The organism is Micromonospora sp. M42, assembly GCF_000568915.1.
GTDB lineage: Bacteria > Actinomycetota > Actinomycetes > Mycobacteriales > Micromonosporaceae > Micromonospora > Micromonospora chalcea.
Window position 1 is genome coordinate 3935540 of the sequence record NZ_KK037233.1, and the last position, 57671, is coordinate 3993210.

Genomic DNA, 57671 nt, shown 5'->3' on the forward strand with positions numbered 1-57671 from the left:
CGGGCCGCGAGGACGCCGTAGGTGGCCAGCGCCAGGGGCGCCACCGGACCGCCGAGCAACGCCCCGGACACGGCGCCGAGCAGCGCCGCCACGGGTAGCGCGCGTCGAGGCGTGAACAGGACCGGCGGACCGGCGGCCCGGTCGCCGTCCGCCGCGAGCGTCCCCGGGCCGAGGCCGACCCACCGCCGTGCCCGATGCGCCAGCGCGGACGCAGGCCCGAGGCCGGCCCACTCCCCTGCCCGTTGCGCCGGCTCGCGAGCAGGCCCGACGCCGGTCCACTGCCCTGCCCGGTCTGCGGCAGGGCCGGGCTTGATCCACTGATGTGCCGGGTGCCCGGCTCCGGGCCCGACGTGGTTTCCCGAGCGCGGCCCGGTGGCTGGCCGGACGACTGCGGCCCGGGCGTCGAGCGGGACGGCCCGAAACCGCCTGCCCGCTGGGCCGGGGCCCGCCGTCCAGAAATCGCCCAGTCGCGGGCGCGACCTGCGCGTACCGGGCCAGGCGACGGCGCTGCCGCGACCGCGAGAAGCAGCGCCAACAGCCCGAGCTGCGCGGTCACGACGGTTCCGCCCCGGGCACCCGGAGGACCGGCGGCACCGGCACACCCCGCTGCCGCAGCAGGGCGCCGAGCGCACGGGCCGCCGGACCGGGACCCCGTCCTCGTACCCAGGCCGGAACCACTGTCACCACGCGGTCGGGGCCGTCGGGCAGCAGCAGGCCGATGGAGTCCAGCACCCGTCCCTCGCCGGTCCGGCGGAGCTGGAGGACGACCTGCAGCGCGGCGGCGACCTGCGCGTGCAGTGCGAGGCGCGGCAGACCGCCGAGCATCCCGAGCGCTTCCAGCCGGGCCGGGACGTCGGCCGGAGCGTTCGCGTGCAGCGTCCCCGCCCCGCCGTCGTGGCCGGTGTTCAACGCGGCGAGCAGGTCCACCACCTCGGCGCCCCGGCACTCGCCCACGACCAGCCGGTCCGGCCGCATCCGCAGTGCCTGCCGGACCAGGTCACCGAGCCCTACCGCCCCGGCGCCCTCGACGTTCGCGGTGCGCGCCTGCAACCCGATCACGTGCGGGTGCACCGGCCGCAGCTCGGCGGCGTCCTCCACCAGCACGATCCGCTCGGTGCCGGGCACCAGCCCGAGCAGCGTGTTGAGCAGCGTCGTCTTGCCGGAGCCGGTGCCGCCGCTGACCAGGTACGCGAGGCGGCCGGCCACCACTGCGGCGAGCAGCGGGGCGACCGGCCGGGCAACCGTGCCCCGATCCACCAGCTCGTCGAGGGTGAACGGCCGCTGCCGGAAGGTACGCAGCGACAGGTACGGCCCGTCGGTCGCCACCGGCGGCAGCACGGCGTGCAACCGGGTGCCGTCGGGCAGCCGCGCGTCGGCGTACGGCGCGGCGTCGTCCAGCCTGCGTCCGGCAGCGGCGGTGAGGCGCTGCGCCAACCGGCGTACGTCGTCGAGCGTGCCCAGCGGCACCGCCACCTGACGCAGCCCCTGCCCCCTGTCGACCCAGACCCGTACCCCGTTCACCAGCACGTCGGTGACCTGCGGGTCGGCGAGCAGCGGCGCGAGCGGACCGGCGCCGATCAGGTCGTCGTGGACCCGGTCGGCGATCCGCAGCAACGTGGTGTCGCCGAGCACCGCGGTCGCCGGTTCGGCGCGTACGGCCGAGACGATCGCCGCCGGGGTGACCGGCGTCGCCTCGGCGGCGAACCGGTTGCCGGACCCGGACGGCCAGTTCCCCGGGGTCGGCCGGCCCGGTCATGCCGCACCCGCCGCCGACGACCCGACCAGCTCTTCCACGAGCCGCTGACACAGGACGGCGAGTGGGCCCTTGCCGCTCGCGCCCGGCGCCTCGCCCCGCTCCAGCCCTCGGCACAGCCCCGGCTCGGGCCGCAGCGTGCCGGCGAGCGGCAGGCCCAGCGCCCGGGACACCTCGGCCGCGCGGAGCCGGCCGGGCGCCGGGCCGCGCACGATCACCGACAGGTCGACGCAGTGTGGCGCGGCGAGGGCGGCGACCCGGGCCGCCGCGGCTGCCGCCCGCAGCTCGGCCGGTACGACGAGCAGCGCGCGGTCGGCGGCCTGGAGCGCGATCACCGCCGCGTCTTCGAGGTGCCGAGTGGGTCTAGCACGACCAGGTCCCGCCCGCGACGGCTGGCGTCGACAGTGGCGGCCATCGCCTCGGCCGGCAGGTGCCGCAGCTCCCCGCGATCCCAGGAGAGCACCACCAGGTCGCCTCGGCTGGGCAGCGCGCGGACCACCGACGGCGGGTCGACGGCCCGTCCGTGCCGGCCAGCTCGGGCCAGCGCAATCCGTCGAGCTGCTCCCACCCGAGTACGAGATCGAGGCCTCCGCCGAGCGGGTCGGCGTCCACAAGCAGCGTGCGCAGGCGTGACCGGGCCGCGGTGACGGCGAGCCCGCCGGCGAGCACGCTGGCCCCGGCGCCGCCCCGCCCGCCGAGCACCGCCACCACCCGCCCCGACGGCGGACCCGCCGGGCCGGCCCCGCATTCGGCGAACCGGTCGATCAGCCAGGGCTCGGCCGCCGGCAGTGTCGCGACGTGCTCCGCGCCGATCAGCTCGGCCAACTCCGTACCCGGATCGAGTTCTCCGGAGCGACCGACCAGGACCGTGCGGGCGCGGCGGGGAAGGCGTGCCCGCAGGCAGGCCGCCGCCTGGTCGGCGCCGATGAGGACCAGCGGCGCCGGCGCCCAGCGGGCCCGGGCGGCCGCCGGGTCGGCGGCCAGTTCGACCTCGGTGCCACCGGCGGCCGCGAGTCGCAACAGCTCGTCGAGAAGGTCGCCGTCGGAGGTGACGAGCAGAGGCAGGCGACGGTACGGCGGGAGCGGAGTGCGGGGCGGCATGGCTGTCTCCCTCGGTCGGACTCGGACGTGCCCGGCAGCCTGCCCGGCCGATGAGCCGAATGCGGGAGATGCGGACTCCCCTGTGGACGGCGGAATGCGATGTGGACAGACCTCGGCGGAGGAGTGGATCTGCTATGTGGCGCGAGGGTTGAGCAGCGAACGCACGGTCAGCCATTGACTACGGGGATGATCAGTAACGGATAATCGGGGACCCCTCGCCGCTCCATGGACGGCACCGGCTTTGCGGATTCGAGGCCATGACCGATTCATCGCATCCCCTCGCGATTCCCCCACCTCCGCGCCACGCGCTGCCCGACGGACCGACCGGCGGCGAGGCCTGGCTGCGCGATCCGTCACCGGCAGCGCTCGCCGCGATCGCGGTCGGGCTCGTGGTAGTGGTGCTCGCCAGCATCGTCAGCGCCTTCGCGACGCCCCGCCGCCCCGACCTTCCACCGCCGATCGAGGGGCAGGCGATCCTGGCATCCCCGGCGCTGTCCAAGGGGGCCGCGGAACCACCGGAGGCGTCCTGGTCGCCGCCGCCGGTGTCGCTCTCCAGCCGCTCCGTCCTGCCCACCCGGACGGCCGAGCCGAGCCGGGCGGCCGCTCCGACCAGCCGGCCGGCGTCGCCGAAGCCCTCCCGTTCCAGGCCTTCGAAACCGCCTGTCGCCGGGCCCGACGAGCTCAGACCGCTGTCGCCGTCACGCGAACGGAGGCTGCGTTCACACGGCGGCGGACCGGAGACGTTCATCGACTTCGTCAACGCCCGGCGGGAGCGCGTAGCCGTCTACTGGCTCAACTACGAGGGGCGGCGTCAGCGGTACGCGCTGCTCGAGCCTGGGCAGTCCTACCGGCAGCAGACGTACGTCGGTCATCCCTGGGTGGTCACCGACGAGCGCGGCGGAGCGCTGGTGTGTTTCGAGCCGGCCAGGCACACCTCGCGCGCGGTGATTCGCTGACCCGACCACAACTCGCTTGCCGGCCGGGACCCCGGCTGCGACGCTCCGGCCGTGATCGACAGACCTGGCGTCGACGAGCCGCTGCTGGCCGCCGAGGTGGCCGCCGCCTGGGCCCTGAGCGTCGCCGACCTCGTCTTCCTGCCGGTGGGGCTCGACGGGAACGCCTGGGCGTACCGGGTGGACACGACCGGCGGTGCGCGGTACTTCCTGAAGCTGCGCCGCGGCGAGTTCACAGGGGCCGCCGTCGCGCTGCCAGGATTCCTCCGCGCGCGAGGCCTCCGGCAGGTCGTCGCGCCGATCGACCTGCCGGACGGCGGCGCCGTACACGGCTTCGAGGGCTACCGGCTGCTGCTCTACCCGTTCCATGAGGGCGGCAGTCTGTGGGCTCGCGGTCTAACCGACCGCCAGTGGATCGGGTACGGCGAGTTCCTGGGCCGGCTGCACCAGGTCACGCCGAGCGCCGAACTCGCCGCCGTCCTGCCGGTGGAGACCTACCGGTCGACCGCGGGCGACCGGCTGCGAACGCTCGGCGATCAGGCCGCGGCGAGCGACGCCCTCGGCGCGTTCTGGAAACGGTACGGCACCGCGCTGCACCGATTGGCGGACACGGTGGATGAGCTTGCGTCCGGTGTCACGCGCGCTCGGCACGTCATCGCCCACGCCGACATCCACCCGGGCAACCTGATCGCCGACGGCGACGGTCCGCTACACGTCGTGGACTGGGACGCGCCGATGTTCGCGCCGCGCGAGCGGGACCTGATGTTCGTCTACAGCCGGGACTTCGGCGACCACCCGGCCGACGCGCGCCGGGCCGATCTCTTCCGGCGGGGCTACGGCCCGGTCGAGCCGGATCAGAGGTTGCTGAGTTACTACCGCGGCGAGCGACACCTCGACGATGCCGCCGAGTTCCTTCGCAGCATCCTGAGGCCCGGGGCCAGTCCGGAGTCCCGGGCCAACGACCTGCATTGGCTCACCCGCATCGCCGAGGCCGTCGCCGAACCCGCCTACGCGCCGTGAACAGCTACTCTGGCCGCCCTGCCGACATCTGACGTTGCGAGGTGACGTGCACAAGAGCCCTCGTCCACAGGATTGGACGGTCCGAGGTCTCCCCCTGCCCACCACGCTGGCCACCTTGCTGGAACAGGACCGTTGGCGGCACCCCGGAGACCACGTGCTCCGGAGCGTCATGCCGTGGTTCGAATACCCACTGATGTTCCCCACCAGTCTTGACGGAATGCGGTTCGAGAACAATGCCCTGGACCTCTTCGCCGACGACGCCCCGTTGTCGCAGCTGTTTCGAGTGACCCGCGGCAGCCGCATGAATCGTCCGGTCGCCCTGCCGTGGCTCGATGCCGATCGCGCGGTGTTCATCGCGGTCAACCGGGACCCTGGAGACGATGTAGCCCTCGCGCTCGACTACCGCACCGACGTCGCCGACCCGAGGGTCGTCGCCAGTGACTTCTGGACCGACCCCACCCGATGCTCCTGGCGGCTGGTGGCGCCCAGGTTCACGCAACTCCTCACGGCGCTCGGCCCCACCTGACCGGGCACGCGCCTGCTGGTCCGCCCGTCGGCGGGTCAGGAGCTGATCTCGTGCATCGTTCCGTCCGGTCCCATGCGGTACCTCCGCGGCGGTCCCATGGCTCGCAGTGCCTCCGCATATGCGGCCTGACGGGCGGCCTGTTCCTCGCCGGACGGGTCGCTCACGCGGAAGCCGTGCAGATGAACATCGTCGGGGTCGATGTCGTCGGGGGACGGACGGCCCTCGACGACGAAGCCGAACAGCGCACGCAACGCTTCCTCGCCGAGGTCGAGGGGATGAAACGGCAACGGGTACGGGCCCGGCTCGACGCGATGCTCACCGGCCCAGTACGGCAGCTCGAAGTCGTACGGCTCGCCGATGTTCTCCTGGATGCTGCCGCCGGGCGACAGGCTCAGCGATCTGACCAGTACGCCGTCCTCCCACTCCGCGAAGCCGAGCCAGTCCACGGCAGAGTGCATCCCGTGCATGATGATTCGCCGGCCTGCTCCGGCCAGGCGAAGGTGCTCCGGCAGCTCGGACGGGCGGTCGAGCATGACCCGTCGGTCGCAGTACAGCTCCGCCCCGGCCAGCACGGTGGCGTACGTGACGCCGTCCGGCGGGTAGACGCCGTCGAGCAGGGTGTCGTCGTCGGCTGGTTCGACGACGTGGCCGGGGTGGACTCGACGTATCAACGCCTCGACTTCGGCTCGCGCCGATCGCCCGGCGCCACGCAGCGCCGGACGAATGTCGCCGTCAGTAAACGCCAGCAGTGCCGTCTTCGCGCCCACGCCGTTCCTCCCCGTACCGCAGAAAGCCACCTCGGACGATCATGTCGGCCTGCTGGTTCTGCGACAGGGCCTTGAGACCGATCTGCAACCAGGCCGGAGTCCGGGCATCGCGGGAAGCCGTACGGTTTCAGCCCGCCCGATGCCGGGGACGCCACCCGTAGGCGACGGGGAGGGGCTGTGACCTGCGGCGGAACGCTCCCGGCGCAAAGGGACGACCCCCGTCGGGGGGAGACGGGGGTCGTCTTGTGGTTCGGCTCCGGGGGGGTCGAGCCGAACCGACTCAGCGGTTACGGGGGGTGCAACCGCCGAGGCCTGCGGCGTCGGGAATGTGAACTCCCGTCGCGAGGACAAGCATGCCGCAGCCGACCCTTATACGTCGAGTGGTGTTCAGTCCACGCAAAGCTAATTTCTTGCACATCAGATGTGACCGCCGTCACTCCTGCGGGTGCTCATCCACTTCCATGACCCTGGGCGGACGCCTCCGCGCCGCCGTCGGGCTAGACTTTCGCGCCGTGGGCCGCAGCGCCGCTTTCTTCGATCTCGACAAGACCGTCATCGCCAAGTCAAGCGCACTGGCATTCGGTCGGCCGTTCTACCGGGACGGGCTGATCACTCGGCGTGACGTGGTCAAGTCGGCGTACGCGCAGTTGATGTTCCGGCTGGGCGGCACCGACGAGCAGACCATGGCCCGCACGCGGGACTACCTGGCCACACTCTGCAAGGGCTGGCCGGTGGAACAGGTCCGCCAGATCGTCGCGGAGACGCTGCACGAACTGATCAACCCCTATGTGTACGCCGAGGCGGCCGCCCTCATCGAGGAGCACCAGGCCGCCGGCCGGGACGTGGTGCTGGTTTCCGCGTCGGGTGACGAGATGGTCCGGCCGATCGGTGAGCTGCTCGGGATCACCGACGTGATCGCCACCCGGATGGGTGTGGTGGACGGCCGCTACAGCGGTGAGGTCGAGTTCTACGCCGCCGGTCCGAGCAAGGTCGAGGCGGTCAGCGAGCTGGCTCTGGAACGCGACTACGACCTCAGCGACTCGTACGCGTACTCCGACTCGTACTCGGATCGGCCGCTGCTGGAGTGCGTGGGGCACCCGACGGTGGTCAACCCGGACCGGGCGCTGCGCAAGCTGGCGGTGGAGAACTCGTGGCCGGTGCTGGAGTTCCGGCACCCGATTCCGCTGGGCCGCCGCCTGCGTGAGCGGCCGGCCGTGCCGGTCGCGGCCGCGGCGCTCGGTGTCGGAGTCGGCGTGGCCATCGGCATCGCCTGGTACGGCCGGCACCGCCGCACCCGCGCCGCCGCGCCGACCGCCTGACACCCGCGACCTCAGGACGCGGCGAGGATCTCGTCGCCGATGAGCGTGATCTGGTCGGCGCCGACCTCGACAGCCGTCATGTAGTGCCGCAGCCAGGAGCGCAGGCCGTCGGGCGTGCCGGTGGCGAACGCGCCGGCCGCGCCCACGTACTCCGGTTCGCGCTCGCGGTGACCGACGTCGACAGCGACCAGCCCACGGGGGTCGAACCCGGTGGAGATCAGCACCAGCCGGGCGGCGGCGCGGGCCACCACCCCGGACGGGCCGGGGAACGGGCGCAGGTTCAGCAGCTCGCCGTGTACGACGGCGGCCAGCACCAGCGGTGGCACCTTGGTGCCGCCGGCGACCAGGGCGGCCAGGCCGTCGAGGCGGGCCGCGACCACCGGGTCGGCGACCGGCCGGCCCAGCTCCTCCTCGGTCACCACGTCGCGGGCGGCGAGCACGTGCAGCCGGGCCAGCACCTGCCGGGGCGCCTTGGGCCAGAGGTCGCTGAGCCCGGGCAGCGCTCCGGCCACCCGCAGCGCGCCCTGCATCACCGGGTCGGTGACGGTGCCGGCGCGCACTTCCTCGCGGTCGTGGACGCGGCCCTCCAGCGCGGCGCTGGCCACGGCGGAGCGGAGGCTGACCTCGGCGGCGACCTGGCCGCCCTGGCGGCGCAGCGCGCGGTGCCGGTGGGCCAGGTCGACCCGCTCGCGGGCCTGCTCGACGGCGGGGGCGACGTCGGCGAGCGCGAGCAGCGGGGCGAGCGGATCGGTGGTCACCCCGTCACGCTAGCGACCGCCGGGCTCCCCCCATGCCCGGGGTTGTTAATAAGGGTCCCTTCCTCTACCGGAGGCGTTAACAAGGGGCCCTTCCTTACACCTCGGCGCGAGGGGAGGGCCGCTGGGCGCGCGGTGCGGGGCCGGGCGGTCGCGACCGGGGTACGGCGGGACTAACCTTCCCCGGAGTAGGAGACGCAGGTCACGCGACGAAGGAGTCACCGCATGAGCGAGGCATTGGCCAACTTGCTGAACGAGACGCGCCAGTTCCCGCCGCCGGCTGAACTCGCCGCGAACGCCAACGTGACCGCCGAGGCGTACGAGGAGGCGGCCGGTGACCGGCTGGCCTTCTGGGCGCGTCAGGCCGGCCGGCTGGCCTGGGCCCAGCCGTGGGAGCAGGTGCTCGACTGGTCGAACGCCCCGTTCGCGAAGTGGTTCACCGGGGGCACGCTGAACGTGGCGTACAACTGCCTGGACCGGCACGTCGAGGCGGGCCTCGGCGACAAGGTGGCGATCCACTGGGAGGGCGAGCCCGGCGACACCCGCACCGTCACCTACGCCGACCTGCACCGGCTCACCTGCCAGGCGGCGAACGCGCTGACGGAGCTGGGCGTGACCGCCGGTGACCGGGTGGCGATCTACATGCCGATGATCCCGGAGGCGGCGGTGGCGATGCTCGCCTGCGCCCGGATCGGCGCCACGCACAGCGTGGTGTTCGGCGGCTTCTCCGCCGACGCGCTCACCAACCGGATCCAGGACGCCAGCGCCAAGGTGGTGATCACCGCGGACGGCGGGTACCGGCGGGGCAAGCCGTCGGCGCTCAAGCCGACCGTGGACGAGGCGGTGGCGAAGTGCCCGTCGGTGGAGCACGTGCTGGTGGTGCGGCGTACCGGTGAGGAGGTCGCCTGGTCGGGCAGGGACCACTGGTGGCACGAGACGGTGGAGACGGCGGCGCCGGAGCACGAGGCGCAGCCGTTCGACGCCGAGCACCCGCTGTTCATCCTCTACACCAGCGGCACGACGGCCCGGCCGAAGGGCATCCTGCACACCACCGGCGGCTACCTGACCCAGGCGTCGTACACCACGCACGCGGTGTTCGACCTGAAGCCGGAGTCGGACGTCTACTGGTGCACGGCCGACATCGGCTGGGTGACCGGGCACTCCTACATCGTGTACGGCCCGCTCTCCAACGGCGCCACCCAGGTCATGTACGAGGGCACGCCGGACACCCCGCACAAGGGCCGGTTCTGGGAGATCGTCGACAAGTACAAGGTGACCATCCTGTACACGGCGCCGACGCTGATCCGCACCATGATGAAGTGGGGCGAGGACATCCCGGCCGGCTACGACCTGTCTTCGCTGCGTCTGCTCGGCAGCGTCGGTGAGCCGATCAACCCGGAGGCGTGGATCTGGTACCGGCAGCACGTCGGCCGCGGCGAACTGCCGGTGGTGGACACCTGGTGGCAGACCGAGACCGGCGCCATCATGATCTCGCCGCTGCCCGGTGTGACCGAGGCGAAGCCCGGCTCGGCGATGGGCCCGCTGCCCGGCATCGTCGCCGACGTGGTGGACGACCAGGGTGAGTCGGTGCCGAACGGCGGCGGCGGTTACCTGGTGCTGAAGGAGCCGTGGCCGTCGATGCTGCGGACGGTGTGGGGCGACGACAACCGCTTCCTGGAGACGTACTGGTCGCGGTTCGGCGCGGGCGCCAACATCGGCGACGAGTGGGTCTACTTCGCCGGTGACGGCGCGAAGAAGGACGACGACGGGCACATCTGGCTGCTCGGCCGGGTGGACGACGTGATGCTGGTGTCCGGCCACAACATCTCCACCACAGAGGTGGAGTCGGCGCTGGTCAGCCACCCGTCGGTGGCGGAGGCGGCGGTGGTCGGCGCGACCGACCCGACCACCGGGCAGGCGATCGTCGCGTTCGCCATCCCGCGCGGCACCGCGGAGACCGCCGGCGACGCGGGCGAGCAGCTCATCGCCGAGCTGCGCAACCACGTGGCGAAGACGCTCGGCCCGATCGCCAAGCCGCGGCAGATCATGCTGGTGCCGGAGCTGCCGAAGACCCGCTCCGGCAAGATCATGCGCCGGTTGCTGCGGGACGTGGCGGAGAACCGGTCGCTCGGCGACGTGACCACGCTCCAGGACTCCTCGGTGATGGAGTTGATCTCGTCGGGGATGAGCGGCGGCAAGTCCGACGAGGACTGACGACAGCCGACCAGGGGGCGGACCGCGGCGCGGTCCGCCCCCTTCGTCGTATCCGGGATCCGCGCCGGTCGATCGGGGGACCCGATCTGACCTGATCGGCCAGAGCACTTTTCCACCACTGTCGATGTCGCTTGTTGTCGGTTACGTTCAGCCGCACCGGCGGATTTCGACGAGCGTCAGTGAGACGGCCGGTTCCCCACCATTCCCTACGAACGGAGTGGCATGCTCCCCATGTCGCAGCACAGGGCACGGCGACGCTTACTCGTCGCGCTGCCCGTCATCGCGCTCGCGGCCACGTCGCTGACCGTGACGGGCAGCGCGGCGGCCCAGCCGTCCCGGTCCGCACCGGTCACGATCGGGGCGGACGAGCACTACATCAACTACGCCGAGCCCGAGGTGCAGCCGGACACCGGCGGCAAGGAGATCAAGGGCCGTGACGGCGTCTTCACCTCGCCCGCGGACGAGGCCCGCGCCTACGACCGCAAGTACGCCGGGGGCAACCCGATCGCGGCCCGTGAGCTGGCCAAGCTGGAGGCCAAGTCCATCCGGACCGGCAAGAGCCCTCGCAAGATCAAGCAGGCAAAGAGTACGCAGACCGCCAAGCTGCTGACGCTGCTCGTCGAGTTCAACGACAACGCCAACGACGACTTCACAGACGTGATGGTCCCGAAGACGGTGTTCGAGGACCGCACCTGCGTTCCCGGCACGGTGCAGAACGGGCCGCGGCACAACACCATCCCGAACCCGGCCACGCTGCCGCACAAGGACAACAACTCGATGTGGGTGCCGGACTTCTCGCCGGCCCACTACGACAAGATGCTCTACAGCAAGAAGGGCATCACCGAGCGGGTCCGCAAGGACCTCAAGGGGCCGGACGGCAAGCCGGGCATCAGCCTCGCCGGGCGGACCATGCACAACATGTACCTGGAGATGTCCAAGGGCGCGTACACGGTGGACGGGCAGGCCACCCCGTGGATCACGGTGCCGCACTCGGAGGGCTGGTACGCCGCGTCGCGCTGTTTCCAGGACGAGAACGGCAACTGGGTCGCCGGGCGTGAGCAGTCGATGAACGGCCACCCGGACAACCCGCAGGGCGCCGGCCGCCTCGCCACCGACGCGATCGACGCGCTGGCCGCGGCCGACCCGAACTTCCCCTGGGCCGACTACGACATCGAGGACCAGAGCGACCGCGACGGCGACGGCAACTACCACGAGCCGGACGGCGTGATCGACCACCTGGTGCTGGTGCACGCCAACCAGGGCAAGTCCCGTGGCGGCGGCGACATCGGCATCTACTCGGTCTGGGCGCACTCCTCGACGGTGGCCGGCGGCTACACGATCCCCGGCACCAACCTGAAGGTGTCGAACTACATCGTGCAGCCGGAGGACGCCGGCGTCGGCGTCTTCGCCCACGAGTTCGGCCACGACCTGGGCCTGCCGGACCTCTACGACACCTCCGGCAACGCCGACTCGGACGTGGACTTCTGGGACCTGATGGCGTCCGGCTCGCACTCCGGCGAGATCTTCCAGGCGCTGCCCACCCACATGGGCCTGTGGGACAAGTGGGTGCTGGGCTGGGCCGAGCCGAAGACGTTCGGGCCGGGTGACCGGTCCAAACTGGTCAAGCTCGGGCAGACGTCGCGTACTCCGGTCGGCACCGAGGACGGCATCAAGATCGACCTGCCGGACAAGGTGATCTCACTGGCGACGCCGCACAGCGGCGGCAACATGTGGTACTCCGGCGCGGACCAGAACTGGGCCGACGTCAAGCTCAGCCGCACGGTGACCGTCCCGAACGCCGCCGACGCGAAGTTCTGGATGTGGAACAACTACGTCATCGAGGCGGACTGGGACTTCGGCTTCGTCGAGGTCTCCACCGACGGCGGCGCCACCTGGAACGAGCAGAAGGTGTACGCCGAGGGCGGCGCGCTCGTCTCCACAAACGACGGCTACGCCGACCCGAACGGCCGGATGGTCGACTTCGGCAACAAGAAGTACGGCCTGAGCGGCAGCACCGGCGGCTGGCGGCACGACTACGTCGACCTGTCGTCGTTCGCGGGGCAGACCGTGCAGGTGCGGCTGCGGTACGCCACCGACGAGGCGTTCGTCGAGCGCGGCTGGTTCGCCGACGACTTCTCGGTGACCGGCGGCGGCGCGACCACGTGGAGCGACGACGTGGAGAGCGGCGCGGCGGGCTGGACCCAGACCGGCGGCACCTTCACCGACACCAGCGGCGCGGGTTGGTACATCGACTCGGGCACGCAGGTCAAGTCGCACTACTACCTGGCCGAGTGGCGTAACTTCGACGGCTTCGACAACGGCCTGAAGTACACCTACGACACCGTCTACTCGCACGAGGCCTGGAAGGTCGACCGGATCGCGTACAACGCGCCGGGCATGCTGGTCTGGTACCGGGACACCCAGCTCGGCGACGTCAACCACGTCACCGCGCAGATGACCGCGCTGCCCAGCTACGGCGCCAAGGGCGGTCTGCTGATCGTCGACTCGCACAACGACCCGCTGCGCCGCAAGGGCACCGCGGCCGAGAAGGACCCGTCGGTGCTGAAGAACCTGCCCAGCCGGCCGCAGTCCTCCAACGCCGCGTTCGGCCTCAAGCCCACGTACCCGTTCAAGGAGTGCCTGGAGGCGGCGGACGAGCCGTACAGCGAGTACTGCACGAAGTTCGGCCCGCAGGCGCCGGTGAAGGGCTTCACCGACGCCAAGGGCTGGTACCCGGGCATCGAGATCCGTGACGGCGCCGCGTACGCGCGGGACAACGACGCCTCGGTGGTCGTCCCGTCGCGGGGCAACCAGCAGTACACGACCCGGGTGGTGAACCCGGACGGCACTCCGGCGACGGACTACTACGGTTCGACGCTGGGTGGCGGGGCGATCGTGCTCGGCACCGGCAACCCGGGTGACGCGGGCGTCCAGTACGGCGTCTCGATCATCATCAAGCGGGCCGCCAAGGACAACTCGTACGCCCAGGTGTACGTGGTCCCGCCGCGTCCCTGAAACGGGCACGGTCAAAGCGGAACCGGAATGACCGAAAAATGATCTGATCTAGCTCGATGGGGGAAGGGCCGGGAGCGTGAGCGCTCCCGGCCCTTCCGCGTAACCCATTAATCCATGCATGTCTCTGCAATCGCGGCTCCGCGCATCGTCGCTGGTCAACGGCTCGGTGACGGGCAGGTGTGTGACGGTGAAAAGCGTTCTCAACAAAAAGTTGCAACAAATCGACGCACGCGTCTTCCCACCAGTCGCAGCAGTGTCTATGTTCACCCTTGGTCCCACCAGTGGACCGTTCCACCGGCCCGTACCCCCAGTTGGGCCGGTTCCCTCACACCGGAGGTACCACGTGCGCAAAGTCGCAGTGGGTCTGCTCGGGCTTTCGCTGACCGCGACGGGGCTGGTGGCAGGCACGGCCGCCAGCGCCGCGCCGACGCCGAAGCTGCCGGCCGCCGCTCCGTCGGTGGCCGAGCCTGCGCAGGCTGAGCACGACCTGCCCAACCCGCTCGAGGAGAAGCGGCGCGCGCTGCGCCAGGAAGGCCTCAGCGAGGTCCTGTCCGGCAGGGCGAAGGCCCAGAAGATCAACGGCAGCACGGTCGTCAAGGTCGGCGAGCGGGCCGCCGCCGGTCCCGCGGCGGGCAAGGCAGCCAAGAGCACCAAGGCCGGCAAGGGTCCGACCAAGGACCAGTACGTCGAACTCTCCCGCGAGCGGACCGACAGGATCTTCGTCATCCTCGCGGAGTTCGGCGACGAGCGGCACCCGAACTACCCGGACCAGGACACCGACCCGGACACCCCGGGCCCGACCCGGTTCGACGGTCCGCTCCGCAACCAGATCCCCCAGCCCAACCGCGCGGTGGACAACTCCACGGTCTGGCAGGCGGACTACAGCGCCGACTACTACCGGCAGCTGTACTTCGGCACCAACCCGGGCGACGAGTCGCTGAAGCAGTACTACGAGGCCCAGTCCTCGGGTCGGTACAGCGTCGACGGCGAGGTCACCAACTGGGTGAAGGTGCGGTACAACGAGGCTCGCTACGGCCGCTCCGGCGGCTACCCGTGTGCCTCGAACGTCTGCACCAACACCTGGGCCCTGGTCCGCGACGCCGCCAACCAGTGGGTCGCCGACCAGAAGGCGCAGGGCCGCTCCGACGCGGAGATCGCCGCGGACGTCAAGGCGATGGACCAGTGGGACCGGTACGACTTCGACGGCGACGGCGACTTCAACGAGCCGGACGGCTACATCGACCACTTCCAGATCGTCCACGCCGGCGGCGACGAGGCCGACGGTGACCCGTACCAGGGTGAGGACGCCATCTGGAGCCACCGGTGGTACGCCTTCGCCAGCGACCAGGGCAACACCGGCCCGGAGAACTTCCCGGCCGGCGGCACCCAGATCGGCAACACCGGCGTCTGGATCGGTGACTACACGATCCAGCCGGAGAACGGTGGCCGGAGCGTCTTCTACCACGAGTACGGCCACGACCTCGGTCTGCCGGACGACTACAACGTGGTCAGCGGTGGGGACAACAACAACGAGCACTGGACCCTGATGGCCCAGAGCCGGCTCGGCGCCAAGAACGACGGCGGCATCGGCGAGCGCGGTGGCGACCTCGGCGCCTGGAACAAGCTCCAGCTCGGCTGGCTCGACTACGAGGTGATCGTGGCCGGCCAGAAGCGCACCCTGGAACTCGGGCCGCAGGAGTACAACTCCAACAAGGCCCAGGGCGCCGTGGTGGTGCTGCCGCAGCGGGAGTACACGTTCCAGAACGGCAAGCCGTTCGAGGGTACGAAGCAGTTCTTCTCGGGCAACGACGACGACCTGAACAACACGATGACGCGCACTGTCGACCTCACCGGGAAGACCAGCGCCGCGCTGTCGATGAAGGGTCGCTACAGCATCGAGGCGGACTACGACTACCTGTTCTTCGAGGCGTCCACCGACGGTGGCCAGACCTGGACCTCGCTGCCCGGTACGGCCAACGGCACCCCGCTGAAGGAGATCTCCCCCGGGCGCTACGCCCTGGACGGCTCCAGCAACGACCAGTGGGTCGACGTCAACATCCCGATGGACGCGGTCGCCGGCAAGGTCGTGCAGTTCCGGCTCCGCTACCAGACGGACGGCGGCGTGTCCGAGGGCGGCTTCTACGGTGACGCGATCACCGTGACCGCCGACGGTCAGACCCTCCTCACCGACGGCGCCGAGGCCGGTGCCAACGGCTGGACCCTCAGCGGCTTCAGCATCGTCGAGGAGACCTACACCCGTAAGTTCGACAACTACTACATCGCCGGTCACCGGTCGTACGTCTCGTACGACAAGTACCTCAAGACCGGCCCGTACTTCTTCGGCTACGCGAACACCCGCCCGGACTACGTGGACCACTACGCGTACCAGGAGGGTCTGCTGATCTCCTACTGGAACCTGCGGTTCGCGGACAACGACACGTTCGCGCACCCGGGTGAGGGTCGGAACATGATCATCGACGCGCACCCGCGGCCGATCTACAACCTGACCGGCCAGCCCTGGCGGGCCCGTGTCCAGGTCTACGACGCGCCGTTCAGCCTGAAGAAGGCCGACTCGTTCACGCTGCACATCAACAGCCAGCCGCAGTACATCCGCGGTCAGGACGCGCAGCCGCTGTTCGACGACACCAAGCAGTACTGGTACCCGGAGCTGCCGAACCACGGCGTCAAGCTCCCGGCCACCGGCACCAAGATCAAGGTCCTGGAGCAGAATGGCACCTCGCTGAAGGTCCGCTTCTCCTGATCCACTGATCGACGCGCCACGCGATGCCCGGGCGGGCTCACCGCCCGGGCATCGCCCTTTCCGGGAACCCGGCGTACCCCGCCCGCGTCCCATCCGTTCGACACCCGCCCCACGCTGCCGGCCGCCCCACGACGGCGCTGATCGACGGCGCGGCCGAGACGGAGGATCCGTGTCCGACGACCACCAGCCGGCCGCGAGCGGCGCGGGCACGCCCGCCGACCGGCCCGCGCCGCTGTCCGCCACCGAACTGCCGACGCTGCGGCGTCCCGCCGGCCCGCCGAGGAAGCCGACCGACAACCGCCCGGCCGGCGTCGTCGCCGGATGGATCACCCGGGGCGGCTCCGGACCCTGCTACGGCCTGATGGACGAGAACGGCACGGAGTACGCCGTGTACGGCCCGAACGCCGGGGAGTTGCGCAAGGGCGACTTCGTCTCACTGCGGCTCACCGCACGGGACCGCTCGGTGGACTGCGGGCCCGGCATCCCCATGCGCGTCGCCGAATCCTGACCCCGCAAGCGGTCGCCGGGCCGCATGGGTCACCTCCCGGAGAAATCCCTGATCCTGGTCACCTGCGAGCCCGATGCGCGATCGGCGGCCCTAGGCTGTGCCCCATGACCGACCAGCGCGGCGGACCCGTCGACGAGTCCTGCGTCCTGCCCGAGGGGCCGTGGACGCACCGGTTCGTCGGCGCCAACGGCAGCCGGTTCCACGTCGTCGAGGCGGGCGCCGGTCCGATGGTGCTCTTCCTCCACGGCTTCCCCGAGTACTGGTACGCCTGGCACGAGATGCTGCCGGCGGTCGCGGACGCGGGCTTCCGGGCGGTCGCCGTCGACCTGCGCGGCTACGGCGCGAGCGACAAACCACCCCGGGGGTACGACGGCTACACGCTCGCCGCCGACGTCGCCGGCCTGATCCGCGCACTGGGCGAGCGATCGGCCACGGTGGTCGGCACCGGCGCGGGCGGGCTCATCGCCTGGACCGCCGCCTCCTTCCACCCGACCCTGGTCCGGCGGCTCGTGGTGCTCGGCGCGCCGCACCCGCTGCGGCTGCGGGCCGCCATCTTCGCCGACCCGCGCGGCCAGTTCGCCTCGGCCACCGCGACGCTCAAGTTCCAGCTCCCCCGGTACGAGCACGTCCTGACCCGGGACGACGCCGCCGAGGTGGAGGAGATCCTGCGCCGGTGGGGCGGCCCACGTTGGGCGGACAGCCCCGACTTCGCCGCGTACGCCCACTGCTGCCGGGTCGCGATGCAGATCCCGCAGGCCGCGTTCTGCGCGATGGAGGGCTACCGCTGGGCGTTCCGCTCGGTGCTGCGGCTGCACGGCTACCGCTTCGTGAAGCTGATGCAGAAGCCGCTCGTCACGCCGACCCTGCAACTGCACGGCGCGCTGGACCGCGCGTCGCTTCCCCGTACCGCCCAGGGCTCCGGCCGCTACGTCAGCGCGCCGTACGAGTGGCGGCTGCTCGACGACGTGGGGCACTTCCCCCACGTGGAGGCCCGTGACCTGGTGCTCGGCGAGGTCCTGCGCTGGGCGAAGTCCTGACTCAGACCCGCTGCTCGCCCAGGTCGGCCACCTCGGTCGCGGGCGCCCAGCCCTGGTAGACGCCGAAATCGAACGCCTCCAGCCCCATCGCCTCGGCCACCGGCCAGCGCCCACCCGTGTACTCCAGCCGCAGCCAGCCCTCGTGCTCGGCCAGCACGATGAACGGCTGTCCCTGCCAGGTGCAGGTGGTCCGCACGTACGCGAGATCGTCGACCTCGGCCGCCGGCACCACCCGGACGTACCGGCCGGGACGTACCTCGGTGAACCCCTCCTCCGGTCCGGGCTGGTAGAGGCGGACCTCGTCCCCGGCGGGGCTGGCCTGGTACTCCCGCCCCCGCCAGCGGGCCACGTAGCCGTCGCGGGTCACGCCTCGTCCGCCTTCCGCCAGACCAGCGCGTCGGTGTCCAGAACCGCGACCAGCCGCGTGGCGCCGTCCGCGCCGAGCCGCCACAGCTCGGCGCCGTGCGGCAGGCGGGCGCTGTCCACCTTGAACTCGGCGATCACGTCGCTGCTCTCCCCGGGAGCGAAGCCGTTGCCGCGGAACGGCGGCCGCTCGATCACCCAGCCCTCCATCGCCCGCATCGCGGCCTCGTTCGGCCCGCCGTAGGGGATCCGGTAGAGGCTCGGCCGGTAGGCCGGCCAGCGCAGCAGGTAGATCTCCTCGTCGTCCGGGGAGAACGGCGAACCCGGGTGGCCGAGCCCGAGCGCCCGGTACAGCTCCGCCGGGCTGTTCAGGTGCGCCAGTTCCCCGGCCCGGTGCACGAAGCCGGAGACCCGGTCGTAGCCACGCTCCAGGTAGTACGCGAGCTGGCTCGCCGCGATCGCCTTCTGCATGGTCACCGGCTGGTTCGCGGCGATGGTCGGCGCCTCGGGGCGCTGTCGTTCCGCCGGCTGCTGCGCGGCGGCCGGCTCCGGGTCGTCGCCGAGGCCCACCTCGGCCGCCCAGTTGGCGAGCGCGAGAACCTGCTCCCCCGGGTACGTCGCGCCGACCGGGCTGTCCGGGTTCACCCGGAACGACCAGGACACGTCCGGCCACTTGCGAATGAGCTGGACGAACTTGACCCGTACCGTCTCGACCGCGTCTCCGGCGTGCTCGGCGAGGCGTTCCGGGGAGGTGTAGACCGAGACGGACGTCTCGCCGTCCACCGGCTCGGTGTGCCAGACGAACCCCGGCTCACCCGGCCGGCTGCCCGCGGCCGAGTCGGGCGCGGCCGGCAGCAGCACCCGGGCCAGCAGCAGGGTGGTGAGGAAGCCGTCGGTGCTCCCGCTGCCCGCGGCGGCCAGCAACTCCTCCTCCACGTTGTTCGCCGGCACGAAGTCGGCCGGAGCGGCGGCGCTCACCGGGTCGCCGTCGATCGGCGCCGGCTCCGCCAGGGGCGCGGGCGGCGCCGAGGTGTCCGGCGTCTCGTGCGGGGTGGACAGCGCGACGGTCGGCTCACCCGGCGCGAACAGCGACGTGGTGACGGAGTCGTCGAAGGCCGCCGGTTCGGCCTCGGTGGCCGGCTGCGTGGCCGGCTCGGCGTCGGCGGCCGGCTCGAAGAGCGACACGGTGGCCTGTTCCCCGGCGGTGGCCGGCGCGAACAGGGCCGCCGTCTGCTCGGGCGGCGTCGGCGCGAACAGCGAGGTGGTCGGCTCGGCAGCCGGCGTGTGCGCCTCGAACAGGGAAACAGTGGGTTCGGCCGTCGAGGTGAACGACACCGTCGGATCGTCGAGCCGCCCGGCCCGGTCGAACGGCGCCGTCTCGGCCGGCGCAACGGTGTGGGCGGCCTCGGTGAGGTTCATCGTCTCGTCGCCGGTCGTCAGCAGCGGGTCGGCCGGGAGCGGCGCGGTCGGGTCACCGGCCCAGGGTGCCGCCGCGTGATCGGCCGACGCGGCACGTACCGGGTCGGCGTACTGCGCGGACCAGGGCTGATCGGGCTCGGTCAGGTCGCGGGCCTCGATGACCGTGCCCTCGATGACGATGGGGGTGAAGTCCCGGCGCGGCGCGGGCGGGCTCGACACCGGCTCGGCGATCGAGGGCGACAGCGCCTCCGTCGGGTCCTCGGCAGCGTTCCAGGGCGGGGCCTCCCGGTCGGGGCCGACCGGGTCGGCCCACGTGTCCGTCGCGGGGGTGGCAGGGCCGGAGTGACGCCGGGGCAGCGTCCCGATGGCGTCCTCGGGTGGGCGGCTCGGCCGGAACGCCTGGGTCGCCTCGTCGGTCCGGAGCGCCGGAGGCGGCTCGTCCGCCTGCGCCGCGAACGCCTGGGTGGGGTCCTCCCGTACCGGCTCGTTCAGCGGACGGCGACGCGGAAACGGCTGGCCACCGGCGAACCGGGTCGGCGGGGTGGCCCGGTCGGCGGCCCGCCGTGGCGCGTCCAGCGGTGACGGGCGCCGGGCCGAGCGACCGGAGGCGGGCTCGAAGAAGGACCGCGACGGTGGCGGTGGCGTGGGGGTCGGCGGCGGCTCGTCGGTCGACGCGGGCTCGGCGGCGAAGGGGTCCGGCTCGTCGGGGCGGCGGCGCAGGTCGGTGAGCCAGCCGTCCAGGGCGTCCGTACCCGGTTCGTCGCCCGGGTCGGCGCGGCCCGGGCTGTCCCGGTCCGGCTCCCGGCGGCGGGGCGGCACGGTCGGCAGCCGCCGCCCCAGCACCGAACCGCCGCGTACCGGCACCGTCGGCGGCTCGTCGTCCGCAGTCCGCCGTCCGCCCCGGTCGCCCGGCACCGCCGGAGGCGGCACCGCGGGAGGCGGAACGGCTGCGGGCGGAACCGCGGGAGCCGGAACGACAGGGGGCGGGACGGCGGCCGGCGGGACGGGTACGGCGGACGGGCGAGGCGCGGAATCGGGTACGCCGTTGCGAGCGCTCCGGGCCGCGCCCTCCACCCGCTCCAGCCGGGCCCGAGCGCCCATGGTCCGCCCGGGCAGCCGGACGTCGCCCCGGGAGAGCTGAGCGACGTACCAGGCGGGCAGGTAGCCCTCGATCGGCAGCCCGGGGTTGACCGCCAGCCACCACTCCGGGTTGGGCCAGCCGTCCGCCAGTTCCGGGTAGGGGACACGGCGGGCCGTGCCGGCGTTCTCCCCCAGGCTGGCCCGCAGCGCGGCGGCGGAGGTGAAGGCGAGCACGTGCGTGCGGCCGCCGGAGGTCCAGGTGCCCCATCCGCCGGCCGGGCCGCCCGCGACCGGCAGGAACAGATCGACGCGCGTCAGCACCCGAAAGTACTGCTGCTGGTCCTGGGCGCGCAGCGCGTCCCGCATCGCCACCTCGGCCTCGGTGGCCGGCTCCCATCCGGTCACGGCCACCTCTCCTTCCGCGAACAGGCCACAGGCATCGCCTACAACCTACAAGGTGGCAGCAAGATCAGGACTTCTGGCCATCGACGGTCCGCCCCGATGTCCACGAGGCGATAACATCCCGTCCCGGAGCCGACACGTTACGGAGGTCGTCGATGTATCGGCCTGTCGCGCACCCGGCCGTGGCCGCCCTGGCGACGCTCCTCGCCGTCGGGTCTCCGGTCGCCCCCGCGGCGGCTCGCGCGCCGGCCGGCTGCGCCTCGCCACCCGCCCCGGCGCGGCCGGTCGCGCAACAGCCGTGGCCGCAGCAACGGTACGCCCCGGACCGGCTCGCCCCGCTCGCCACCGGCGCCGGAGTCGTGGTCGCGGTGATCGACTCGGGCGTGGACCGGTCCCATCCGCAGCTCGCCGGGCGCGTCCTGTCCGGCGCCGACTTCCTCGACCCGGGCGGGGACGGCACCCGGGACTGCGCCGGGCACGGCACCGGTGTCGCGAGCATCGTCGCCGCCGCCCCGCAGCCCGGCGTCGCGTTCCGCGGCCTCGCGCCGGACGCGCGCATCCTGCCGGTACGGGTGAGCGAGCAGCAGGTGGTCGAGGGGCGGGAGTCGGGGCGTACCGTCGACGCGGCCGGGTTCGCCCGGGCGATCCGGTGGGCGGTGGACCACGACGCCGACGTGCTCAACCTGTCGGTCGTGCTGTACGCGGACGACCCCGACGTGCGCGCCGCCGTCGCGTACGCGCTGCGACAGGACGTGGTGGTGGTGGCCGCCGCCGGGAACCTGCACGACAACGGCGATCCCCGGCCCTACCCGGCCGCGTACGACGGCGTGCTGGGGGTGGGCGCGATCGGCCCGGACGGCACCCGCTCGGCGTTCTCCCAGACCGGCCCGTACGTCGACGTGGTCGCCCCGGGCAGCGAGGTGCTGATGGCGGCGCCCCGCCAGGGACACCACCGGGCGGAGGGCACCAGCTACGCCACTCCGTTCGTGGCCGGCACCGCGGCGCTGCTGCGTCAGTACCGGCCCCGGCTGAGCGCGGACGAGGTGGCCGCCCGGATCGTGGCCGCCGCCGACCCGGCCCCGGGACGGGAGACCGGCTACGGCGCGGGGGTGCTCAACCCGTACCGGGCGGTGACCGAGTCGGCGGGCGTGGTGGACTCCCGGCCCCGGCCGGGCGCCGCGCTGCCCGCCGACCGGCCGGATCCGGCCGCGCTGGCCCGCGAGGCTCGCCGCGGGACGGCCCGGGACCGGGCGCTGCTGACCGCCGCCGTCGTGGGCGGGACCGTGGCACTCGTGGCGGCGCTCGCCCTGGTGCTGCCGCGCGGAGCACGGCGCCGCTGGCGGGCGGCCGACCCGGCCTGAACCGCCGTGCGGCCCGGATCGGCAGACCCGGGCCGCACGGGACGCTTCACTGGAACAGGTTGGTGTTGCGCTTCTCGGTGTCGAGGTAGTCGGCCGCGGAATCCTCCACCGCGAGCTTGATGTCGCGCAGCATCGCCTGCAGGTCCTGCGAGGCGGCCCGCCACCGGGACTGCCGCACCTCGTACGCCTCGCGGGCGGCGCCGTTCCAGCTCGCCACCAGCGGGGCGGCGTCGCGTTCCAACTGGCCGAGCTGGCTCTCCAGGGTGGACAGCGCCCGTTGGATGTCGGCGCCGGCCTGTTGCAGGGCGGCGAAGTTGACGACCAGCACACCGTGCTCCATGAGTTCGATCCTTCCGGTTGTCAGAGCGGCAGCTGGATGCCGCGGTTGGTGCCCGCCACCCGGCCGGCGGCCTCGGTGTCGGACAGGTCGTACTGCCGGCCGGCGGTGCGGATCGCGGTGGCGGTCTCCCGCAGCGCCCGCTGCAGGGCCGCCTGGTCCTGCGCCCACTGCTGCTTGACCTGCGCGAACGAGCGCCCTCCGGCGCCCCGCCAGGCCTGCTGCAGCACCTCCAGCTCGGCCATCAGGCCGCTGAGCATGGTCTGCAGCGACTGGTCGACCTGCTCGAACTTCGCGGCGGTCTGCTGCATCACCGCGGCTTCTGCCTGGGTCTGGGACATCCCGGACGTCACCTCGTCTCCTCGGTCGTGGCTGGTCACCCCGGTGACCACCGTGGACTCGCCGGGGGCGCCCGGGGCCGGTGGAGGGGAAGACCAGGCGGCGGCGGACACGCGACTCGACGATTTCGTCGCTGACGGTAGCCGCCCCACTCCGGTTCTGCTACCCCCTCGGGCTCCCCTGTGGACAACTCGGCCATTACGATGTGCCACGGTGACGTCACAGCAGGACCCGAGCGAGGAGGTGCGGTGGCCGCGACGACAACGACCCGGCCGGCCGCGTCCGCCCCACTGTGGACACGGCGGCCGGGCGCGCGGCAGCGGGCCGGTCAGGTCGTGGCGACACAGGTCGCGGCGGCCGTGCTGGTGGCCGCCGCCGGGCGGGGCTTCGTGGCGACCGCCGCCGCGCTGCTCACCGCCGCGCTGATGCTGCCGGCCGCGTGGATCCGGGTACGCGGCCGCTGGCTGCACGAATGGCTCGTCACCGCCGTCGCGTACCTGACCCGGCGCCGCGCCCTGCCGTCGGCCGCCGATCCGGCGGCGCTGCTGGAACTGGTCCGGCCGGGGGCGGTGGCCGGCTCCACCGAGCTGGCCGGCGGTCCGGCCGCGGTGCTGCACGACGCCGCCGGCCTGACCGCGCTGCTGGAACTCGGCGACCCGGACGACCTGCTCGGTGACCACGCGCGCCGGCTGCCCGTACCGTCCGACCTGCTCCCGCCGAGCGGCCCGGACGCCCCAGCGGTCCGGTTGCAGCTCGTCTTCTCGTCCTCCCCCGCGCCCGTGCCGGCCGTCGCGGGCGGTCCCGCCGGGACGTCCTACCGGCAGCTCACCGACGGCCGGGTGCCGGGGCGGACGCGCGCGGTCCTGGCCGTCCAGGTGTTGCGGGCGGACGGCTGGCCGGACGAGGAGTTGCTGCGGGCGCTCTCCGGCACGCTGCGGCGGATCGTCCGCCGGCTCGGGCCGCTCACCGCCCGGCCGCTCGGCGGGGACGCGGCGCTGCGGGTGATCGCCGAGCTGGCCCATCACGAGCCCGGCGCCCCGGTCCGGGAGACGTGGCCGCTGCTCACCGTGGGCGGGCTGGCGCAGGCCACCTGGCGACTGCGCCGGTGGCCCGATCCGCGGGGCGAGCCCTCCCCGGGGCTGGTCACCCGGCTGCTCGCGGTGCCGGCCACCGCCACCACCGTCGCGCTGACGGTCGGACCCCGCACCGGGACGAATCCGGCCCCGGCCGAGCTGGCGGTGCGGGTCGCCGCCGGCAGCGCGGACGAGTTGTCGGCGGTGGATCGGACGCTTCGGCGCGTCGCCGGTGACGTCGGCGGGGAGCTGCGCCGGCTCGACGGGGAGCACCTGGCCGGGCTCGCCGCCACGCTGCCGCTCGGGGTGACCGGTGGGTCCGGGTCGCCGCCGCCCGCGCTGGAACTGCCCCCGGCCACCGCCGGTCTGATGGTGGGCGCCAACCGCCACGGCGCCGCGCTCACCGTGCGCCTGTTCCGGCCCACCCCGACACGGGTGCTGCTGATCGGCGGTGTGCCGGCCGCTCAGCTGCTCGTGCTGCGGGCGCTGGCGCTGGGCGCCCGGGTGGCGGTGCAGACCGGCCGTCCCCGGGCCTGGGAGCCGTTCGTCCGCGGCGTCGGGACGCTCGGTGGCGGCGTACCGCTGCTTCCGCCGGGGCGTCCGCCCGGCGGCGCGCCCGCCTCACCGCTGTGCCCGCTGCTGGTGGTGGTCGACGTCGGCCCGGTGCCGCCGGAGGCCGGGCCGGACGCGGCCTGGCAGTCCGTGCTCGTGGTCCGCGACGAGCTGACCGCGGCCGACACGGCGACGCTGGCCCGCGCCGACCTGGTGATCCTGCAGCCACTCGACCCGGACGAGGCGGCGCTGGCCGGAGCGGCGCTCGGGCTCGGCGGATCCGCCGACTGGTTGACCCGCATCCGCGACGACATGGTGGCGGTGGTCAACCGGCGGGCCCTGCGGTGGGCGCTGCTCTCACCGACGCCTGTGGAGTCGCAACTGGTCGGTCGCCCGGCGCGACGCTGAGGCGCGCGGGGGCGTCACGCTGCTTTCCCTGGTGGTACGTCCGTGGCACGATCCCGGCCATGGATTTCCTGAAGGGTCTTCTGATTCGTGTGGGCTCGACGGCAGTGGCGTTCTGGCTCGCCACGCTGCTCATCCCCGGCATCTCGCTGGACTCCGGGTCGGCCACCGAGACCGTGATCACGCTGGTTCTCGTCGCGGTGATCTTCGGAGTGGTCAACGCGGTGCTCCAGCCGATCATCAAGACCGTGGGTTGCGGCTTCTACCTGCTCACCCTCGGTTTGATCGCGCTCGTGGTGAACGGCCTGCTCTTCCTGCTCACCAGTTGGATCGCCGGTGAGGCCGGGTTGCCCTTCCACGTGGACGGGTTCTGGCCGGAGGCGGTGCTGGGCGCGCTGTTCGTCGGCATCGTCACCTGGATCCTGGGCGCCGTCCTCGACCGCGACTGACACCCCCGGTCCCGGCCGGGCGCGACGGCGACCGGCCGGGACCACCAGGAGGGAATTGGCTGGCGAGCGGCCCGGGTGTCGGCGCTAGCGTCGGCGGGTGTTCACTGTGACCCGCGCGGACGGCTACCAGATCAGCACCGACCCGGACCGGATCGACCTGGACCGGGTGCACGCCTGGCTCGCCGGCGACGCCTACTGGGCGCGGGGGCGGGAGCGGGAGACGGTCGCGCGCTCGTTCGCCGGCTCGATCGGCTTCGGCGTCTACCGCGCCGGTGACGGCCGGCAGGTCGCTGTCGCCCGGGTGGTCACCGACCGGGCCACGTTCGCCTGGCTCTGCGACGTCTACGTCGACCCGGCCGAGCGCGGTCGCGGGCTGGGCACCTGGCTGGCCGGCGCGGTCCGCGACCACTTGGCCGAGCTGGGCGTACGCCGGATCCTGCTGGCGACGCTCGACGCGCACGGGGTCTACGCGAAGCTCGGCTTCCGCCCGGTCGCGCCGGATCGGTGGATGGAGCTGGATCAGCGGGTGACGCCGGTCACCGATAAGGATCAGCAGACAGATCCACCACTTACGGTGGAGCGGTGAACCAGCTCCGGCTCGGCTACCTGTACGGCGTCGGCGCGTACCTGATCTGGGGTTTCTTCCCGATCTACCTGAAGCTGCTGCGCCCGGCCGGGCCGATGGAGATCCTCGCGCACCGGATCCTCTGGTCGGTGGCGTTCGTGGCGTTGCTGCTGGCCGCCACGCGGCACGCCGGTTTTCTGCGCAGGCTGGCCGGGCGGCCGCGGGCGCTCGCCGGCATCGGGCTCGCCGCCGCGCTGATCGCCGTCAACTGGGGCACGTACATCTACGGCGTGAACTCCGACCGGGTGGTGGAGACGGCGCTCGGGTACTTCATCAACCCGCTGGTGTCGGTGCTGTTCGGCGTCTTCCTGCTGCGCGAACGGCTGCGACCGGCGCAGTGGGCGGCGCTCGGCGTCGGCGGGCTCGCGGTGGCGGTGCTCGCCATCGACTACGGCCGGCTGCCCTGGCTGGCGCTCACCCTGGCGTTCAGCTTCGCCGGGTACGGCCTGGTCAAGAAGCGCCTCGCGCTGCCCGCCACGGAAGGGCTGTTCGTGGAGTCGGCGGTGCTGGCGCTGCCCGCGCTGGCGTACCTGGGCTGGCTGTCGGCGCGCGGTGACTCGACGTTCGGGCACGTCTCGGCCGGGCACACCGCGCTGCTGGTGCTGGCCGGCGCTGCCACCGCGATCCCGCTGCTGCTGTTCGCCGGGGCGGCGAACCGGCTGCCGCTGTCCACTGTCGGCATGCTGCAATATCTGGCCCCGATCCTCCAGCTCGGCTGCGGCGTGCTGATCTTCCACGAGCCGATGCCCCCGGTCCGGCTGGCCGGCTTCGCGCTGGTGTGGCTGGCCCTGATGGTCTTCACCGCCGACGCCCTGCGTCACTCCCACCGCACCCGCCAGTCCACCCGCACCCCCACCCCGGCCGCCGCACCCACCCCGTCCCGTTGATCTTGCACTTACCGCCCCCGCGAAAGGGACCAATCACCCGCGCCGAGGGCCGCAACTGCAAGATCAACGGGGAGGGGGACGGCGGTCAGCGGAAGTCGTAAGCCAGGACGGGGGAATTGGCGCCTCGGAGGAGTTCCAGGCGGACCAGTTCACCCTTGGTGAACCGGGTTACCCCGGAGAACCGCAGGTCGTCGCCGGGGGCGGCGAGCCAGGAGCCGATCTGCTCCGTCGCGCCGTCCGGGCCGTGCGCCACCAGCCGGAACGTGTACGCCTCCCGGTGCCCGGCCCGCCTGTCGTAGCCGCAGTGCATGGTGACCTCGGTGCCCCACGGCGTCTCGGTCAGCCCCACCTCGGCGTGCACCGGCACCGTCCCGGCCACCGGCCGCATGGAGGTCAACGCCACCTGCGGCGTGGACGGCTCAGCCGGCGGCTGGACCAGCGCCACCCCGACGCCGGCCAGCACCGCGAGCGCGGCGGCGGCGAGCGCGGTCAGCGCGTACCGGCGGCGGGAGCGGGACCGCTCGCGGCGCTTGCGCTCCCGCGCGGCGTCGAGCAGCGCGGGCACCCGCGACGTCTCCGGCCCGACCTCCAGGAACTGCTCCAGGCCGGCCGGGTCGAGCCGGCCCAGCAGGCCGGGCAGCACGGCGATCTCGGCCACCGCCTCCCGGCACTGGGCGCAGCCGGCCAGGTGCCGCTCGTAGGCGACCCGGTCCGCCGGGGCGAGGGCACCAAGCACGTACGCCCCGTCGTCGTGAGCGAACTCGCAGCGTGTCATCCGGTCACCCCCATCTCGGCCAGCGCCAACCGTAGTGAGCGCAGCGCGTAGTGGGTACGCGACTTCACCGTGCCGGGCGGTACGCCCAGCCGCGCCGCCGCCTCCGCCACCGAACGCCCCTGGTAGAAGCACTCGACGAGCACTTCCCGATGGGTCGGGCTGAGCCGGTTGAGCGCCTCGGCCACGGTCCACGCCTCCACCGCGCGCTCCGTCTCGTCGACCGTCTCGGCGGTCTCCGGCAGTTCGTCCGTGTACACCTCGCCGACCCGGGCCGAGCGCCGCCGCCAGGCGTCGATGGCCAGGTTCCGCGCCGTGGTGAACAGCCAGGCGCGTACCGAGCCGCGTCGCGGGTCCAGCGACTCGGGGTGCCGCCAGGCGCGCAGCAGCGTCTCCTGCACCAGGTCCTCGGCGCGGGGCCGATCGCCGTTGACCAGCCGCAGGGCGTGCGCGTACAGCGCGTCGGCATGCTCGTCGTGCAGCGCGCGCAGCAGTTGGGCGTCGTGGTCGCTGATGGCGGTACCTCGCTTCCGGCGGCGGGGAGACCGGCGATGTGTACGCCCTTCCATACGTGCCGTGTCGCCGAACGGTTCAGCCGCAGGTCACGACGGAGCTGTTCACGTCCGGTTCAGCTGCGGGCCGACCGCCGCTCACGGCGCCCTGGCAGCGTCCGGCGGGTGAGCGCGGGCTCCCTCGCCCGTGCGCCTTCCCCCTCGTCCGATCTGGAGGCTCCACCTCATGAGCGACCGGCCTCGCCTGCTTCCGCTGCTCGGTGGCACCCGCCACGGCAGCCGCGACGCGATGACCTGTCTGTACCGGTGCGGCAACGCCTGCGACCACCCGGTGCCCAACCCGACCGACAACCCGTACTTCGGGGACGTGGTCGACACCGAGATCTCCCGGCGCGGCGTGGTCCGGGCCGGCGCGGTCGGCGCGCTGGTGCTCGGCTTCGGCGGCGCCGCGGCGGGCGCGCTGGCCGGGTCCCCGGGGCCGCCGCCCCCGCCGCTCCGCCGGTGCCCGGCGAGGGCGGGGTGGCCGCCACCGGCGCGGGTCGTCCCGGCAGCGGCGCGCTGACGTTCAAGCCGATCCCGCCGAACAAGCTCGACACGCTCGTCGTGCCGAACGGGTACGACCACTCGGTGGTGATCCGCTGGGGTGACGAGGTCGTGCCCGGCGCGCCCGCGTTCAACCTGGGCCGGCAGACCGCCGCCGCCCAGTCCAAGCAGTTCGGCTACAACAACGACTTCGTCGGCGTGCTGCCGATCGACCGTCGGCGCGCGCTGCTCGTGGTGAACCACGAGTACACAAACGAGGACCTCATGTTCCCCGGCTTCACCAGCCAGGACGCGCTGACCGTGGAGCAGGTGCGGGTGGCGATGGCCGCGCACGGCATGTCAGTGGTCGAGCTGGAGCGGGTGGAGAACACCGGGCAGTGGCAGCCGGTCCGGCGCGGTCGGCGCGAGTACAACCGCCGGGTCACGGCGCTGGCGACGAAGTTCGAGATGACCGGCCCGGCGGCCGGGTCGGCGTGGCTGCGTACCGCCGCCGACCCGAAGGGCCGGACCGTCGTCGGCACGCTCAACAACTGCGCCGGCGGCGTCACCCCGTGGGGCACTGTGCTCTCCGGCGAGGAGAACTTCAACCAGTACTTCGTCGGCGGCGACGCGGTGGCCGAGGAGCAGAAGGCGAAGCTGACCCGCTACGGCATCCCGACCGACGTGCGCTACCCGAGCGGCAGCCGCAAGTGGGACCGGGCGGACGAGCGCTTCGACCTGGCCCGGCACCCCAACGAGGCGAACCGGTTCGGCTGGGTCGTCGAGATCGACCCGTTCGACCCGCAGTCCAAGCCGCGCAAGCACACCGCGCTGGGCCGGTTCAAGCACGAGGGCGCGAACGTCATCGTGGCGCGCGACGGCCGCGTGGTCGCGTACATGGGCGACGACGAGCGCTTCGACTACCTCTACAAGTTCGTGTCGGACAAGAAGTTCATGCCGGGCAAGTCCTCGGTGGCCCGGCGGCACAACCTGACGCTGCTGGAGTCGGGCACGCTCTACGTCGCCAGGATCGAGGGGAACAGCCCGGCCGCCGAGATCGACGGTTCCGGCAAGCTCCCGGCCGACGGCGGTTTCGGCGGCCGGGGGCGCTGGATCAAGCTGGTCAGCGGCAACCGCTCGTACGTCGACGGCATGACCGCCGCCGACGTGCTCACGTTCACCCGGCTGGCCGGGGACAGGGTCGGCGCGACGAAGATGGACCGCCCCGAGGACGTCGAGCCGAGCCTGCTCACCGGCAAGGTGTACGTGGCGCTGACGAACAACAGCGACCGCGGCAAGGCGGGCAAGGCCCCGGCTGACGAGGCGAACCCGCGCAACAGCAACCGGCACGGGCAGATCCTGGAGCTGGTCGAGGACCGCGGCGACAACACGGCCGAGACCTTCGCCTGGTCGCTGCCGATCGTCTGCGGCGACCCGGCCGACGCCTCGACGCACTTCGCCGGGTACGACAAGACCAGGGTCTCGCCGATCTCCTGCCCGGACAACGTCGCCTTCGACGCCACCGGCAACCTGTGGATCTCGACCGACGGCAACGCGCTGGGCAGCAACGACGGCCTGTTCGCCACCGCCGTGGAGGGCCCGGAGCGAGGTCACCTGAAGCAGTTCCTCACCGTGCCGCTCGGCGCGGAGACCTGCGGCCCGTTCATCACCGGTGACAACCGCTCGGTCTTCGTGGCGGTGCAGCACCCGGGCGAGGTGACCGGCGCGTCGGTGGAGAACCCGGCCTCCACCTGGCCGGACGGCGACTTCGCCAAGCCCGGCGTGGTGGTCACCTGGCGCCTCGACGGCGGCCCGGTCGGCAGCTGACCCACCCCGGGAGCGGTCCGGCGCTGGTCCGCTCCGCGAGGGGCCGTCGACCCACCAGGTCGGCGGCCCTTCGTCAGTTCTCGGAGGCGATGCCGTCGGCGATCGACCTGGCGGCGGTGAGCAGCTTCGCGCGGACCACCCGGGCCGAGGTCATCATCTCGCCGGCCGGCAGCGCGCACGCCAGCACCACCCGGCGCTCGATGTCCTTGTCCGGGGCGACGAGCACCGCCGCGCACGCCACGCCCTGCCGGAACTGCCCGAGTTCCAGTTGCATGCCGCGCCGGTCACCGGCGGCCAGGTCGGCCTCGAACGCCTCCACGGTGGTGAGGGTGGCGGTGGTGAACGGGCGCATGCCGTACTCGCGCAGGTAGCGGAAGCGCTGTTCGGTGGTGAGCGTGGCGAGCAGGCTCTTGCCGAGCGCGGTGGCGTGGGCGCCCTCGTCGAAGCCCGGCACCAGGTCCTCCAGGAAGGGCGAGCGTGGCCCCTCGGCGGAGGCGGTCACCGCCACCTGCCCGCCGATGAAACGGCCGAGGTAGTGGCTCCAGCCGGTGTCCGACGCCGCGCGGCGCAGCGCCTCGCCGACCGCGGGCGGCCCGCGGAACGCGGTGACCAGCTCGCGGTAGCGGTCGGCCACCTCCAACCCCACGATGTACGTCCCGTCCTCGCGCCGGATCACGTAGCCCTCGTACGCGAGCGTGCGCACCAGGTGGTAGGTCGTGGCGACTGTCAACTCGCAACGCCGGGCGATCTGCTTCACGGTGAGCCCTCTCGGCGCACGGCCGACCGACTCGAGCACTCGAAGCGCGCGGGACACGCTGCGGATCAGGTCCGAGGGTTCCGCCAAGGGGTCGCGCACAACCACCTCCGCCGCCGGGGACTTACACCATATGAAAAACCGGCCGAGTGCGAAATGCCTGTTCGGATGGAGGATGCCAGATCACCGGACACAGACGGTAGGTCGACGGACACGATGAGCAGCCAAAACGTGCGGGCGTAGGGTGTGCTCGCAATGACTGAAACAGTTTCGCAAGACGCGCCCGCGTCGGCCCGGCGGGCGGTCCGGGCGGGCGCCGGCGCCACCGTCACCACGATCGTGTGCGTCCTGCCCGTCTTCCTCGTCGGCGGGCTCGCCGTGCAGCTCGGCGACGAACTCCGGTTCAGCCCGGCCGGCCTGGGCCTGGCCGTCTCGATCTACTTCGGCGTGAGCGCGCTCGCCTCGGTGCCCTCCGGGGCCCTGGTCGAGCGGTACGGCCCGGCCACCGTCGCCCGCGCCGGCATCCTGCTCTCCGCCGCCTCCCTGCTGGCCGTGGCCGGGCTGGCCCGGTCGTACCCGATGCTGGTGACGCTGCTGGCGCTCAGCGCCGCCGCCAACGCCCTCGGACAGCTCGCCAGCAACGCCGCGCTCGCCGAGCACGTGCCCGCCCACCGGCAGGGGCTCTCGTTCGGCGTGAAGCAGGCCGCCGTCCCGGTCGCGACGCTGCTGGCCGGCGTGGCGGTCCCCACCGTCGCGCTCACCGCCGGCTGGCGCTGGGCCTTCGTGGTCGCCGCCGGGGCGGCGCTGGCCGCGCTGCCGGCCGTACCCCGGACCGGACGGGACCGGCACGCCCGGGCCGCCTCCGGGGGCCGCTACGGCGGCACCGCCCCGCTCGTGGTCATCGGGCTGGCCGCGACGCTGGCGGCAGCCGCGGCGAACGCGCTGGGCACGTTCCTGGTCGACTCGGCGGCGACGCGGGGTCTCTCCCCCGGCCTGGCCGGCCTGACGCTCACGCTCGGCAGCGCGGTGTGCGTGCTGGCCCGGGTGGGCGTCGGCTGGCTCGCCGACCGGCGGGCCGACGGGCACGTCGGGCTGATCGCCGGGATGCTGCTGACCGGGTCGGTCGGCCTGATCCTGCTCGCGGTGGCCGGCTCCGCGCCGCTGGTCGCGGGCGTGGTGCTCGGCTTCGGGCTCGGCTGGGCCTGGCCCGGGCTGATGAACTTCGCGGTGGTCCGGCTGCACCCGCAGGCCCCGGCCGCCGCCACCTCGATCACCCAGACCGGCGTGTACGCGGGCGGCTGCCTGGGCCCGCTCGGCCTGGGCGCGCTGGCCGGCGCGGCCGGCTACCCGGCGATGTGGCTGACGGCGGCGGCAGCCATGCTCGTGGCCGCCGTACTGATGCTGCTCGGCGCCCGCCTGCTCCGCCGCGCCCCCGCGCTCGGCTGACCGCCCTCGCCCTGGGTGCGGGGGTCAGCTGGTGCGGTCGGCGATGTAGTCGCAGAGGGACTCCAGCGCGCGGCGCGCCGGGCTCTCGGGCAGCGGGGCCAGCCGGGCCCGCGCGTCCTCGGCGTAGCTGCGTACCGTCTCCCGGGCCCGCTTGAGCGCCGGGGACTCCCGCAGCAGGCCGAGCGCCTCGGCGTGCAGCGCGTCGTCCACCAGCGGGCCGGTGGCCAGGATCTCCCGCAGCCGTACGCTCGCCGCGTCCGCGTCGTCCGAGGCCAGCGCGTAGAGCACCGGCAGGGTGGGCACGCCCTCGCGCAGGTCGGTGCCGGGCGTCTTGCCGGACTGGATCGACTCGCTGGAGATGTCCAGCAGGTCGTCGGAGAGCTGGAACGCGACGCCGATGATCTCGCCGTACCCGGCGAGCGCCTCGATGTGCTCGGGGGACGCGCCGCCGAACATGCCGCCGAAGCGGGCCGACGTGGCGATCAGCGAACCGGTCTTCTCGGCGATCACGTGCAGGTAGTGCGCGACCGGGTCGTCGTCGCGCGGGCCGACCGTCTCGGCGATCTGGCCGTGCACCAGCCGAGCGAACGTGCGCGCCTGCAGGCGTACCGCCTCCGTGCCCAGTTCGGCGGCGATGTCCGCGGCCCGGGCGAAGAGGTAGTCGCCGACCAGGATGGCCACCGAGTTGGTCCAGCGGGAGTTGGCGCTCGGCGCGCCCCGCCGCACGGCGGCCTCGTCCATCACGTCGTCGTGGTAGAGCGTCGCCAGGTGGGTGAGTTCCATCACCACGGCGGCCGGGACGACCTGCGCGGCCTCCGGGTCGCCGAACTGGGCGCTCAGCGCCACCAGCAGCGGGCGGAACCGCTTGCCGCCGGCCTCGACCAGGTGCCGGGACGCCTCGGTCACCAGCGGGTCAGCGCTCGCCACGCTCGCCCGCAGGCTCGTCTCGACCCGGTCGAGCACGCCCAGCACCGAGGCTTCGACGCGCGGGTCCGCGAGGTGCAGGCCGAGCGCGCCGAACTGACCTGAACGCTCGCCAGCCGGATTCGCCACGTCCTCAACCATGCCACACCCGTTCGACCTGCTCGTCGAGGGGGATACGGGCCGGGGGCCGGCACGCCACGGCGTACCGGCCCCCGGTGGGATCACGTCGGTCATCTGACGAATTCGGCAGCACCGGTGGTCAGGTCGAGCAGCGGACCGGGGACCACACCCAGCGCCAGCGTGGCCACCACGCCGATGACCAGCGCCGCCGAGGTGAGCGCGCCCGGCACGGTCACCGTCGGGGTGGACTCGCCCGGCTCGGACAGCCACATCATCACCACGACCCGCAGGTACGGGAAGGCCAGCACCATGCTGGTCAGCACACCGGCGATCACCAGCCACGCCTGGTTCGCCTCCAGGGCCGGGCCGAAGACCGCGAACTTGCTGGTGAAGCCGCTGGTCAGCGGGATGCCGGCGAAGGCCAGCAGGATGAACGTGAAGATCGCCGCGAAGAACGGCGAGCGGCGGCCCAGCCCGGCCCAGCGGGACAGGTGGGTGGCCTCCCCGTCGGCGTCGCGCACCAGCGTCACCACGGCGAACGCGGCGAGCACCGAGAAGCCGTACGCGGCCAGGTAGAACATCGTGCCGGAGAGCCCTTCGCGGCTCGGCGCCAGCACACCGACCAGCAGGTAGCCGGCGTTCGCGATGGACGAGTACGCCAGCAGGCGCTTGATGTCGGTCTGGGTGACCGCGAGCACCGCGCCGACCAGCATGGTCAGCACCGCGATCGCGCCGAGCACCGGGGTGAAGTCCCAGGACGCCCCGGCGAACGCCACGTGGAAGACGCGCAGCAGCGCGCCGAACGCGGCGACCTTGGTGCAGGCGGCCATGAAGCCGGTGACCGGGGTCGGCGCGCCCTGGTAGACGTCCGGCGTCCAGACGTGGAACGGCGCGGCGGCGGCCTTGAACAGCAGGCCGATGGCGAGCAGCGCCATGCCGGCGAAGAGCAGCACCGGGCTGGACGAGGAGTCGGTGACCGCCGCGTGCACGGTGGCAAAGTCGACGCCGGCCCCACGGCCCGGGATGCCGGAGGTGAAGCCGTAGATCAGGGCGACACCGAACAGGAAGAACGCCGAGGCGTACGCGCCGAGCATGAAGTACTTCAGCGCCGCCTCCTGGCTCAGCAGACGCCGGCGGCGGGCCAGCGCGCAGAGCAGGTAGAGCGGCAGCGAGAAGACCTCGAGCGCGATGAACATGGTCAGCAGGTCGTTCGCCGCCACGAAGATCAGCATGCCGGCGATCGCGAACGACATCAGCGGGTAGACCTCGGTGGCGCCACCGACGCCCTCGGCCTGCCGGCGGTCCTCGGCCGACTCGGCGGTGACCGCGGCGTGCGCCACGAACGCGCCGCCCCGCTCCACCGTGCGCTCGCCGACGAGCAGCAGCGCCATGACGGCCAGGACCAGGATCGCGCCCTGGAGGAACAGCGTGGGCCCGTCGACCGCGATGGCCCCGCCGATGGTGATCAGCCGGGCGTCCGCGTTCAGGATCACCATCACGATCGCCGCGAGCATCGCCACCAGGGCGAGCCCGAGCTGCACCGCGTTGCGCAGCCGACGCGGCACGAACGCCTCGACCAGGATCCCGACCAGGGCCGCGCCCAGCATGATCAGGATCGGAGCGAGCGCCGCGTAGTCGATCGACGGCAGCTTCAGTTCACTCACTTCGCGGCCTCCTGGACGCTGCCGACCTCAGGGGCGGGATCGGACTTGCCGACGTCCTGCATGGTCGCCTGGACGGCGGGGTTGATGACATCGGTGACCGGCTTCGGGTAGAAGCCGAGCAGCACGATCAGCGCGATCAGCGGCGCGACGACGACCTTCTCGCGCAGCGTGAGGTCCCGGCGCATGCCCTCGACCTCGGTCAGCGCCGGGTTCAGCGTGCCCTGCGTGGTGCGCTGCACCATCCACAGCACGTACGCCGCCGCCAGGATGATGCCGAGCGTGGCGATCACCGCGACCGGCTTGTTGACGGTGAACGTGCCGATCAGCACCAGGAACTCGGAGACGAACGGCGCCGTGCCGGGCAGCGCCAGCGAGGCCAGACCGGCGAAGAACAGCACGCCGGCCAGCACCGGCACGAGCTTGCCTGCGCCGCCGAAGTCGCTGATCAGGGCCGAGCCGCGCCGGGCGATCAGCATGCCGACCACCAGGAACAGCAGGCCGGTGGCCAGGCCGTGGTTGAGCATGTAGAGCACCGCGCCGGTGCCGGCCTGGGTGGTGAAGGCGAAGATGCCGATGCCGATGAACCCGAAGTGCGCGATCGAGGTGTACGACACCAGCCGCTTCAGGTCGTTCTGGCCGACCGCCAGCAGCGCGGCGTAGATGATGCCGATGACACCCAGCGCCAGCGCCCACGGCGCGAACCACCGCGACGCCTCCGGGAACAGCGGGAGGCAGTAGCGCAGGATGCCGAACGTTCCGACCTTGTCCAGCACGCCGACCAGCAGCGCCGCGGCGCCGGCCGGGGCCGCGCCACCGGCGTCCGGCAGCCAGGTGTGGAACGGGAAGAACGGCGCCTTGATCGCGAAGGCGACGAAGAAGCCGAGGAACAGCCAGCGGGCCGTGTCGGTGGCGAACTCCGCCTGGCTCAGCGCCTGCCAGTCGAAGGTCTTCCCGCCGACCACCCAGAGGCCGATCACCGCGGCCAGCATGAACAGACCGCCGACCAGCGAGTAGAGGAAGAACTTCACCGCCGCGTACTGCCGCTGGTGGCCGCCGTAGCTGCCGATCAGGAAGTACATGAGGCACCAGCATGACCTCGAAGAACACGTAGAACAGGAAGACGTCGGCGGCGGCGAAGACGCCGATCATCGTGCACTCGAGGACGAGCAGCAGCGCGAAGTAGGCGGGCACCGAGCGCTTCGACGCCTCGGCGTCGTGCCAGGACGCCAGGATCACCAGCGGCACCAGGATCGCGATCAGCATCAGCATGACCAGCGCGATGCCGTCCACCTCGAAGGTGAAGTTCACGCCCCAGTTCGGGATCCACGGGTACGACTCGCGGAACTGGAACCGGTCACCACCGGCGGAGAAGGCGAACCACATCACCACCGAGAGCACCAGCACCAGCAGCGACCAGCCGAACGCCACCAGCTTGGCCAGGTCCGGACGGCTGCGTGGCAGCAGCGCCACCACCAGGGCGCCGACCAGCGGCGCCACGGTCAGCACCGAGAGGAACGGGAAGTTGGACATTATTCGGCCTTACCTCCGTCGTGACTGCGTGGCCCGCCGGCGGGGGCGGCCGCGTTGAGGTCGATCACGCCAGCCACCCCGCCTGCACCGCCAGGAACGCCGCGACCACGAGCAGCGCGCCGGTCAGGATCGAGGTCGCGTACGACCGCACGAAGCCGGTCTGCAGCCGCCGGAGCCGGCCCGAGCCCCCGCCCACGGCGGCGGCCAGGCCGTTGACCAGCCCGTCCACGCCCCGGTTGTCGAGGAACACCAGCGCCCGGGTGAGGAAGATGCCCGGCTTCTCGAAGACCGCCTCGTTGAAGGCGTCCGTGTAGAGGTTCCGGCGCGCAGCGGTGACCACCACGCCGGCCGGCTGCGGCTCGGTGGCCGTACCGCCCCGGAACAGGAACCAGGCCAGCCCGGCGCCCAGCACGGTGACCAGCAGCGACAGCGCGGTGAGCAGCCAGTGCGCCAGCACCGGCGCGTGCTCCCCGCTCTCGCCGCCGAGCCCGTTGGTGGCGGTGAGCCAGTCCGGCACGGAGGTGGCGAGCAGGAAGCCCGCGCCGACCGAGCCGATCGCCAGCAGGATCAGCGGGATCGTCATCAGCTTCGGCGACTCGTGCGGGTGCTCGATGTCCTCGGTCCAGCGCTTCGGGCCGTGGAACGTGAGCACGAACAGCCGCGTCATGTAGAACGCGGTGAGCCCGGCGCCGAGCAGCGCGGCCAGGCCGAACAGCCAGGCCGTCCAGCCCTCCCGCTCGAACGCGGCCACGATGATCGGCTCCTTGGAGAAGTAGCCGGAGAACGGGAACATGCCGATGATGGCGAGCCAGCCCATCATGAACGTCAGCCAGGTGACCTTCATGTACTTCGACAGCCCGCCGAAGCGGCGGATGTCCACCTGGTCGTTCATGCCGTGCATGACCGAGCCGGCGCCGAGGAACATGTTGGCCTTGAAGAAGCCGTGCGCCAGCAGGTGCACGATGGCCAGCGCGTACGCTCCGCCGCCGAGCCCGACGCCGAGGAACATGTAGCCGATCTGGCTGACCGTCGACCAGGCCAGCACCCGCTTGATGTCGTCCTTGGCCGCGCCGATGATGCAGCCCATCAGCAGCGTGAGCGCGCCGACGCTGACCACCACGAGCTGCAGCGTCTCGTTGGCCGAGAAGATCGCGTTGGAGCGGGCGATCAGGTAGACGCCCGCGGTGACCATGGTGGCCGCGTGGATGAGCGCGGACACCGGGGTCGGGCCCTCCATCGCGTCCGGCAACCACGCCTGCAGCGGGAACTGGCCGGACTTGCCGGCCGCGCCGAGCAGCAGGAGCAGGCCGAGCACCAGCACCGTGGTCGAGGTCATCGAGCCGACCCCGTTGAACACCTCGTCGTACTGGGTGGTGCCGAGCATGGCGAACATGATGAAGATGCCGATGGCCAGGCCGGCGTCGCCGACCCGGTTCATCAGGAACGCCTTCTTGCCGGCGGTGGCCGCGCTCGGCCGGCCGTACCAGAAGGAGATCAGCAGGTACGACGCCAGACCGACGCCCTCCCAGCCGAAGTAGAGCATCACGTAGTTGTTGCCGAGCACCAGCAGCAACATCGCGGCGACGAACAGGTTGAAGTACGCGAAGAACAGTCGCCGGCCCGCGTCGTGCGCCATGTACTCCACGGCGTAGAGGTGGATCAGGAAACCCACCCCGGTGATCAGCAGGACGAAGACCGCGGCCAGCGGGTCGAAGAGCAGACCGAAGTCCACCCTCAGGTTGCCGACCGCCATGAAGTCCCAGAGGCTCAGCTCGACCTGCTTGTTCTCCAGGCCGCGAAGCTGGAAGAAGTAGGTGAGACCGAGCAGGAAGGCGGCGCCGATGGCGCCCACGCCGAGCCAGTGGCCCCAGCGGTCCGCCCGCTTGCCGAGCAGCAGCAGGATCGCCGCGCTGACCAGCGGGATCGCCACCAGCAGCCAGACCGAGCCCAGCATCCCGTCCGCCGTGGCGAAGGTGACGGCCTCGGCTGGCTCAGACTGGGCGATCGTCAGAATCTGTTCCACCACGAGCCCCTCAGTACTTCAGCAGGTTGGCGTCGTCGACGCTCGCCGAGCGCCGGGTACGGAAGATCGCCATGATGATCGCGAGACCGACCACGACCTCGGCCGCCGCGACCACCATCACGAAGAACGCCATGATCTGGCCGTTCAGGTCGCCGTTGATCCGGCTGAATGTGACCAGGGTCAGGTTGGCCGCGTTGAGCATCAGCTCGATGCACATGAACAGCACGATCGCGTTGCGCCGGACCAGCACGCCGACGGCGCCGATGGTGAACAGCACCGCCGCGAGGATCAGGTAGTAGTCCGGGGTCATTTGTCCGTCCCCTTCGGTGCGGTCTCCTCGGCCGTCAGCTCGCGCACCGGCAGGATCTCCGGGATGCTGCGGTCGGTCAGCCGGCCGTCGGGCAGGCGGGCCGGGGTGGCCACCGAGGAGGAGGTGGCGTAGACACCCGGGCCGGGCTTCGGGCCGGGGTAGTTGCCGGGGCGGAACCGCGCCTTCATGGTGGCGATCTGGTCCATCCGGTCCGCCTTGCGCCGCTCGACGTGCGCCAGCACCATCGCGCCCACCGCGGCGGTGATCAGCAGCGCCGAGGTCAGCTCGAAGGCGAAGACGTACTTGGTGAACAGCAGCCGGGCGATGCCCTGCACGTTGCCCTCGGCGTTCGCCTCGTCGAGCCCGGCCGCCGGCACGCCGTCGAGCGCGCGGTACAGGCCGCTGCCCACCAGGCCGGCGAAGCCGAGCCCGAGGACGACGGCGGCGACCCGCTGGCCGCGCAGCGTCTCGATGAGCGAGTCGGAGGCGTCCCGGCCGACGAGCATCAGCACGAACAGGAACAGCATCATGATCGCGCCGGTGTAGACGATGATCTGCACCATGCCGATGAACGGCCCCGCCTGGAGCACGTAGAACACGCCCAGGCAGAGCATGGTCAGCACGAGCCAGAGCGCGGAGTGCACCGCGTTGCGGGCCCACACCATGCCAACCGCCCCGAGCAGGGCCAGCGGGGCGAGGATCCAGAAGGTGACCTCCTCACCCCCGGACACCTGGCCCGCAGCGGCGAGCACCGTTGCCGAGGTCATGCCTTGCCTCCCTTGCCCGCCGCGGCGGCGGACCGCTGCTCGGCCTGCTCGGCGCCGGGGAAGGTCACGCCGGGGTGCTCCTCCACCTGGTACCGGCCGGGGCCCATCGGCGAGCGCTCGGCACCGGCCGAGGTGCCCGGGTTGGTCAGCGCGCCGACGTAGTAGTCCTTCTCGCTGTCGCCCAGCCGCATCGGGTGCGGCGGCTGCTCCATGCCTTCGAGCAGCGGCGCGAGCAGCTGCTCCTTGGTGAAGATCAGGTCCTGCCGGTTGTCCCGGGCCAGCTCGTACTCGTTGCTCATGGTGAGCGAACGGGTCGGGCAGGCCTCGATGCAGAGCCCGCAGAAGATGCACCGGGCGTAGTTGATCTGGTAGATGCTGGCGTACCGCTCACCCGGGGAGAAGCGCTGCTCCTCGGTGTTGTCGCCACCCTCCACGTAGATCGCGTCGGCCGGGCAGGCCCAGGCGCACAGCTCGCAGCCGATGCACTTCTCCAGCCCGTCCGGGTGCCGGTTGAGGATGTGCCGCCCGTGGTAGCGCGGCGCCGAGACCGGCGGCTTGAACGGGTAGTCGGTGGTGACGACCTTCTTGAACATGTGCGAGAAGGTGACACCGAAGCCCTTGAACGTTCCGGTGATCGCGCCCACGTCACACCTCCCTGGAGTCCGGGCCGGCGACCACGTTGGCCGGCTCCCGCTCGGCGAGCACGCGCTTGGTACGCGGGCTCGGCGGAACCTGAAGATCCATCGGCGGCAGCGGGAAGCTGCCGTACGGCCGGCTGTCCGCCTGCTCCTGGGGCGACTGCTTCAGCTCCTTCTTCCGGCTCGGCCAGAAGAGCGTGACCAGCAGCAGCACGCCCGCGCCGACGGCGGTGACGAGCAGCCGGTCCCGGGCCTGCCAGTCCTCGATCGAGCGCAGCCCGGCGAGCACCATGATCCAGACCAGGTTCAGCGGCAGCAGCACCTTCCAGCCGAAGCGCATGAACTGGTCGTAGCGGAGCCGGGGCAGCGTGCCGCGCAGCCAGACGAAGACGAACACCAGCAGGATGACCTTGCCGAAGAACCACAGCATCGGCCACCAGCCCTCGTTGGCGCCCGACCAGATCGTGATCGGCCACGGCGCGTGCCAGCCGCCGAGGAACAGCGTCACGGTGAACGCCGACATGGTGACCATCGCGACGTACTCGCTGAGCATGAACAGCGCGAACTTCAGCGAGCTGTACTCGGTCTGGAAGCCGGCCACCAGCTCCGACTCCGCCTCGGGCAGGTCGAACGGCGCCCGGTTGGTCTCACCGACGATGGCGATGAAGAACATGATGAAGCTGGGCAGCAGCAGGATCGCGTACCAGCCGGGCGCGGCGAGGTCGAAGCCGCCGATGCTCAGCCGGGTGCCGTCGCCCTGCGCGGCGACGATCCCGCTGGTCGACATGGTGCCGGCGGTCATGAAGACCGCGACCACACTCAGGCCCATGGTGACCTCGTAGGACACCAGCTGGGCGGCGGAGCGCAGACCACCGAGCAGCGGGTAGGTGGAGCCGCTGGCCCAGCCGCCGAGCACGATGCCGTACACGGCCAGCGAGGAGAAGGCCAGCACCACCAGCACCGCCACCGACACGTCGGTGACCTGCAGCGGCGTGCGGTGCCCGAAGATGCTCACCATCGGCCCGAACGGGATCACCGACAGCGCGGTGACCGCGCAGACCACGGAGATCACCGGGGCGAAGAAGTAGACCACCTTGTCGGCCTTGCGCGGGAGGATGTCCTCCTTGAAGGCCAGCTTCACGCCGTCGGCGAGCGTCTGGAGCAGACCGAACGGTCCGGCCTGGTTGGGGCCGGGCCGCACCGCCATCCGGCCCACGACCCGGCGCTCGAACCAGACGCCCAGCAGCGTGGCCGCCACGGCGACGACGAACGCGAAGAGGATCTTGCCGAGGACCAGCCACCACGGGTCCTTGCCGAAGTCGGCAAGCGTCGGGTCCTGCGCCGCGAGGTAGAGATTCACTGCACCGACCTTTCGTTCGCGACCGCGAGGCGTACTCGCTCCGCTCGTTGCCTGCGCGCGCTCACTGTGCACTCCCGGTGTTCAGCAGCGGGCCCGGCCGGTCCGCGGCGTCCGCCGCGACCCGCCCCGCCGGGACGGCCGAACCGCCGGCGGCGCCGACGGAGACCTTCACCAGCGAACCGGACGTCGCGCCGAGGCTGCGCCGCACGGTGGAGCCGGGCGAGTTGGTCGGCAGCCAGACGACGCCGTCCGGCATCTCGGTGATCGCCGCCGGCAGCGTGACCGCGCCACGGTCGGTGCCGACGGTGACCGCGTCGCCGTCGGCCACGCCGAGGGACTCGGCGGTGCCCTTGCCCAGCCGGACCACCGGCGGGCGGGCGGTGCCGGCGAGGTGCTCGTCGCCGTCGGTGAGGCTGCCCAGGTCGATGAGCTGGTGCCAGGTGGACAGCACGGCCTCGCCCGCGCCCGGCTGCCGGACGGCGGCCGGCTCGACCGATGGCGCCGACGGCCGCTCGACCCGGGTACGCGGCAGCGTGCCCAGCTCGCGGCGGATGCTCGGCACGTCGCCGGTGCCCAGCCGCACGTCGAGCTGCGCGGCGATCGCGTCCAGGATCCGGGCGTCGGTCATCGCGCCGGTGTCCAGCACCTTCTCGAACGTGCGCAGCCGGCCCTCCCAGTCCAGGAAGCTGCCGGCCTTCTCGACCACCGGCGCGACCGGCAGGACCACGTCGGCCCGGCGCGACACCGCGCTCATCCGCAGTTCCAGGCTGACCAGGAACGGCACCGCGTCCAGGGCCTTCTCGGCCAGGCGCGGGTCGGCCAGGTCGGCCGGGTCGACACCGGCCACCACCAGGGCGCCGAGCTGACCGTTCGCGGCGGCGGTGAGGATGCCGTCGGTGTCGCGGCCGGCCTGGCTCGGGATCACCCCGGCCGGGATGTCCCACGCCTCGCCGAGCTCCGCGCGGGCGGCCGGCTCGGTGACCACACGGCCGCCGGGGAGCAGGTTGGGCAGGCAGCCCGCGTCGACAGCGCCGCGGTCACCCGCGCGCCGCGGCACCCAGACCAGCCGGGCACCGGTACGCCGGGCGACGTCCGCCGCCGCCGACAGCCCGCCCGGCACCTCGGCCAGCCGCTCGCCGACGATCAGGATCGCGCCGGGCTTACCCAGCGCCTCCGCCACCGTGGCGTGCTCGGCCAGCACGCCGGCCTCCTCGCCCGGCACCACGCGGGCGAGCTTCGCCCCGAGCTTCTCCAGGCCGCGCGTCGCGAACGGCGCGATCGCGTACACCGTGAGCTTCTTCTTCAGGTACGCCTTGCGCAGCCGCAGGAAGAGGATCGGGCACTCCTCCTCCGGCTCCAAGCCGACCAGCACCACGGCGGGCGCGTTCTCCACGTCCGTGTAGGTCACGTCGGTGACCCCGGCGACGCTGCTGGCCAGGAAGTCGGCCTCCTCGCGGGAGACCGGGCGGGCCCGGAAGTCGATGTCGTTCGTGTGCAGTGCGATCCGGGCGAACTTCGCGTACGCGTAGGCGTCCTCGACGGTGAGCCGGCCGCCGGTCAGCACCGCCGTGCCGGTCGCGCCGTCACGGGCCTCGCGCAGCCCCTCGGCGGCCCGGGTCAGCGCCTCGCTCCAGGACGCCTCGCGCAGCTCACCGGTCTTCTCGTCGCGCACCATCGGGGTGCTGATCCGGTCGAACGCGCGGGTGTACTGGAAGCCCCAGCGGCCCTTGTCGCAGTTCCACTCCTCGTTCACCGCCGGGTCGTCGCCGGCCAGCCGGCGCAGCACCTTCCCGCGCCGCCAGTCGGTGCGCTGGGCGCAACCGGCCGAGCAGTGCTCGCAGACGCTCGGCGTGGAGACCAGGTCGAACGGGCGGGCCCGGAACCGGTACTGCGCGCCGGTCAGCGCGCCCACCGGGCAGATCTGCACGGTGTTGCCGGAGAAGTACGAGTTGAACGGGACGTCCCCCTCGTCGCCCTCCTCGCCGTACTCCTCGTCCCGGTAGATGTTGATCTCCTCGTGCGAGGAGCGGCCCATCAGGTCGATGAACTTGTCCCCGGCGATCTCCTCGGAGAACCGGGTGCACCGCTGGCAGAGCACGCAGCGCTCGCGGTCGAGCAGCACCTGGGTGCTGATCGGCAGCGGCTTCGGGTACTCCCGCTTGTGCTCGTGGAACCGCGAGTCCGTCCGGCCGGTGGACATCGCCTGGTTCTGCAGCGGGCACTCGCCGCCCTTGTCACACATCGGGCAGTCCAGGGGGTGGTTGAGGAGCAGCAGCTCCATCACCCCCTCCTGGGCCTTCTTGGCGACCGGGGAGGTGAGCTGGGTCCGCACCACCATGCCGTCGGCGACGGTCTGGGTGCAGGAGGCGACCGGCTTGCGCTGGCCCTCCACCTCCACCAGGCACTGCCGGCAGGCGCCGGCCGGGGCCAGCAGCGGGTGGTCGCAGAAGCGGGGGATCTCGGTGCCCAGCTGCTCGGCGACCCGGATCAGCAGCGCCCCCTTGGGGGCGGTGACCTCGACGCCGTCGATGGTCAGCGTGACGGTCTCGGTCTGCTTGGCTACGTCGGTCATCAGTGCGCCCCTACCAGGGTCTTCTCCGACAGCTTCGGAGCGGTACGTCCCTCGATGTAGTCGAGGTAGTCCTGCTTGAAGTACTTCAGCGACGAGGTGACCGAGCTGGTCGCGCCGTCACCCAGACCGCAGAACGAGCGGCCGAGGATGTTGTCGCAGGTGTCGAGCAGGGTGTCCAGGTCCTCGTGGGTGCCCTGGCCGGACAGGATGCGCCGGTAGACCCGGACCATCCAGTAGTTGCCCTCCCGGCACGGGGTGCACTTGCCGCACGACTCGTGGTGGTAGAACTCCAGCCACCGGTAGGTCGCGTACACCGGGCAGTCCTGGTCGGAGAAGATCTGCGTGGCGGTGGTGCCCAGGATCGAGCCGGCCCCCGCCACCCCCTCGAAGTCCAGCGGCACGTCCAGGTGCTCGGCGGTCAGCAGCGGCGTCGACGAACCACCCGGGGTCCAGAACTTCAGGTTGTGCCCCGGCTTCATCCCGCCGGCCAGCTCGATCAGCTCGCGCAGCGTGATGCCCATCGAGCACTCGTACTGGCCCGGGTTCGCGATCCGGCCGGACAGCGAGTAGATCATCGGGCCGGACGACTTCTCCGTGCCCATCGTCTTCCACCAGTCCGCGCCACCGAGCACGATGTACGGCACGCTGGCGATGGTGCCGACGTTGTTGACAACGGTCGGGCTGGCGTACAGGCCGTGGGTCGCCGGGAACGGCGGGCGCAGCCGGGGCTGGCCGCGGAAGCCCTCCAGCGAGTCCAGCAGCGCGGTCTCCTCACCGCAGATGTACGCCCCGGCGCCGGAGTGCACCACCAGGTCCAGGTCGAACCCGGAGCCGAGGATGTTCCGGCCGAGGTAGCCCTTGGCGTACGCCTCGGCGACCGCGCTGCGCAGCCGCCGGGCGGCGTGCACCGCCTCACCGCGGATGTAGATGTACGCCCGGTTGGCCCGGATCGCGTACGAGGCGATGATGACGCCCTCGACCAGCGAGTGCGGGTCGTAGGTCATCAGCGGCAGGTCCTTGCAGGTGCCCGGCTCGCCCTCGTCGGCGTTCACCACCAGGTAGTGCGGCTTGCCGTCGCCCTGCGGGATGAAGCCCCACTTCAGGCCGGTCGGGAAGCCCGCGCCGCCACGGCCGCGCAGCCCGGAGTCCTTGACCAGCTGGATCAGGTCGTCCGGGTGCGCCTTGAGCGCCTTGCGCAGGGCGGCGTAGCCGTCCAGGTTCTCGTAGGTGCCGATCCGCCAGGCGTCCGGCGACAGCCAGCGCTTGGTGAGCACCGGCGTGAGCTTGGCCAGCGTCTCCGGCCGAGGCGTGGTCACTTGCGGACCCCCGATCCGTTGGCGTCCGCCGGGTCGGCGCCGTCCGCGCCCGTACCGGCCTCCGCTTCCTTGAGGTTGCGCTCCTGCGCGCCGGCCGCGTCGCCGGCGGGCTTGCCGTCGCCGGCCGGCGGGTTCGCCGCCGTGCCGGCCGCCTCCGCCGCCTGCGCGTCGCGCGGCACCGGCGGCGGGCCGTCCACCGGGATCTTGGTGCCCGGCGCGTCCGGTACGGCGGTGGCCGCGTCCGGCTGCCGGGTCTCGGCGGTACGCACCTGCGGCGACTTGGCGTCCGGCGCCTTCACGTCCGGCGCGGTGCTGCCGGTGGCCGCCTCCGGCAAAACCTGCTCGGCGGCCTTGGCCGGCTCGGGCGCGGGGGCCGGCTTCGCGGCCTCGGCCTTCGCCTTCGCCTCGGCGGCGGCCCGGTCGGCCTCGGCCTTGCTGCGGATCGGGGTCTTCGGGTCGAAGCCCGGCACCGAGACGCCGTGCTGCTCGGCCAGGCGCAGGCCGCGCAAGCTGGGCTCGCCCGGCCCGCCGTCGGCCACCGCGCCGTCGCGCTCGTCGGCGAAACCGGCGAGCTGGACCGCCATCTCCTTGAGCGTGCACAGGCGCGCGCCCCGGGTCGGCATCGGCCGGCCGCCGGCCCGCAGCTCCTCGACCACGTCGAGCGCGCCCTGCGGCTCCACGTTGTCGAAGAAGTCGTAGTTCACGGTCATGACCGGGCCGTAGTCGCACGCCGCCAGGCACTCGGCGTGCTCCAGGGTGATCTTCCCGTCGGCGGTGGTCTCCTCGTGCCCGACGCCGAGGTGCTCGGCCAGGGCGTCGTAGACCTTCTGCCCGCCGAGCACGTCGCACATGGTGTTGGTGCAGACGCTGACCAGGTATTCACCGGTGGGCTTGCGCTTGTACATGGTGTAGAAGGTGGCGACGGCGCCGACCTGGGCCTTGTTCAGCCCGAGCACCTCGGCGCAGAACTCGACACCGGCCGGGGAGACGTACCCCTCCTCGGACTGGACCAGGTGCAGCAGCGGCAGCAGCGCCGAGCGGGACCGGTCGGCCGGGTACCGGGCGATGATCTCCCGCGCCCGGAGCCGGGTCTCTTCAGTGAACGTGCTCATCGGTCACAACCACCCATCACGGGGTCCAGCGAGGCGCCGCCGGCGATCACGTCGGCGATCAGGCCGCCCTCGGCCATCGCCGGGAGGGCCTGGAGGTTGACGAAGCTCGGCTCCCGGTAGTGCACCCGGTAGGGCCGGGTGCCGCCGTCGGACACCGCGTGCACGCCGAGTTCGCCGCGGGGCGACTCGACGGCGACGTACACCTGGCCCGGCGGGACCCGGAAGCCCTCGGTGACGAGCTTGAAGTGGTGGATCAGCGACTCCATCGACTGACCCATGATCTTCGCGACGTGCTCCAGGGAGTTGCCCATGCCGTCGACGCCGATGGCGAGCTGCGCCGGCCAGGCGATCTTCTTGTCGGAGACCATCACCGGGCCCGGCTTCAGACGGTCCAGCGCCTGCTCGACGAGCTTCAGCGACTCCCGGATCTCCGCGACCCGGACCAGGTAGCGGCCCCACACGTCACCGTCGGTGTGGGTCGGCACGTCGAACTCGTACGTCTCGTAGCCGCAGTACGGCATGGTCTTGCGCAGGTCCCAGGCGAGGCCGGCGGAGCGCAGCACCGGGCCGGTGACGCCGAGCGCCATGCAGCCGGTCACGTCGAGCACCGCCACGTTCTGCGTCCGTTCCAGCCAGATCGGCTGACCGGAGAGCAGGTTCTCGTACTCCTTGAGCCGCTTCGGCATCAGCTGGAGGAAGTCGCGGATCTTGCGGATCGCGTCGTCCGGCACGTCCTGCGCCACGCCGCCCGGCCGCACGTACGCGTGGTTCATCCGCAGGCCGGTGATGGTCTCGAAGATGTCGAGGACGTACTCCCGCTCGCGGAAGCCGTACAGCATCATGTTGATCGCGCCCAGCTCCATGGCGGTGGTCGCCAGCCAGACCAGGTGCGACGAGATCCGGTTGAGCTCCATCATCAGCACGCGGATGGTGTTCGCGCGCTCGGTGATGTCGTCGGTGATCCCGAGCAGCTTCTCCACCGCGAGCGCGTACGCCGTCTCGTTGAACAGCGGGGAGAGGTAGTCCATCCGGGTCACGAACGTCGAGCCCTGGACCCAGTTGCGGTACTCCAGGTTCTTCTCGATGCCGGTGTGCAGGTAGCCGACGACCGAGCGGGCCTCGCGGACCGTCTCGCCCTCCAGCTCCAGGACCAGCCGGAGCACGCCGTGGGTGGACGGGTGCTGCGGGCCCATGTTGACGACGATCCGCTCGTCGTTGATCGGGTCCGTGCCGGAGACGACCTCGTCCCAGTCCCCGCCGGTGACGGTGAAGACCTTGCCCTCGGTGGTCTCGCGCTCGGTCGCGTAGTTAGACGTGGTCACTGGTACGACCTCCTACGGTCCGGCGGCGGGATTTCCGCACCCTTGTACTCGACCGGCACGCCGCCGAGCGGGTAGTCCTTGCGCTGCGGGTGACCCTCCCAGTCGTCCGGCATGAGGATCCGGGTCAGGGCGGGGTGGCCGTCGAAGACGACGCCGAACATGTCGTACGTCTCCCGCTCCTGCCAGTCGGCGGTCGGGTAGACGGCGGTGACGCTCGGTACGTGCGGCTGCTCGGCGGAGACCGCCACCTCCAGCCGGACGATGCGGCGGTAGGTCATCGAGGTCAGCTGGTAGACCACGTGCAGGCGCCGTTCCGCGCCCAGGTAGTCCACGCCGGACAGCGACGAGAGCAGCTCGAAGCGCAGCGACAGGTCGTCGCGCATCACCTGGCAGACCTCGGCGATGCGCTCCGGGCGTACGTGCAGCGTCAGTTCGCCCCGGTCGACCACGACCTTCTCGATCGCGTCGTTGAAGTCCGGGTACGCCTCCTCCAGCGCGTCCCGCACCTCGTCGAAGTAGCTCCCGTACGGGCGGGTCGCCTCCTCGATCGGCTTGCGCTGGCGGACCAGCCCGCCGTAGCCGGAGACGTCACCGGTGCCCTGGTTGCCGAACATCCCCCGGCCGGCCGGGCTGGCCGGCGGGTACTCGGCCGGAGCGGTGGAGCTGGCGCCGACCGGGGTGGTCGGCACCGGCACCCCGCCGTCGTTGGTCTTGTCGTTGCTCATTTCGGGCCCCTATGCGACGCCTGAAGGTGGTTCTGCGCCTTCATCCAGTTCTCGATCCGCAGCTGCTCCTCGCGCCCCTCGCGGACGGCCTTCGTCCACTCGGCACGGCGGGCCTTGTCGCTGCGGTACGACGAGGGCATCGAGCCGTACGGCACGACCGGCACGTCACCGCGCGCCTGGCGGGCCTCCAGCATCTTGCGGCCGTTCGGGCCCAGCGGCTCGTGCATGATCTTCTCGCGCAGCTTGAGCACGGCGTCGATGAGCATCTCCGGCCGGGGCGGGCAGCCGGGCAGGTACATGTCGACCGGGACGACGTGGTCGACGCCCTGCACGATGGCGTAGTTGTTGAACATGCCGCCGCTGCTGGCGCAGACGCCCATCGAGATGACCCAGCGGGGCTCGGCCATCTGGTCGTAGATCTGGCGCAGCACCGGGGCCATCTTCTGGCTCACCCGGCCGGCCACGATCATCAGGTCCGCCTGGCGGGGCGAGGCCCGGAAGACCTCCATGCCCCAGCGGCCCATGTCGTAGTGCGGGCCGCCCGCCGCCATCATCTCGATGGCGCAGCAGGCCAGACCGAACGTCGCGCCCCAGACCGAGGTCTTCCGCGTCCAGTTGACCAGCTTCTCGACGCTGGTGAGCAGGACGCCGGAGGGGAGTTTCTCCTCGATGCCCATCTGCTACCTCCTCAGTCCCAGTCCAGGCCGCCGCGACGCCAGACATAGGCGTAGGCGACGAAGACCGCGACGATGAACAGGACCATCTCCACGAAGCCGAAGATCGGCAGAGCGTCGAAGGAGACCGCCCAGGGGTAGAGGAAGATGATCTCGATGTCGAAGACGATGAAGAGCATCGCCGTCAGGTAGAACTTGATCGGGAACCGGCCGCCGCCGACCGGCTGCGGGCTCGGCTCGATGCCACACTCGTACGCCTCGAGCTTGGCCTTGTTCAGACGCCGCGGGCCGGCGAGTCGGGCAGCGGCCACGGAGAACAGCGCGAACGCCGCAGCGAGGGCGAACAGCCCGATGATGGGTGCGTAAGGAGAGAGCGTCATCGTTGTCCCCTGCTCGTCCTTCCCTGACCTCGGTGGTTGGCCAAAATCACACTATTCACGTCCCTGAGACCTCGGTCGTCGGGGGGTCGATCTCTGTCCGGCTCGTGGTCGGTCGTCTTCTACACGGCCGGGGCCACCTTCGTCATCGCGTTGATGACCCGGTCCATCGCGTCCCCGCCGCGCGGGTCGGTCAGGTTGGCCAGCAGCTTGAGCACGAAGCGCATGAGCATCGGGTGCGGCATGCCGTGCTTGGTCGCCATCCGCATGATCTCGGGGCGGCCGATGAGCTTCACGAACACGCCGCCGAGCCGGTAGTAGCCGCCGAAGCGGGCCTTCAGCTCCTGCGGGTACGCCATCAGCGCCCGCTCCCGTTCCGCGCCGGCCGGGCGGGCCAGCGCCTGCACCATGACCTCCGCGGCCATCTCGCCGGACTCCATCGCGTACGCGATGCCCTCGCCGTTGAACGGGTTGACCATGCCGCCGGAGTCGCCGACCAGCAGGACCCCGCGGGTGTAGTGCGGGACCCGGTTGAAGCCCATCGGCAGCGCGGCCCCGAGGGTGGGACCCTCCGCGTTGGACTCGTCGGTCATCCCCCACTCCTCGGGGGTGTTCGCGAGCCAGTCGGTGAGCAGCTTGCGGTAGTTCGTCTTGCCGAACGCCGAGGACGAGTTCAGCACGCCGAGGCCGACGTTCACCCGGCCGTCGCCGAGGCCGAAGATCCAGCCGTAGCCGGGCAGCAGCGCGTCGCTGCCCTTGGCCCGCAGCTCCAGCCACGACTCCAGGTAGTCGTCGTCGTGCTTGGCGGGCGAGCGGTAGTAGCGGCGGACCGCCACGCCGATCGGGCGGTCCTCCCGCTTGGCCAGCCCGAGGGCGAGCGGGAAGCGGCCGGAGACGCCGTCGGCGGCGACCACGAGCGGCGCGTGGAAGGTGGCGGGCTCCTTGTCCGGGCCGACCTCGGCCTGCACGCCGATCACCCGGTCGTCGGCACCGAGCACCGGGCCGAGGACGTTGACGCTGGTGCGCAGCTTCGCCCCGGCGGCGACGGCCCGCTGCGCGAGCAGGTCGTCGAAGTCGAGCCGGGTCCGCACGAGGCCGTAGTTGGGGAAGCTCGCCAGGTCGGGCCAGTCCAGCTCCAGGCGCACCCCGCCGCCGATCACCCGCAGGCCCTTGTTGTGCAGCCAGCCGGCCTCGGGCGAGGTGTCCACGCCCATCCGGATGAGCTGGCGCACGGCCCGGGGCGTGAGCCCGTCGCCGCAGACCTTCTCCCGGGGAAACTCCGTCTTCTCCAGCAGCAGCACGCGTACGCCGTGCCGCGCCAGGTGGTACGCCGTGGCCGATCCTCCGGGACCGGCGCCCACGACGATGACGTCGGCGTCGTTCTCCACCGCGGTCATCCGCGCCTCCTCCCGCATGCTCGTGAAATGCTTCACAAGCCCATCCGGATGGAGTCTATGACCGCTGTTACACCAGGACGCGTTGAGGGGGGCCTAACTTCGCGGAAACGGGCCGGTAGGCGGGCCGAAACCGGTCAGGGGCGAGCCGGCGCGGCCGGTCCGAGCCCGGCGTCGAGCCGGATCGCCTCGGGCAGGTGGTCACGCAACGCGCCACCTGCCGCACGGTCGAGCGCCGCCAGCACCTCGGCGACGACCTGCCGGACATCAGCGGGATCCGCGCCGGCCAACTCGCGGAGCTGGGCGATCAGCTCGGCGGCGTCGTCGTCGGTGGCGGCCTGGTCTGGTCCCGTCATGCAGGCGAGCCTACGGGGACAAAGTAGACCAGAACCGGATATTCACGAAATGACCGGCTAACGCCTGGTCGGCCGGTCAGTTTCGGACGGCCCGGTGCAGGGCCACCACGCCCCCGGTCAGGTTGCGCCACGCCACCCGGCCCCAGCCGGCCGCGCCGATCCGCGCGGCCAGCGCCGGCTGGTCCGGCCAGGCCCGGATCGACTCCGCCAGATAGACGTAGGCGTCGGGGTTGCTGGACACCGCGCGCGCCACGGCCGGCAACGACTGCATCAGGTACGACAGGTAGACGGTGCGGAACGCCGGGTTGACCGGGGTGCTGAACTCGCAGACCACCAGCCGCCCGCCCGGCCGGGTCACCCGGGCCAGCTCGCGCAGCGCCGCGTCGGTGTCGTTGACGTTGCGCAACGCGAAGGAGATGGTCACCGCGTCGAAGCTGGCGTCGGCGAACGGCAGCCGGAGCGCGTCCCCGGCCAGCAGCGGCACCGACGGGCGGGTGCGCTTGCCCGCGTACAGCATGCCCAGCGACAGGTCGGCGCCGACCGCGTACGCCCCGGAATGGGCCAGCTCCTCGGTCGAGACACCGGTGCCGGCGCCCACGTCGAGCACCCGCTCGCCCGGCGCCAACCCGAGCGCCGCCCGGGTGGCCCGCCGCCAGGACCGGTCCTGCCCGAAGGAGAGCACGGTGTTGGTCAGGTCGTAGCGGGCCGCGACACCGTCGAACATCGCGGCTACCTCGTGCGGCTGCTTGTCCAGGCTGGCGCGCTGGCCCTGCGGGGTACGGCTCACCCCTCCACTCTGCCAGCCGCGCCCCTTCCGCCCCGCCCCGGGTACGCGAGAGGGCGGGGTGGTCGCCCACCCCGCCCTCGCCGTGTCCACGGTGACGGTGTCAGTCCTCGGTGCGCTCCTCGCCCGGCGTGACGAGCACCACCTTGCGGCGCCGGGACAGCATCATCAGCGCCACACCGGCGGCGACCACCGCAGCGCCGATCCCGCCGATCAGGCCGACCTGCATACCGGTCACCGGCAGGCCACCGCCGCCGGTGCCGCCACCCGCGCCACCACCGGAGGTCGGCGTCGGCACCGCGGTCACGCTGCCGGTCGGGGTCGGCTCGGCGGTCGGCGTCGAGGTCGGCTCAGCGCTCGGCGTCGGGCTCGGGGTCGACTGCGGGCTCTGGTCGACGAAGACGTCGAACTGGGCCGTGTTGTCGCCGTCGTCGGCCTCGGAGAACGCGCGACGCTGCGCCGAGGTGGCGGCCTTCGGCTGCTCCTCCGGCGTGCCGGAGGCCGCCTCCAGCCCGGCGGCCCAGACGAAGCCCGGCCGGAGCAGCTTCTCGGTCACGTCCGCGCCGACCTTCACCCGCACGTCGGCGGTGTAGTACTGGCCGGGCTTCAGCACCGCGCCCAGGTCCTCGCAGTACGCGTTGGCGAAGCCGCCCAGGTTCTGCTCGACGCAGCCCTCGGGCAGCTCGGCGAAGGTGACACCAACCGGCAGCGTGATGCCGTACGCGACGCCCGTGGCGTTCTCGCTTCCGTCGTTGAACACGGCCCAGTCCAGCGGCGCGGTCTGGCCCGGCCGGACCGGGCGCAGGTTCGCCTCACCGGCGTCGTCGCCGTCGACGACCACGTCGGCGTACACGTCCTGGACCCAGGTGGTGAGGTCGTAGCCGGGGTCGGTGACGGTGATGTCGTGCTCGACCGTGTCCAGCACGCCGGCGCCGTTGGCCGCGCTGATCGACACCGTCAGCGTGCCCGCCCCGCCCTTGCCGCCGGTGGAGAACAGCGGGATGCCGAAGTCCTCGGTGGTCCCGGCGGGCACGTCGCCCAGCAGGCAGGAGAAGGCGGTGCCGCGGATGTCGCAGCCCTTCGGCGCCAGCACGCCGACCTTGCCGGGCTTGAGGTCCTTCGTCTCGACGGTGACCCGGACGCCCTTCGCGTCGACGGTCCCGGCGGCGTTGTTCACCTGGAACTTGAACGGCTTGGCCTTGGCTTCGCTGACGCCCTTGGCGAGCTGGTAGCTGAGCGGGATGAGCTGGAGGTCGGCCTTGTCGACGGCGTACGCCGGGCCGGCGACCGCGCCGAGGCCGGCGGTGGAGAGCAGGGCCACCACGCCGGCGCGCGCCAGCGTGGACCGGTAGCGGAAGGTCATGGTTCCCCCGGGGGTAGGGACGTGCCGATCAACGCACGGAACGAAGGGACGGTACCGGAGCGACGCATCGCCGCGCCAGCGTCGTACGGTGGGAATTCCCATCGATTCGACAGACGGCAGGGGCGGGATGGTCACCCATCCCGCCCCTGCCGCGGTGCGTTATGTGAACGGCCCTCATGGGCCGATGGAGGACGACGGTCCCCGACGGACGCCGCCAGCGTAATGGCGTCGCCGGCTTGCCGGGCGGTGCTCACCCGGGTCGCCGCCGACCTGTTACCTGCCTGCTCGCGGCCCGGATCGGTGGTGTCGCGCGGGCAGGCTAGCCGCCGGTGATCACGCAGGTGAAGACCCCTGGCGGAAGCTTCACCGGAAACGGGCGGAGCTCCGGCCGCACGACGGGAGCCGACCGGCCGAACGGGGGAACGAGGTCAGTTGACCTCGACCAGCGGCAGCGACTTCCCGGCCCCGCCGCCGGGCAGAGCGATCGACGAGAAGTGCGAGACCACGCGGTCGTCGCTCGGGTCGTCGGCGGGCGTGTGGTGCACCGCGAGCCGGTTGTAGAGCGTGTCCCGCTGGGCGGGGATCCGGTCGGCCGACCGGATCATGCCGATCAGCTCGTGCAGGTTGGAGCGGTGCCGGGCCCCGGCGGAGGAGATGACGTTCTCCTCCAACATGATCGAGCCGAGGTCGTCCACGCCCATGTGCAGCGCGAGCTGCCCGACGTCCTTACCGGTGGTCAGCCAGGACGCCTGCAGGTGCGGCACCGTCTCGAAGAACAGCCGGGCCACCGCGACCAGCCGCAGGTATTCCAGCGTGGTCGCCTGGGTGCGGCCCTTCAGGTGGTTGTTCTCCGGCTGGTACGTCCACGGGATGAAGGCCCGGAAGCCGCCGGTGCGGTCCTGCACGTCGCGGATCATCCGCAGGTGCTCGATGCGCTCGGCGTTGGTCTCGCCGGTGCCCATCATCATGGTGGCGGTCGACTCCAGGCCCTGCCGGTGGGCCAGCTCCATGACCTCCAGCCAGCGGGCGCCGGACTCCTTCAGCGGCGCGATCGCCTTGCGCGGCCGGTCCGGCAGCATCTCGGCGCCGGCGCCGGCGATCGAGTCCAGGCCGGCGGCCTTGATCCGGGCGATGGCCTCGTCCAGGCTCACGCCGGAGACCTTCGCCATGTGCAGGATCTCGCTCGGGCCGATCGAGTGGATCGCGAGCTGCGGGTACGCCTTCTTGACCGAGGAGAACAGCTCCTCGTAGTACTCCACGCCGTAGTCCGGGTGGTGGCCGCCCTGGAGCATGACCTGGGTGGCGCCCAACTCGACCGCCTCGCCGCAGCGGCGCAGGATCTCCTCGGTCGGGTGGGTCCAGCCCTCCTTGTGCTTGGGGGCCCGGTAGAACGCGCAGAACTTGCACGCCGTCACGCAGACGTTCGTGTAGTTGATGTTGCGGTCGATCAGGTACGTGACGATGTTGTCCGGGTAGCGGCGCCGCCGTACCGCGTCGGCCGCCTCGCCCAGCGCGTGGAAGGGCGCGTCGGTGTAGAGCAGCAGCGCCTCCTCGGGCGTGATGCGCCCGCCGTCCGCGCCGCGTTGCAGGATGTCGTCGATCTCCCGGTTCGCCGTCACACTCCCGAGCGTACGTCGCGGGCCCGACGGCGGGAAACGCCACTCCTCACCCGGTGACGAGAGACCCACCCGGTCAGGGCATCCCCGGACTGGCCACCGGCAGCCCGATCGCCCTGGCCGCCTCCAGCAGCCGCTTGTCGTACGTGACGAACGCGACGAACTCGGCCGCCGCCTGCCGGGCCAGGACCTCGGCGGTGGCGAGGTGGACGGCGTCCAGGCTGCGCAGCATCGGCTCCGGGTACGCGCCCGCCGTCGCACGGACCGTGGCGTCGATCTCGACCCGGTAGAGACGTCCCAGCACCGAGGGGACACCCACCAGCGCCTGTGGAGCGGCACGACGCAACGCCCGCGGCACCTCCACCTCGACGAGAGCCGACGACACCAGCGCGGTGCCGGCGCGCTCGTTCAGCCAGCCGAGCAGATCCGGCGTCTCCGCCTCCCGCCGCAGCATCTTGATGACCGCCGCCGAGTCGAGGTAGATCACCAACGCTCCTCGTCGCGTGCCTCGACCAGCGCGGCCGCGGCGTCCACCGTGGGATCCCCGAGCACCGGCGGCATCGGGACCGGGCCGGTCGTGGTCGGGGCCGTGGCCCGGCCCTCGGCCACCAACCGGCCGAGAAGCGCGTCGCCGGCCAGCACCGGGACCAGGCGGGCGATCGGCTCACCCCGATCGGTCACCTCGACCGTCTCACCGGCGCGCACCCGCGCCAGCACCCGGCTGGTGTGCTGGTTCAGCTCCCGGACGGCGATCTGCTCCATCAGGCAAGTGTAGAACGTAACGTTCTACCCGTCACGGATGGTGGTCGACCCGAAGCGCCACCGCGGGAAGCGGAGCGCTGGCGTCGCCCGTCTACGCTCTCGGCGTGTCAGTCGTATCGCCCCCGCCCACCCCCGTACGCGTGGCCGGCGCCCGCTCCGCCCTCTGGTCCCTCACGATGACCGCCGTGCTCGTCGGCTTCGGCCTCGCCGTGATCGTCGTGACCGCGGCGGTCGGCCACCTCACCGTGGGACTCCCGATCGCGGTGCCGATCTCCGTCGGCCTGGTCGGCTGCCTCGCCTTCGCGGTCGGCCTGCGCCTGCTGCACCGGGGCTGGTGGCTGACCCTCCTGTCGGTGCTGCCGGCCCTGTTCGTGCTGGTGGGCGCCGTCCAGCTCGCCCCCGAGTCGGTGCTCCGGGAGCGCGGCGTCGCCCAGCAGGTGACCATCACCGACGTGCAGACGGCCGGCAAGCGGCACGAGTTCGCCCTCCAGGGCGACGCCGGCCGGCTGGACGAGCCGCTGGTCTACCGGGGCAGTTCCCCCGGCTACCGGGTGGGCCAGCGGCTGACAGTGGTCGTCGACCCGCGTGGTGAGGTGGAACTGACCGACGCGCGGGACGTGGACCCGGACGGAAAGCGGGGCATGCTCGTGTTCGGCGCGGCGGGATGGACCCTGTTCGCGCTCGTCGGCGGGTGGCGCGGCCACGTCAGCCGGGCCCGTGGCCGCGCCGCCACGGCACCGCCCGTGGTGATCTGAGCGGCGGCGCCGCTAGGCGTCGTAGTCGACGGTCAGCTCGTCGGTTACGGGACTCGACTGACAGGTCAGTACGTAACCGGCGGCCACCTCGTCCGGCTCCAGCGCGTAGTTGCGCGCCATCGTCACCTCGCCGGACGTCACCTTGGCCCGGCAGGTCGAGCACACCCCGCCCTTGCAGGCGTACGGCAGCTCGCCGCGCACCCGCAGTGCCGCGTCCAGCACCCGCTCGTCCCGGCCCATCGTGAAACTGGACGAGCGCCCGTCCAGCACGATCGTCACGTCGGTGCCCGCGCCGGGCCGCTCGGCCTCACGCCGGACCGGCTCCGGCGGGGCGTCGACGTGGAACAGCTCGG

Annotated in this window: 47 protein-coding genes and 4 pseudogenes (1 of these 51 cut by a window edge); 17 read left to right on the forward strand and 34 right to left on the reverse strand. The window is 72.1% G+C overall.

Translation table 11 applies throughout. From position 1 onward, the window contains the following. Positions 1–552: 552 nt before the first annotated feature. Together MCBG_RS18000 and ssd are read right to left on the reverse strand one after the other, a co-directional pair. Positions 553–1756, reverse strand: a pseudogene (locus tag MCBG_RS18000) (TadA family conjugal transfer-associated ATPase). Continuing rightward, positions 1753–2854: pseudogene (gene ssd / locus MCBG_RS18005) on the reverse strand (septum site-determining protein Ssd). The pseudogenes MCBG_RS18000 and ssd overlap by 4 nt, the downstream one beginning before the upstream one ends. A 257-nt stretch (positions 2855–3111) precedes the next feature. Here ssd and MCBG_RS18010 point away from each other — a divergent pair. The 3 genes from MCBG_RS18010 to MCBG_RS18020 all read left to right on the forward strand — a co-directional run bounded on the left by MCBG_RS18010 (position 3112) and on the right by MCBG_RS18020 (position 5353). Then, the gene (locus tag MCBG_RS18010; RefSeq protein WP_043327251.1) at positions 3112–3810 is read left to right on the forward strand and encodes a VHL beta domain-containing protein; all 699 of its coding nucleotides are present in this window, start codon (positions 3112–3114) and stop codon (positions 3808–3810) included. Positions 3811–3861: 51 nt separating this feature from the next. Next, complete coding sequence (locus tag MCBG_RS18015; RefSeq protein WP_043327254.1) at positions 3862–4827, forward strand: phosphotransferase enzyme family protein; 966 nt, start codon at positions 3862–3864, stop codon at positions 4825–4827. A gap of 115 nt (positions 4828–4942) precedes the next feature. Next, positions 4943–5353 carry a hypothetical protein gene (locus MCBG_RS18020; protein WP_140946281.1) on the forward strand — a complete coding sequence of 137 codons (411 nt, stop codon included), beginning with the start codon at positions 4943–4945 and terminating at the stop codon, positions 5351–5353. Positions 5354–5388: 35 nt separating this feature from the next. On the opposite strand, the gene MCBG_RS18025 is transcribed toward MCBG_RS18020, so the two are convergent. After that, positions 5389–6120, reverse strand: a complete 732-nt coding sequence (locus tag MCBG_RS18025) for a DUF6928 family protein (RefSeq protein WP_043327259.1) — start codon at positions 6118–6120, stop codon at positions 5389–5391. Positions 6121–6632: 512 nt separating this feature from the next. Between MCBG_RS18025 and MCBG_RS18030 the strand changes: the two genes are divergently transcribed. After that, positions 6633–7439, forward strand: a complete 807-nt coding sequence (locus MCBG_RS18030; protein ID WP_043327262.1) for an HAD family hydrolase — start codon at positions 6633–6635, stop codon at positions 7437–7439. Between the two features lie 11 nt (positions 7440–7450). Here MCBG_RS18030 and MCBG_RS18035 read toward each other — a convergent pair whose 3' ends face one another. Further along, on the reverse strand, positions 7451–8197 hold the full coding sequence (locus tag MCBG_RS18035; protein WP_043327263.1) for a Fic family protein: 747 nt from the start codon (positions 8195–8197) through the stop codon (positions 7451–7453). A 222-nt stretch (positions 8198–8419) separates the two neighbouring features. Here MCBG_RS18035 and acs point away from each other — a divergent pair, with 222 nt between their 5' ends. The 5 genes from acs (at position 8420) to MCBG_RS18060 (ending at position 17729) form a co-directional block, all read left to right on the forward strand. Then, entirely contained in the window at positions 8420–10408 is a 1989-nt protein-coding gene (gene acs / locus MCBG_RS18040) for an acetate--CoA ligase (protein ID WP_043327265.1), read from the forward strand. A gap of 231 nt (positions 10409–10639) precedes the next feature. Then, a complete protein-coding gene (locus tag MCBG_RS18045) occupies positions 10640–13423 on the forward strand; it encodes an immune inhibitor A domain-containing protein (RefSeq protein WP_223201261.1) in 2784 nt (927 codons plus the stop codon). Positions 13424–13781: 358 nt separating this feature from the next. Next, positions 13782–16184, forward strand: a complete 2403-nt coding sequence (locus MCBG_RS18050; RefSeq protein WP_043327268.1) for an immune inhibitor A domain-containing protein — start codon at positions 13782–13784, stop codon at positions 16182–16184. Between the two features lie 169 nt (positions 16185–16353). Beyond that, positions 16354–16692 (forward strand): hypothetical protein, encoded by a 339-nt coding sequence (locus tag MCBG_RS18055; RefSeq protein WP_043327271.1) that lies wholly within the window; start codon positions 16354–16356, stop codon positions 16690–16692. Between the two features lie 104 nt (positions 16693–16796). Continuing rightward, positions 16797–17729, forward strand: a complete 933-nt coding sequence (locus tag MCBG_RS18060) for an alpha/beta fold hydrolase (RefSeq protein WP_043327273.1) — start codon at positions 16797–16799, stop codon at positions 17727–17729. A 1-nt stretch (position 17730) separates the two neighbouring features. Here MCBG_RS18060 and MCBG_RS18065 read toward each other — a convergent pair whose 3' ends face one another. Together MCBG_RS18065 and MCBG_RS18070 are read right to left on the reverse strand one after the other, a co-directional pair. Further along, the gene (locus tag MCBG_RS18065; protein WP_043327276.1) at positions 17731–18096 is read right to left on the reverse strand and encodes a hypothetical protein; all 366 of its coding nucleotides are present in this window, start codon (positions 18094–18096) and stop codon (positions 17731–17733) included. Continuing rightward, a complete protein-coding gene (locus MCBG_RS18070) occupies positions 18093–20996 on the reverse strand; it encodes an SseB family protein (RefSeq protein ID WP_043330723.1) in 2904 nt (967 codons plus the stop codon). The genes MCBG_RS18065 and MCBG_RS18070 overlap by 4 nt, the downstream gene beginning before the upstream one ends. Before the next feature lie 152 nt (positions 20997–21148). Here MCBG_RS18070 and mycP point away from each other — a divergent pair, with 152 nt between their 5' ends. Continuing rightward, on the forward strand, positions 21149–22354 hold the full coding sequence (mycP, locus tag MCBG_RS18075) for a type VII secretion-associated serine protease mycosin (protein ID WP_043327278.1): 1206 nt from the start codon (positions 21149–21151) through the stop codon (positions 22352–22354). Between the two features lie 46 nt (positions 22355–22400). Here mycP and MCBG_RS18080 read toward each other — a convergent pair whose 3' ends face one another. After that, on the reverse strand, positions 22401–22694 hold the full coding sequence (locus MCBG_RS18080; RefSeq protein ID WP_043327280.1) for a WXG100 family type VII secretion target: 294 nt from the start codon (positions 22692–22694) through the stop codon (positions 22401–22403). Positions 22695–22714: 20 nt separating this feature from the next. Continuing rightward, entirely contained in the window at positions 22715–23032 is a 318-nt protein-coding gene (locus MCBG_RS18085; protein ID WP_030503719.1) for a WXG100 family type VII secretion target, read from the reverse strand. 201 nt (positions 23033–23233) lie between these two features. On the opposite strand from MCBG_RS18085, the gene eccE reads away from it, so the two are divergent. The 4 genes from eccE (at position 23234) to rarD (ending at position 27021) form a co-directional block, all read left to right on the forward strand. Further along, positions 23234–25063, forward strand: a complete 1830-nt coding sequence (gene eccE / locus MCBG_RS18090; protein WP_369799314.1) for a type VII secretion protein EccE — start codon at positions 23234–23236, stop codon at positions 25061–25063. A 59-nt stretch (positions 25064–25122) separates the two neighbouring features. Further along, positions 25123–25509 (forward strand): phage holin family protein, encoded by a 387-nt coding sequence (locus MCBG_RS18095; RefSeq protein WP_030503717.1) that lies wholly within the window; start codon positions 25123–25125, stop codon positions 25507–25509. A 97-nt stretch (positions 25510–25606) separates the two neighbouring features. Continuing rightward, entirely contained in the window at positions 25607–26095 is a 489-nt protein-coding gene (locus tag MCBG_RS18100; RefSeq protein WP_043327286.1) for a GNAT family N-acetyltransferase, read from the forward strand. Beyond that, positions 26092–27021, forward strand: a complete 930-nt coding sequence (gene rarD / locus MCBG_RS18105; protein WP_043327290.1) for an EamA family transporter RarD — start codon at positions 26092–26094, stop codon at positions 27019–27021. Before MCBG_RS18100 ends, rarD begins: the two co-directional genes overlap by 4 nt. A gap of 85 nt (positions 27022–27106) precedes the next feature. Here the strand turns inward: rarD and MCBG_RS18110 are convergent, their stop codons facing one another. Together MCBG_RS18110 and MCBG_RS18115 are read right to left on the reverse strand one after the other, a co-directional pair. Continuing rightward, complete coding sequence (locus MCBG_RS18110; protein WP_043327293.1) at positions 27107–27796, reverse strand: anti-sigma factor family protein; 690 nt, start codon at positions 27794–27796, stop codon at positions 27107–27109. Beyond that, a complete protein-coding gene (locus MCBG_RS18115; protein ID WP_036343884.1) occupies positions 27793–28362 on the reverse strand; it encodes a sigma-70 family RNA polymerase sigma factor in 570 nt (189 codons plus the stop codon). Before MCBG_RS18115 ends, MCBG_RS18110 begins: the two co-directional genes overlap by 4 nt. A gap of 169 nt (positions 28363–28531) precedes the next feature. Between MCBG_RS18115 and MCBG_RS18120 the strand changes: the two are divergent. Further along, positions 28532–30654 (forward strand): annotated as a pseudogene (locus MCBG_RS18120) (PhoX family phosphatase). A 73-nt stretch (positions 30655–30727) separates the two neighbouring features. Here the strand turns inward: MCBG_RS18120 and MCBG_RS18125 are convergent. Next, a complete protein-coding gene (locus MCBG_RS18125) occupies positions 30728–31510 on the reverse strand; it encodes an IclR family transcriptional regulator (protein ID WP_030503712.1) in 783 nt (260 codons plus the stop codon). Positions 31511–31663: 153 nt separating this feature from the next. On the opposite strand from MCBG_RS18125, the gene MCBG_RS18130 reads away from it, so the two are divergent. Further along, positions 31664–32854, forward strand: coding sequence for an MFS transporter (locus MCBG_RS18130; protein WP_043327295.1), 1191 nt, complete (start codon positions 31664–31666; stop codon positions 32852–32854). Between the two features lie 24 nt (positions 32855–32878). Here MCBG_RS18130 and MCBG_RS18135 read toward each other — a convergent pair whose 3' ends face one another. From MCBG_RS18135 to MCBG_RS18240, 22 genes and pseudogenes are all read right to left on the reverse strand, one after another. Continuing rightward, entirely contained in the window at positions 32879–33919 is a 1041-nt protein-coding gene (locus tag MCBG_RS18135) for a polyprenyl synthetase family protein (protein ID WP_043327297.1), read from the reverse strand. 89 nt (positions 33920–34008) lie between these two features. After that, positions 34009–35562: an NADH-quinone oxidoreductase subunit NuoN gene (nuoN, locus tag MCBG_RS18140; RefSeq protein ID WP_043327299.1), complete on the reverse strand. Its 1554-nt coding sequence runs from the start codon at positions 35560–35562 to the stop codon at positions 34009–34011. Continuing rightward, positions 35559–37092, reverse strand: a pseudogene (locus MCBG_RS18145) (NADH-quinone oxidoreductase subunit M). Before MCBG_RS18145 ends, nuoN begins: the two are co-directional and overlap by 4 nt. A gap of 64 nt (positions 37093–37156) precedes the next feature. Further along, positions 37157–39118: an NADH-quinone oxidoreductase subunit L gene (gene nuoL / locus MCBG_RS18150; protein ID WP_043327301.1), complete on the reverse strand. Its 1962-nt coding sequence runs from the start codon at positions 39116–39118 to the stop codon at positions 37157–37159. 7 nt (positions 39119–39125) lie between these two features. Then, on the reverse strand, positions 39126–39425 hold the full coding sequence (gene nuoK / locus MCBG_RS18155; protein ID WP_013283611.1) for an NADH-quinone oxidoreductase subunit NuoK: 300 nt from the start codon (positions 39423–39425) through the stop codon (positions 39126–39128). Further along, positions 39422–40192 carry an NADH-quinone oxidoreductase subunit J gene (locus MCBG_RS18160; RefSeq protein ID WP_043327303.1) on the reverse strand — a complete coding sequence of 257 codons (771 nt, stop codon included), beginning with the start codon at positions 40190–40192 and terminating at the stop codon, positions 39422–39424. The genes nuoK and MCBG_RS18160 overlap by 4 nt, the downstream gene beginning before the upstream one ends. Next, positions 40189–40836, reverse strand: a complete 648-nt coding sequence (gene nuoI / locus MCBG_RS18165; RefSeq protein WP_030500778.1) for an NADH-quinone oxidoreductase subunit NuoI — start codon at positions 40834–40836, stop codon at positions 40189–40191. The genes MCBG_RS18160 and nuoI overlap by 4 nt, the downstream gene beginning before the upstream one ends. A gap of 1 nt (position 40837) precedes the next feature. Further along, positions 40838–42190: an NADH-quinone oxidoreductase subunit NuoH gene (nuoH, locus tag MCBG_RS18170; RefSeq protein ID WP_043327305.1), complete on the reverse strand. Its 1353-nt coding sequence runs from the start codon at positions 42188–42190 to the stop codon at positions 40838–40840. 61 nt (positions 42191–42251) lie between these two features. After that, positions 42252–44762, reverse strand: coding sequence for an NADH-quinone oxidoreductase subunit G (locus MCBG_RS18175; RefSeq protein WP_043327307.1), 2511 nt, complete (start codon positions 44760–44762; stop codon positions 42252–42254). Then, entirely contained in the window at positions 44762–46078 is a 1317-nt protein-coding gene (nuoF, locus tag MCBG_RS18180; protein WP_043327309.1) for an NADH-quinone oxidoreductase subunit NuoF, read from the reverse strand. The genes MCBG_RS18175 and nuoF overlap by 1 nt, the downstream gene beginning before the upstream one ends. Next, positions 46075–47190 carry an NADH-quinone oxidoreductase subunit NuoE gene (gene nuoE, locus MCBG_RS18185; RefSeq protein WP_043327311.1) on the reverse strand — a complete coding sequence of 372 codons (1116 nt, stop codon included), beginning with the start codon at positions 47188–47190 and terminating at the stop codon, positions 46075–46077. Before nuoE ends, nuoF begins: the two co-directional genes overlap by 4 nt. Then, positions 47187–48512, reverse strand: coding sequence for an NADH-quinone oxidoreductase subunit D (locus MCBG_RS18190; RefSeq protein ID WP_043327313.1), 1326 nt, complete (start codon positions 48510–48512; stop codon positions 47187–47189). The genes nuoE and MCBG_RS18190 overlap by 4 nt, the downstream gene beginning before the upstream one ends. Next, positions 48509–49237 (reverse strand): NADH-quinone oxidoreductase subunit C, encoded by a 729-nt coding sequence (locus MCBG_RS18195; RefSeq protein WP_043327315.1) that lies wholly within the window; start codon positions 49235–49237, stop codon positions 48509–48511. The genes MCBG_RS18190 and MCBG_RS18195 overlap by 4 nt, the downstream gene beginning before the upstream one ends. Further along, a complete protein-coding gene (locus MCBG_RS18200; protein ID WP_013283602.1) occupies positions 49234–49914 on the reverse strand; it encodes a NuoB/complex I 20 kDa subunit family protein in 681 nt (226 codons plus the stop codon). The genes MCBG_RS18195 and MCBG_RS18200 overlap by 4 nt, the downstream gene beginning before the upstream one ends. An 11-nt stretch (positions 49915–49925) precedes the next feature. Next, on the reverse strand, positions 49926–50291 hold the full coding sequence (locus tag MCBG_RS18205; protein WP_013283601.1) for an NADH-quinone oxidoreductase subunit A: 366 nt from the start codon (positions 50289–50291) through the stop codon (positions 49926–49928). A gap of 119 nt (positions 50292–50410) precedes the next feature. Beyond that, positions 50411–51685 (reverse strand): geranylgeranyl reductase family protein, encoded by a 1275-nt coding sequence (locus MCBG_RS18210; RefSeq protein ID WP_043330724.1) that lies wholly within the window; start codon positions 51683–51685, stop codon positions 50411–50413. A gap of 134 nt (positions 51686–51819) precedes the next feature. Next, positions 51820–52038 (reverse strand): hypothetical protein, encoded by a 219-nt coding sequence (locus MCBG_RS18215; RefSeq protein ID WP_030500769.1) that lies wholly within the window; start codon positions 52036–52038, stop codon positions 51820–51822. A 76-nt stretch (positions 52039–52114) separates the two neighbouring features. Beyond that, positions 52115–52825, reverse strand: a complete 711-nt coding sequence (locus MCBG_RS18220; protein WP_043327317.1) for a demethylmenaquinone methyltransferase — start codon at positions 52823–52825, stop codon at positions 52115–52117. A gap of 100 nt (positions 52826–52925) precedes the next feature. Further along, the gene (locus tag MCBG_RS18225; RefSeq protein WP_043327319.1) at positions 52926–54185 is read right to left on the reverse strand and encodes a COG1361 family protein; all 1260 of its coding nucleotides are present in this window, start codon (positions 54183–54185) and stop codon (positions 52926–52928) included. Between the two features lie 428 nt (positions 54186–54613). Then, on the reverse strand, positions 54614–55804 hold the full coding sequence (mqnC, locus tag MCBG_RS18230) for a cyclic dehypoxanthinyl futalosine synthase (protein WP_030500766.1): 1191 nt from the start codon (positions 55802–55804) through the stop codon (positions 54614–54616). Positions 55805–55877: 73 nt separating this feature from the next. Next, on the reverse strand, positions 55878–56288 hold the full coding sequence (locus MCBG_RS18235; protein ID WP_043327321.1) for a type II toxin-antitoxin system VapC family toxin: 411 nt from the start codon (positions 56286–56288) through the stop codon (positions 55878–55880). Further along, complete coding sequence (locus MCBG_RS18240) at positions 56285–56563, reverse strand: type II toxin-antitoxin system Phd/YefM family antitoxin (RefSeq protein WP_013283593.1); 279 nt, start codon at positions 56561–56563, stop codon at positions 56285–56287. The genes MCBG_RS18235 and MCBG_RS18240 overlap by 4 nt, the downstream gene beginning before the upstream one ends. A 104-nt stretch (positions 56564–56667) precedes the next feature. On the opposite strand from MCBG_RS18240, the gene MCBG_RS18245 reads away from it, so the two are divergent. Next, on the forward strand, positions 56668–57318 hold the full coding sequence (locus MCBG_RS18245) for a hypothetical protein (RefSeq protein ID WP_223201262.1): 651 nt from the start codon (positions 56668–56670) through the stop codon (positions 57316–57318). Positions 57319–57330: 12 nt separating this feature from the next. On the opposite strand, the gene paaE is transcribed toward MCBG_RS18245, so the two are convergent. Further along, on the reverse strand, positions 57331–57671 hold the 3' portion of the coding sequence (paaE, locus tag MCBG_RS18250; RefSeq protein WP_043327325.1) for a 1,2-phenylacetyl-CoA epoxidase subunit PaaE. It continues 772 nt past the right edge of the window; only the last 341 of its 1113 coding nucleotides appear in the window; its start codon lies beyond the right edge, outside the window — the gene reads right to left on this strand; the stop codon is at positions 57331–57333.

Excerpts from the sequence above, each read along its gene's own strand:
- MCBG_RS18010 (WP_043327251.1), top strand. The coding sequence starts at position 3,112 with ATGACCGATTCATCGCATCCCCTCGCGATTCCCCCACCTCCGCGCCAC.
- acs (WP_043327265.1), top strand. The coding sequence starts at position 8,420 with ATGAGCGAGGCATTGGCCAACTTGCTGAACGAGACGCGCCAGTTCCCG.
- MCBG_RS18045 (WP_223201261.1), top strand. The coding sequence starts at position 10,640 with ATGTCGCAGCACAGGGCACGGCGACGCTTACTCGTCGCGCTGCCCGTC.
- MCBG_RS18060 (WP_043327273.1), top strand. The coding sequence starts at position 16,797 with ATGACCGACCAGCGCGGCGGACCCGTCGACGAGTCCTGCGTCCTGCCC.
- mycP (WP_043327278.1), top strand. The coding sequence starts at position 21,149 with ATGTATCGGCCTGTCGCGCACCCGGCCGTGGCCGCCCTGGCGACGCTC.
- MCBG_RS18080 (WP_043327280.1), bottom strand. The coding sequence starts at position 22,694 with ATGGAGCACGGTGTGCTGGTCGTCAACTTCGCCGCCCTGCAACAGGCC.
- MCBG_RS18085 (WP_030503719.1), bottom strand. The coding sequence starts at position 23,032 with ATGTCCCAGACCCAGGCAGAAGCCGCGGTGATGCAGCAGACCGCCGCG.
- eccE (WP_369799314.1), top strand. The coding sequence starts at position 23,234 with ATGTGCCACGGTGACGTCACAGCAGGACCCGAGCGAGGAGGTGCGGTG.
- MCBG_RS18095 (WP_030503717.1), top strand. The coding sequence starts at position 25,123 with ATGGATTTCCTGAAGGGTCTTCTGATTCGTGTGGGCTCGACGGCAGTG.
- MCBG_RS18110 (WP_043327293.1), bottom strand. The coding sequence starts at position 27,796 with ATGACACGCTGCGAGTTCGCTCACGACGACGGGGCGTACGTGCTTGGT.
- MCBG_RS18115 (WP_036343884.1), bottom strand. The coding sequence starts at position 28,362 with ATGGAAGGGCGTACACATCGCCGGTCTCCCCGCCGCCGGAAGCGAGGT.
- MCBG_RS18130 (WP_043327295.1), top strand. The coding sequence starts at position 31,664 with ATGACTGAAACAGTTTCGCAAGACGCGCCCGCGTCGGCCCGGCGGGCG.
- MCBG_RS18135 (WP_043327297.1), bottom strand. The coding sequence starts at position 33,919 with ATGGTTGAGGACGTGGCGAATCCGGCTGGCGAGCGTTCAGGTCAGTTC.
- nuoK (WP_013283611.1), bottom strand. The coding sequence starts at position 39,425 with ATGACCCCGGACTACTACCTGATCCTCGCGGCGGTGCTGTTCACCATC.
- MCBG_RS18160 (WP_043327303.1), bottom strand. The coding sequence starts at position 40,192 with ATGACCTCGGCAACGGTGCTCGCCGCTGCGGGCCAGGTGTCCGGGGGT.
- MCBG_RS18175 (WP_043327307.1), bottom strand. The coding sequence starts at position 44,762 with ATGACCGACGTAGCCAAGCAGACCGAGACCGTCACGCTGACCATCGAC.
- nuoE (WP_043327311.1), bottom strand. The coding sequence starts at position 47,190 with ATGAGCACGTTCACTGAAGAGACCCGGCTCCGGGCGCGGGAGATCATC.
- MCBG_RS18195 (WP_043327315.1), bottom strand. The coding sequence starts at position 49,237 with ATGAGCAACGACAAGACCAACGACGGCGGGGTGCCGGTGCCGACCACC.
- MCBG_RS18200 (WP_013283602.1), bottom strand. The coding sequence starts at position 49,914 with ATGGGCATCGAGGAGAAACTCCCCTCCGGCGTCCTGCTCACCAGCGTC.
- MCBG_RS18205 (WP_013283601.1), bottom strand. The coding sequence starts at position 50,291 with ATGACGCTCTCTCCTTACGCACCCATCATCGGGCTGTTCGCCCTCGCT.
- MCBG_RS18210 (WP_043330724.1), bottom strand. The coding sequence starts at position 51,685 with ATGACCGCGGTGGAGAACGACGCCGACGTCATCGTCGTGGGCGCCGGT.
- MCBG_RS18215 (WP_030500769.1), bottom strand. The coding sequence starts at position 52,038 with ATGACGGGACCAGACCAGGCCGCCACCGACGACGACGCCGCCGAGCTG.
- MCBG_RS18225 (WP_043327319.1), bottom strand. The coding sequence starts at position 54,185 with ATGACCTTCCGCTACCGGTCCACGCTGGCGCGCGCCGGCGTGGTGGCC.
- MCBG_RS18240 (WP_013283593.1), bottom strand. The coding sequence starts at position 56,563 with ATGGAGCAGATCGCCGTCCGGGAGCTGAACCAGCACACCAGCCGGGTG.